Raw genomic sequence first — 57,671 nt, 5'->3', positions numbered from 1 at the left:
GACCTGCTGCGATCTCGTCAATACGCTTCATTTCGGCGCTCTGAGCGATTTCAATATCAGATAACATAAATATATCCTCCGAAACATTGTAATAATAATATTATTATACCACTTTCAGCGAACAAATGCAAGGTTTGGAAAGAATATTTCCACAATAACAAAGAAGGCTGCACTATAAAAGTGCAGCCCTCTATGATTTAAGAAAGAAAAATGTGATAACATTAAGAACACTTTAGCCCTTGACACCGCCCAGTGCAACACCTGCGATGATATATTTAGAAAGCAGGAAGTATGCAATAAGGATCGGTATTACGGTAAGTAACAGTCCCAGATAAACTGAACCGTACTCGGTTTTGTAAGCGTCACCGCCGAGAAGCGATACCATCTGTGGCATGGTATACTTATCCATATTTGTGTTAAGAATCTGAGGCATAAACAGCTGGTTCCAGCTGGTTACGAAGGAGAAGATAGCCTGTGTAGCCATAGCGGGCTTCATCATCGGGAGAACGATCTGGTTGAATATTCTGAATTCACCTGCACCGTCGATTCTTGCAGACTGGAGAATCTCCATAGGAAGTGACGGTATCATGTACTGCCTCATAAAGAATACAGTAGTCGGGGCAGCGATAGCAGGGAGTATAAGAGGCAGGAAACTATTTGTCCAGTGGATCTTATACATGAATGTGTAGAAACCGATACTGCTTACCTGAGCAGGGATCATAAGCACTGCCATGATAACAGTAAAGAACGGTTTTCTGAGTTTCCAGTCATACGCAACGAGTGCGAATGCTGTCATTGTTGAGAAATAGATATTGCACGCTGTGGAACCTACAGAAACTATAAGTGAGTTTCTGAATCCAAGAAGCGGATTGAACATACCGCTCTTTGTGAGTATGCTCCAGTTTGTTTTGAAGTTCATACCAGGGATAAATGATACCGCATGGCTCTGTATCTCGCCTGTACTTCTCGTGGAGTTCACGATCATTATAATAAACGGAAAAATACTCAGAACAGTGAGAAGTATACAAAATGCATATGCAAAGATCTTAAAGCCGTATGTACCCGGCTTTTTATTTACCACTGCCATTGATTTACTCCTCCCTTTGACGCTCTTTTAGCCTCTTTTTTAGCTCTCTTGATCTCTTTATCCATCTGTATCTGTTCCTTATCTCGCATTATAAAGAACAATACACCTGAGAGTGCAGCTATAATGATCCACATCAGCATACTTGCGGCAGAAGCTCTGTTGTACAGATAGCTTCCCGAGAACGCCTGATTGTAAATGAATACACTGGTCGTAAGTGTAGCTCTGTCAGGACCGCCCTTCAGGAAGAGGAACGGGATATCGAACATATTAAGTCCGCCGACAAGGCTTGTTACGAGTGTATACAGTAAAACTGTCTTTATGTTAGGTATTGTAATACGGAAGAAGGTCTGAACACCATTTGCTCCGTCGATCTCTGCCGCTTCGTAAATGTCAGGGCTGATACCGAGAACACCTGATATAAGAACTATCATGGTATTTCCGTACCATGTCCAGAACTGGATAAATACAACTATAAGACGAGACGCTGTTTTACTTGTGAAGAAGTAATAAGACTCATCTCTGAGACCTGAACTTGTAAGGATATCGTTTACAGGTCCGATAGGATAGTTGAAAAGCGAATGGAAGAGGATCGCTACTGTTGCAGCAGTAATAATGTTCGGCATATAGAAAACGACTTTAAAGAAGCCTTTTCCCTTGATCTCGTTGCTGTGTGATGTGAACCACGCAGTGAGAAGAAGAGCTATAGTGATCTGAGGGATAAAGTTCATTATCCAGATCATTACTGTGTTCTTCAGAGATACACGGAAAGAATCATTCTGTAATATAAGTTTATAGTTTTCTAACGGATGCTCCAGAAATTGAAATTCTGTGTTATTAACACCTCTACAATTTGTAAAGCCGAGGATCGCTGTATAAATAGTAGGATACAGCGTAAAAATCAAAAATGCAACAACAAAAGGAATACTGAATAGATATCCGTATTTGGAATAGCTAATACCTTTAAGCTTCGTTTTCAAAGCCTTAAGCCTCCTTTTTTATTTACAGGGCTGTACCGCTTTTTCAGCGGCACAGCTCTGTTATGCATAAAATTAGTGAATATCGAGCTCGTCAGCAACTTCCTGTTTGAAGTCCTTTAAAGCTTCTTCTCTTGACTTGTTGCCTGCTGTGTACTGACGAACCTGTCCACGCCACTTCTGGTTGATTGTCTCATCGTATGGTGTGAGGTTCTTACCGTTTGCAAGCTTGTTACCTGCAACAAATGCGTCAAACATATTCTGACCGCCGAGGAAGTCAACCTTACCGTCGGACATAGCGAGAACTGTACCTGAAGCTACGCAGTCCTTAGTTGGGTTAGCAGGATCGAATGTACCGTTAGCCCACATATACTGGAGGCCGTCCTGAGTGCAGTTGAGAGTGATCCAGTCGATGATCTCTCCAACGCCTTCCTTAACCTTGGAATCCTTGTTAGCAAGTACCCATGTACCGCCCCAGAAGAAGCCGATTGGTGGCTGGCAAACTGCCCAGTCGCCGTATGTACCGATAGATGTATCAAGCTCCTTGATAGCATTACCGTCTGCATCCTTCTCGCCTGTTTCCTTCCAAGAACCGCAGTTCTGTGAAAGTGTATAGTTGATGAGCCATGCAGGACCGAAGAAACCGAGAACTTCCTTAGCGCCCTCACCCTTCATATCAGCGAACCAAGCATCCTGCCAGTCCTCTGTATCGTTGTGATAGCCGTTGTCCTTGAGCTTCTTGGAGAGATCGAGGAATGCCTCACGCTTAGGATCTATATTGAGCTTGCCGTCAACAACCCAGCCTGTATCAGAGCTGTTCTCAACAGCATGCCAGATATCACCGTCGCCTGATACGATACCATAGCCCTTGCCCTTGAGCTCTTCAGCGCACTCAAAGAACTTATCCCAGCTGTTTGAACCAGCACCGATCTTCTCCTCAACTACCTTAGGATCGTCTGAACCGAAAGCAGCCTTAGCAACTGAACGTCTGTAGATGAAAGCACCGCCTGTAGCCTGATAGCCAAGACCTACTACGTTGCCGTTGTTTGAACCGATATCTACTGTGTACTGAGCGATATCAGCAGCCTTGATCTCGTTGTCAACGTCGATTCCGAGATCCTTGTAAGGAGCTGCATAGCTTGACATCTCGCCCTGTGTATACTTGAGAACGAATGCAGCCTCTGCACAGTACATATCAGGTGCATCTGCTCCGCCGCCTGTGAGAGCCTTGTCGAGTGCAGGCTGATAAGCACCGTCTGTTGTAGGAACGATAGTTACCTTAACATCGTACTTGTCTGCAAACTCTGGGTGAAGTGACTTGTACTTGTCAACCATCTTAGGAACTTCGTCTGTGAAGGACCAGAGATTGATAGTCTGCTTGCCGCCGGACTTTCCGCCGTCATCCTTCTTGGACTCAGTATTGCTTGTACCAGCGTCTGTGCCCTGCTTGGACGAATCCTTTGTACCGCCGCAAGCAGTAGCTGTTGCGAGAAGTGCAAGTGCCGAAATGAATGATAATGCCTTTTTCATTTTTCTTTACCTCCAATTTTGGAATAAATTGATTTATCTTAGCAGTCCGCTTAAATTACAGACTGAAAAGAACGTTGTTAACGATAGACTCGAGCATTTCCTGTCTGCCGCTTGTGAGTGAAGCTGTAACCTCACCCTTTTCAAGAGCATACTTTTCAAGTGAAGCAAAATCTGCCTTGCCGGCAATGATGTCAGCACCGATACCTGTCTTCCATGAAGCGTATCTGTCCTCTACGAACTTGTCGATACGTCCGTCCTCAACGAGCTTGAGAGCAGCTCTGAAGCCGAGTGCGAATGCATCCATACCTGCGATGTAGCTGAGGAAGATATCCTCGGGAGTGAAGCTGCCTCTTCTTGCCTTAGCGTCAAAGTTGAGACCGCCGTTTGTGAAGCCGCCTGCCTTGATGACCTCGTACATACACATTGTTGTGTCGTAGATGTTGGTCGGGAACTGGTCTGTATCCCAGCCGAGGAGCGGATCGCCCTGGTTAGCGTCGATAGAACCGAATACACCGTTGTCTCTTGCAACACGGAGCTCATGCTGGAATGTGTGCTGAGCAAGTGTAGCGTGGTTAGCCTCGATGTTCATCTTGAAGTCCTTATCAAGACCGTACTTTCTGAGGAAGCCCAGAACAGTAGCTGTATCGAAATCATACTGGTGCTTTGTTGGCTCCTTTGGCTTTGGCTCGATGTAGAAATCGCCGTTGAAGCCGATCGAACGTCCGTACTCAACAGCCATCTTCATGAGACGAGCCATGTTATCCTGCTCGAGAGCCATGTTTGTGTTGAGGAGAGTCTCATAACCCTCACGTCCGCCCCAGAATACATAGCCGTTACCGCCAAGCTTTACAGTAGACTCGAGAGCCTTCTTGATCTGTGCAGCTGAGAATGCGAAAACGTCTGCGGAAGGTGAAGTACCTGCGCCGTGCATGAATCTTGGGTGATCGAAGCACTTAGCTGTACCCCAGAGGCACTTCTTGTCGCCCATTACAGACTTCATGTAATCTGTAACAACATCGAGCTGAGCATTTGTTTCCTTTAAGCTGCCGTACTCAGGTGAGAGGTCACGGTCGTGGAAGCAGTAGTAGTCGATGGAAAGCTTATCCATGATCTCCTTAGCTGCGTCTACCTTAGCCTTAGCTCTTGCAGCAGGATCAGCCTGTCCCCATGTCTTGTCTGTTGTGCCGCAGCCGAACATATCTGTTCCGTCGCCGCCCATTGTGTGCCACCATGAGAGAGCAAACTTGAGGTGGTCGCGCATCTTCTTGCCGTTGATTACTTCATCGGGATTGTAGTACTTGAATGAGAAATCGTCCTTGCTGTCCTTTCCCTTATACTCGATCTTGCCGATATTCTTGAAAAATTCCATTATTTTCCTCCATAATTATACATTTATTTTCAGAGTAGTGCATTTCTTTCCTGTCAGCTTCTGGCTGAGCTCGTCGGGCTGCGAAGTTCCTGCATAGAGGGTGAACTCACTGCCTTCCTTTACCCACTCGCCCTTTTCGTTGACTGCCATTGTAGCTCTTTCAGGAAGAGTGATCTGTACGACCTTGCTCTCGCCCGCGTCAAGTGCGACTCTCTTGAAGCCGCAGAGGCTGTGGTTTGGAACTGCGTTCTCCGAATAACCTTTAATATAGAACTGGACTACATCTTCTGTAGCGCGGCTGCCTGTATTTGTTATCTTTACAGAAGCAACGCCGTTTTCAAAAGTGAGCTCCGAGCACTCTGTCTCGGAATATGTAAGTCCGAAGCCGAAGGGATAAAGTATATTGCCCTCGGAATATCTGTAAGTACGGTTCTTCATGCTGTAATCCGAGAAATCGGGCAGCTTTGAAGCGTCCTCATAGAATGTAACAGGGAGCTTGCCCGAAGGAGATGTCTTGCCGAAGAGTATGTTTGCAAGAGCTCTTCCGCCCATCTGACCGGGATACCAAGCCTGGATAAGCGCGTCGCAGTCTGCTTCAACGTTTATCGCACTGCCTGCTGCTGTTACTATGATAACGGGCTTGCCTTTAGCCATTACCGTCTTTACAAGCTTGCGCTGTGACTCGGGAAGTCTCAGGTCGTTCTTGTCGCCTGACGAGAACTCGTTTCCTGTGTCGCCCTCTTCGCCCTCGATAGTAGCGTCGAGACCTACACAGAGAACAACGATGTCTGAATGCTCTGCGATTATCTCAGCCTCGGCGAGTCTGTCGTCGGGGAGAGCGAGAGCCATACATCTGTCCTTGTAGAGGTGGCTTCCCTCGGAGAAAAGAACTCTGCCGTCGAATGCCTCACGGATTCCGTCAAGGAATGTGATGTATTCATCAGCTCTGCCGTTGTAGTTGCCCTCAAGTGCGGGAACGCTGTCGGCATTTGGTCCGATAACTCCGATAGTCTTGTATTTCTTGCCGTCAAGCGGCAGGATACCATTATTTTTAAGGAGCACCATTGCTCTCTCAGAACATTCGAGAGCGAACTTCTTGTGCTCGTCGCAGGCTACGATGTCGTAGTCAAGTCCGTCATACTCTGTGGACTTGTCGAACATACCCAGCCTTATTCTTGTTCTCATCAGCTTAACGCAGGCGTTTCTCAGATCCTCCTTAGTGATGAGCCCTTCATTATATGCAATAAGAAGGTGAAGATATGTATTGCCGCAGTTGAGGTCGCAGCCTGTCTTGAGAGCCAGCGCAGCGGACTCGGGAGCGGTCTTTGTAACACCGTGATTGGTGTGGAAATCTCTCAGTGCCCAGCAGTCTGAAACAAAGTGACCGTCAAAGCCCCATTCCTCAAGCTTCTTCATGAGGAACTTGCTTGCGCAGGCAGGCTCGCCGTTTACACGGTTGTAAGCACCCATGACGCTCTCAACCTTAGCCTCTTTTACGAGAGCCTCGAAAGCTGCGGTATAGGTCTCGGTCATGTCCTTCATACTGGACTTTGCGTCAAACTCATGTCTTGTAGCCTCGGGACCGCTGTGAACTGCGAAATGCTTGGCGCAGGCAGCTGTTCTGAGGACCTTGCCGTCGCCCTGAAGTCCCTTGGCATAAGCAACTCCGAGTCTGGAAGTAAGGAACGGATCCTCACCGTAGGTCTCCTGACCTCTTCCCCATCTCGGATCGCGGAATATATTTACGTTAGGTGACCAAAGGGTAAGTCCCTTGTAGATGTCGCGGTCACCGTGAGCGGAATACTCATTATATTTAGCTCTTGCTTCAACAGAAGTTATCTCTCCTGCCTTATGCACAGCCTCTTCGTCAAACATTGCTGCCATACCTATTGTCTGCGGGAACATTGTAGCTGTACCAGCTCTTGCAACGCCGTGCAGTCCCTCGCTCCACCAATTGTAAGCGGGTATCCCAAGTCTGTCGACCTTAGGAGCGTCATATTTGAGCTGTTCTGCCTGTTCCTCCACTGAAAGCCTGTCCGTAAGGTCTTCGGCTCTCTCAAGTGCAGATAATGCTTCGTTTAAATACTTCTCCATTAGGCATTTACCTTTCTCTGTTATATTTTGCTTACAAACTCATCTATGACATTTTCGGGAGTCTTATCTGTAGAACTTAGCTCCCATGTTTCCTTGAGCGAAGCGGTCTCGCCGGGCTTATACGTCTTAAGCTCGCCCAGTATCTCGCATTCAAGGAAAAGACTGTTTGTATATGTTTCAAAGTTACAGCAGAAATCAGGATATTCCGCAGGGGTATATCCGTCGAATCTAACCTTGAGGACATTCCTGCCGTTTACATAGATTATTTCTTTTCCCGTAACATTGAAGCCTGTTTTGAAAGGCTTTTCCGCCTTGGCGTCCTGTCTCAGCAGGGCGTATTTGTCAGTGAGAGTGAATCTCTTGTCATTTATATCGGAATAGCTCCACAGAGCCATTGTTCTGTTGGGAAGAAATCCGTTGTCATCTGTGCAAAGAGGAATGACCTCCGTACCGCCTGCCGCAAGTCCAGTAACGGACCACGGAGCGAATCTTGATGACTTATCAGAGCAATTTGTTATCCTGTTGTCGATAATAACTTTATCATCATCGCCCATAGTGATAAGTATCTCAAACTGCTTATCAAATTTTGTTCTTGCAGGTCTGAGTGTAAGTGTACCTTTGTCAAAAAACGCCTCGACCTTTGAGTTGTCAGGAAGATAAGTTTCGGGCATTTCCTCGGGAGCACACCAGATACGGTGTCCGCCGTAAGCGTACCACACTCCGTAGCCGTTGTTCATCTCGTAGAAATTCCTGTCAATATCCTCAAACAGAACGTTTCTGCCGTCAACAAAGCCAAAAAAAACGATCCTCGGTCCAACATCGGTAGTAGCGATAAGCTTTATCCTGCCGTTGTCGAGGCATTGACATTTCCCGAAATTCTCATATTCGGTCTCATAGCATTTTACAGACATTCATACATCACCTTTCGTTTGCTCTAACGATATTATATTACACTTCGGCAATTTATACTAATCAAAAATTGCTACTTGATATTCAAAAAATGCGAACATTGCACAAATTATTCAAATTCACTTTACAAATACTATCGTAATAGTGTATAATATATCCAGTTCCAAGGTAAAAACGCGAAGTTTGACATAAAATTCACAACAATTTTTGACTAAGGAGGCTAATCATGATTAAAAATCTATCGGGCGAATATGAGACCGTTGAATACGAAAATCAACGCTTTGTAATGCTCTATGATAACGATGAGATAGAGGAATATCCGACTCACTGGCACAATGCTGTGGAAGTGATAATACCTCTGCATAACGGATTCACAGTTACCGTCGGCGGCACAGATTACCACCTTAATGAAAAAGAGATCATTATCATACCGCCCGGCGAACTCCACTCTATGCCCGCACAGGAAGGCAGACGAATCATTTTCCAGTGTGACAACAGCATTATAAGCGATATTCCTGCGCTTGAGGCTCTGCTTCCCGTTTTCTCGGAAGCATTCTACATAACGCCGAATGTCAGCAAGGAGCTCTATATCCTCTCACGAAAGAGCATACTGGACATCTATTCCGAGTACTACTCAAAATCGACTCTTGCAGATGTAAAAATTTATCTCTGCCTTATAAATATGATAACTGCTGTACGCGAATTTCAGCTTACTCAGGCTGCCGACGCATTCTCAGGCGAAATGGCAGGCCGCGAGGACTCCAAGAAGTTCAATATGGTAATGAAGTACATCAATCAGAACTATATGTTTGAGATCCCTCTGGAAAAGATCGCAGATATCGCAGGCTACAGCAAATATCACTTCTCACGTATCTTCAAGAAGTACAACAACGTTTCATACATACAGTATATAAACGGAAAGCGCATAAAGGCGGCAGAAAGGCTTCTCATTGATCCTGCCCTGTCAGTTACGGAAGTCGCTATGCGTGCAGGCTTCTCAAGTCTGACCACTTTTAACCGTGCGTTCAAAAAGGCTAAGAACTGCACTCCTACAGAATTCAAAACGCTGTACAAAATATCAGACGAACAATAAAAAATCGCTGCGGTATAACCGCAACACTTATATAGAAGCTTACAGTTAATTATGGGGGAAACCTTTCTGAGGAAAGGTTCTCCCCCATTCCCCTTTCCAAAGACTTTTATCTGGTTTTTTCGCAGATAGGGCGCTTCTTAAATAAAAAAAGACCTGCAAAAATGCAGATGCGCCCTATCTGTGAAAAAACAAAACGAAAGTTTTAGGGAGAGAGTTTGAGAGAAGCCCCTTTTTCAAAAGGGGTTCTCTCAATAATAATTATAAAACTTCTATATGAGTATCATGGTTATTTACCGCAGCTTTTTCATAAACGCACAAAGGCGGTACTAAAAAGTACCGCCTTTGTTATAACTATGGATAGAAAAAACTCATTCGCAGAAATTACTGCTTGTTGTAAGTAACCCACTGATAGCGAGCGGTAAGAGGAGTCTTGCCGTCGTAGTGAGCCAGCCACTCGTCAACACCTCTGCCCGGCCATGTGTTCATCATGATCTTGCCAGCGGTCTTAGGAATGTTCTGGGTAGCTGTGTAAACAGGCTTGCCGTCTACATACCATGTGATGTGGTCGCGCTGCCAGTCAAAGCCGTATGTATGATAGCCCTGTGAAGCGTCAAATCCAAGGCTGTACATATACTCATGCTTGCCCTGCCCGTTGGTGTAGTAGTTGAACTGCACCTTTGTTGTGTCCTTGCCGAGGATCTCGATATCGATCTCGTCCCAAGGATTGTTGTCAGAAGGACCTGTGTAGGTAAAGAACGATGAAACAACGCCGTTGTTCTTTATAGCCTGCATGGAAGTCTCATAATAGCCGAAGCCATAGAAATCGTTGGTTCTGTACTCAGCGCCCGCGTAGTTGTACTTGCCGCTGTAGTCCTTATTGATGCTGAGCTGAAGAGCTCCATCCTTGAAAGCAGTCTGTGACTTGTACCAGCCGCAGTCGAACGGATCGCCGTTCTCCCAGCCGTCAGAAGCGATGAAATAGCGTGAAGAACCGTTTCTGAAGTCATCGCCCATTGTTGTGCCTGACTTCATAGGAGTACCATAGTCTACAAGACCTGAAGCAGTTGTCTTGTTCTGCTGCTGGTTGTTGTTATTATTGTTATTATTGTTGTTCTGCTGCCAAGGGTTCTGCTGCTGATTATTGTTGTTATTATTGTTCTGCTGCCATGGATTCTGCTGATTATTATTGTTGTTATTGCTGCTGCCCGACTTGCCGTTCTTGTTGTATGTAGCCCACTGATAACGAGCAGTAAGAGGTGTCTTGCCATCGTACTGGTCGAGCCACTCATTTACACCGCGTCCCGGCCATGTGTTCATCATGATCTTGCCTGCGGTCTTAGGAATGTTCTGGTTAGCTGTGTAAACGGCCTTGCCGTCTACATACCATGTGATGTGGTCAGGCTGCCAGTCGAAGCCGTATGTATGATAGCCCTCAGATGAATCGAAGCCGAGGCTATGCATATACTCATGCTTGCCCTGTCCGTTTGTATAGTAGTTGAACTGAACCTTTGTGGTATCCTTGCCGAGGATCTCAATATCGATCTCGTCCCAAGGATTGTTGTCGGACTCGCCTGTGTAGGTGAAGAATGAGGAAACAACGCCCTTATTCTTTATAGCCTGCATAGAGGTCTCATAGTAACCGTAGTGATAGAAATCATTGGTTCTGTACTCAGCGCCTGCGTAATGATACTTGCCGCTGTAGTCCTTGTCGATAGAAAGTGTCAGGCAGCCCTTATCGAGAGATGTCTGTGACTTGTACCAGCCGCAGTCAAATGGATCGCCGTTCTCCCAGCCGTCGGAAGCAATGAAGTATCTTGAATTGCCGTCGCGGAAATCCTCTACCATTGTAGCAGATGAATCCATAGCAGTACCGTAGTCCTTTATGGAGCCGTTCTGCTGCTGGTTGTTATTATTATTGTTATTCTGTTCCCAGGGATTCTGCTGCTGATTGTTATTATTATTGTTATTGTTGTTCTGCTCCCAAGGGTTCTGCTGCTGATTGTTATTATTATTGTTATTGTTGTTATTATTGTTGTTGCCGTTTGGAGCACCCTTCTGATCGTATGTTACCCACTGGTAATATGCAGTAAGAGGAGTATTTCCGTTGTAGTGGTTCAGCCAGCCGTCAACTCCGCGTCCCGGCCATGTGTTCATCATGATCTTGCCTGCGGTCTTAGGAATGTTCTGGTTAGCTGTGTATACAGCTTTGCCATCTACATACCATGTGATGTGATCGGGCTGCCAGTCGAAGCCGTATGTATGGTAAGCCTCTGAAGAATCAAATCCGAGATCATACATATACTCGTGCTTGCCCTGTCCGTTGGTGTAGTAGTTGAACTGCACCTTTCTGGAGTCCTTACCAAGGATCTCGATGTCAATCTCGTCCCAAGGATTTTTGTCAGACTCGCCTGTGTATGTAAAGAACGAAGAAACAACACCGTCGTTCTTGATAGCCTTCATTGAAGTCTCATAGTAGCCGTAATGATAGAAATCATTTGTTCTGTACTCAGCGCCTGCGTAATGATACTTGCCGCTGTAGTCCTTGTCGATAGAGAGTGTCAGGCAGCCCTTATCGAGAGATGTCTGTGACTTGTACCAGCCGCAGTCAAACGGATCGCCGTTCTCCCAGCCGTCGGAAGCAATGAAATACTTGGAGTTTCCGTCACGGAAGTCCTCTACCATTGTAGCCGAGCTGTTCATAGGTGTGCCCATGTCAGGAAAATTTGACTTAGGAGCTGTAGTTGTGGTTGTGGTGGTTGTAGGAGTTGTAGTAGTTGTTGTTGTGGTGGTAGTAGTTGTTGTAGATGTTGTAGTAGTCGTTGTGGTTGTGGTGGTAGTTGTTGTAGAAGTTGTAGTTGTAGTGCTTTCTACAGGATTATTGCCCTGCTTGTAGGACTCGGGAAGAGTCGAAATGCTGTGGAGCAGATACTTCTGTACAGAAAGTGCATCGCCGCTTGTAAGACCTGTGCCGTTCTCGAAAACGTCAGCATTGGCAACGCCCTGCTCATTGATGTGATGCTGGTCGGTTCCGTTAAGACCGTACTTGTTTGGGTTAGCTAAAGCCTGCATTACAAGGACGCAGTCGCCCATGTCAACTGTGCCGTCGCAGTTAGCGTCTCCCCACTTTGTTACTCCGTCGGCTGCCGAAACAGACGCTGTGCCAAATGAAGCAGCCGTAGCCATGACTGTGCAGGCAGCAAAAACAGCTGCGCACCGTCTGAATGTGTGCTTTTTCATGATATGCCTCTCATTCCGTGACCGTAGCCACTATTTTTTCATTTATAATAATGCAATATCCCCCGAACGAACGAGCTCACATCGCATTCTGCGCCTTTTTGCGGTATTCAGACGGAGTAAATCCTGTCTGCTCCTTGAATTGTCTTGCAAAATGAACATAGCTGTGATAACCGCTGCTCACAGAAATGTCATTGATATTCATATTTGTAGTTGAAAGAAGCATTTTCGCATAGCTTACTCTGCTGCGGACAAGATCCTCGATAAAGGTCATGCCGAAGTGCTTCTTATATGCGTGCTGGAAAGCCGAGCGGCTCATACGTACCTCATGGGCAGTGCTGTCAACGCTGCGCTGCTCGTAAGGTCTGCTGTATATCTTATTGCGCACTGTAGAGATAAGCTCGAACTGACTGCTGCGTCTGCCCGATACCTTATCCTGAGTCTTTTCGCGTATCTTTATGAACATAAGCCGCATAAAGAGCTCCGCAGACTCGCATCTGCAAGGATTATCCGAATATTTTTCATATGCTATTGACTTCACGCAGTAGCTGAGGAACTCAAGGGGCATAGTTACCACAGTTTCCATAGGTATGCCCATGCTGAGAAACTCCTCCTCCTCGCCCGGATCGTCGAAGTCAAAATGTACCCAGTCATTTTCAAACACATTAAGGGGCACGCAGCGATAGCGCTGTGCCCTGCCCTTCGGGTAAATAAAAACAGAACCCGCAGGGGTAAGGATTTCTTTTCCGTCCACTTCAAATATCGCAGGCGTACGGAGCAGAAGCAACAGGTAGTCGCCGCTTCCGTCAGGTCTGTCGATAAAAAAATCTGCGTCATGGCAGTGGTCAAAACCAACATTGTTAATGATCATTGTCAAACCCTCGCTTTAAGTTTTTTCATTTTATTTTGTGACAGATTCCCGCTTAAACATTCACGAAACGTTCATTTATTGATTAGATTATACTACTTTCCAACCTATAAATATATTACTATGATGTCAAATTTGGTACAATTATGATATTTGCACAAAATGTTATCCCCCGCACAAGCGGGGGATAGGCTTAGAATTATTGATTTTCTTTCGTGAAGTCAGGAAATTTGTAACGTTTTTTGTATTCCTTGGGAGTTACACCGAGATATTTCTTGAATATCTTGATAAAATAGCTCTGTGAGCTGAACCCAAGAAGGTTGCTGATCTCAGAGTCTGTGTACTCCGAGAAGGTCAGAAGATTGGCAGCCTCCTCGGCTTTTGTCTTGCTGACATAGTTGCTGAACGCGATACCCGTTTCTGCCTTGAAAAGTCTCGACAGATATGCAGGACTTATTTTAAGATAAGCAGCTGCGTCCTCTATCATGATCTTTCCGTGGAGATGCTCGCTGATATAGTCCAGAGCACGGACTATCTGCTTGGAGTAAATACCGCTGTTGCGCACTCTTCTCATGTGCCTTGTGTAGCCCTCTATCATCTCCTGATGAACTGCGTGAACCTCTGCCTCGGTGCGGCACTCATCAGCCTTCATGATGTAGATGTCGCTGAGGTTATACGCTTCTTCGAGAGTCATACCGCTGTTGATACAGAATCGTGCGATGAGAGCAGCTGAGATAGCAAAATGGTATTTCAGGTTTTTCAGCGGATCCTTGCTGAGAATACCGTATCCCTCGCTGCACAGCGGAGTTGCAAATACCTTGACGAGCTCGATATTACCCGAGCAAATGCTCTCATAGCAAGCTATTTCGCGGTCAAACGGGGCGTGCTCAAAGCCTTCCTCTCTTTTGAGGAAAAGATGGGAAGAAATATACTTTTCTGTGTAATCGCTCATTTAGGTCACCTCGCATTTGATACTCTACCCCTATTATATCATCAAATTGTGAATTTTTCAAGTATTTTGGTAAGTATAGTACCACTTTTTCTGCGTTTTTACTATCCCCTGAAAAGCAAATCTGCGGTACCCGATTCAAGCCCACCATACATTTTGTGCATGGTGAGCTTGAATAACTGTAATTATTCGGTTTTTATAAAGACTTTACTGGTTCTCATGGAAGAAATACGGCAGAGCGTCATAGATGTAATGACGTACCTGCGGCCACCAGTGTACATTACCTCTTGCTTCGAGGAAGTACAGGTTGCCCTTTGAGAAGTCAGATGTGTATGTGAATACGTCTGTATTCTTTTTAAGTTCGTTTATCATCGGAACCATGTTGCCGTATGCAAGGTCGTCGGTACCTGTTGCAGCCAGTACAAAGTATTCGTTCTGCTTGAAGCCTGAGTTTCTTGCAGCGCTCAGCACCTTGCCTGCGCCGTCCCAGCAGTGACCTGAAAGCGGCATGAAGTATGCGATGATATCGAGATTGTTATTGAAGTTTGCCCATGTTGAGCCGCCGCCCATTGAGAATCCGCCGTATGCACGGTGATATCTCGAAGCTCTGAGTCCGTCGATAGACGTATCCTCAGCGTATGTGGAATACTTCTTTTCAACGTAAGGGATAATGCTCTTGCGCATTTCCTCCCAAACGCCGTCAGCGCTTGGAGCCTTGTTGAATGTTGGAGTTACAACGATCATAGGCTCAATATCACCGTTAGCTATCATGTTGTCAAGCATAATGTCGATATTGATATTGTTGTCGTTGAAGCAGGTCTCCTCACTCTCTCCGCCGCCGTGCATGAGATAGAAGACGTTGTACTTCTTGGACTCATCATAACCATACGGCAGATATACGTACATATTCTTGTTGCCGTTGATTCCGTTGTAGTTTTCCTTGACAACAGTACCGTGATTCGCAGGCTGACGGAAATAGCTGTCAGGCGCTGCCTTGTACTGGAGATTAGCGTTGTAGTTGAAGTCGCTCTTAGGCGGCTCAGGTGAATTATCGGGGAATTCCTTTATCTTGCCGAGAACGTAGTTCTGGAGAAGAACAAGGTCGTTCATCTCGTACTTTGTGCTCTTGTCAACGTCAGCAAGCTTTGAAACTTCCGCGCTGTTACTTGCAACAAGAAGCTTTCTCGCCCTCAGAACATCAAAGGAATTTACCTTTCCGTCGAAGTTGATATCGCCGAGGATAAACTGTCCGCCCTCCGCTCCGCCGATGACTGTGCCAGCCTTAGCAGCCTTTACATCGTCAACGTAGAAGTCGCAGGTGCTCTTGTCGGTCTCAACGTATATCATAATATTCTCAGCACCCGAAGGTATCCGGAAATCAGTATTTGCCAGCTGCACCCACTTGCCCTTCATAGGCTGACCTGTAGCTATCTTTTCGTACTTGGTCTCGTCACCGATGTCGTACTGCATGGTGAAGTGGAAAGTATCGCTGTCTCTGCCGCTTTCGTACATAACGTTAGCGCTGAAGCTGTAGGTCTCCCCTGCCTTGAAGCTGCTGCCCAGCTCGATAGCTGCGCCCTGATATGCTTCGCTTCTGCCCGAGCAGAAAAGGGACTTGCTGCCCTTGTAAGCCTTTGAAGCAGTATCAACGCTTGCGCCTGCTCTGCCTGTCCAGTCGCCAATACCGTCCTCGAATGAGTAATCAAAGATGTAATCATCTGTTTCCGAGCTTGCCGAAGTAGTTGTAACTGTAGTTGTCTCCTTATCAGAAGCCGTAGTTGCAGAAGTTGTTGTCGTGGTCTTCTTAGGAGCTGTAGTAGTCGTTGTGGTGGTAGTCTTTGCAGGCTGCTCCTCACCGCTGCCGAAACGCCACCAGTCCATATTCAGCAGATAGCCGCTGCCGCCTGTGAACTTGAAGTAGAGGTCATGCTCGCCGCTTGCGCCGCTGATATCGCATGAGACCTCCTTCCATGTCTGCCAGCCGCCTGTGCCCGACACCTTGCAGGTACCTATCTTCTTGCCAGTAAGGCTGTCAAGGTATATCTCAATGTCTCCGCCGTCTGTATCGGAGGAAACGCTCGCTGTGAACTTGTCTGTGCCGCTGCCGAAGTCAACTCCGCTGACCTTGATGTAGCTGCCGTTCTGGATATTGCCAACATTCAAGCCGCCTTCGCTGCACTTCTCGGTCTTTACGCCCTTTGAGAAGCAGATAGTCTCAGCCTCTACCCTCTTGTACGGATCGAGAGCCTCAAGCTGCTTCGGACCTGTCTTTGTAGGCGAGATAGTCGGAATGGAGCCGTCTGCACCGTACCGGAACTCGTCTATGCAGACGCTTCTGTCGAAGGTTCCGCCGCCCGGAAGACTTGCGTCGTGATAGAACAGGTATGAATGTCCCTTGAAGTCGATAACGCCGGGGTGGTTTGTGAAGCAGTTGATAGGCTTCATAACCTGTCCGCCGTATGTCCAGGGACCTGTCGGTGACGGAGCTGTTGAGTAGCCGATGCTCTCACCGCCGTCATTGCCGTAGAATGCGGCAAATACAAGATAATACTTGTCATTGCGCTTGTAGAACCACGGACCTTCGCCGTAGGAAGAAGCCTTGCTCGAAGGGCCGAATGTCTGGGCGTTCATGTCAAATTTTCCGATAGAACCCGAATAGCTTACCATGTCCTCGTTGAGCCTTACATAGTAGCAGGTGGGGTTTCCGAACATGAGCCAAGCCTGCCCGTCATCGTCGATAAATACCGTAGGATCGATGTAATCCCAGTTAGGACCAACAAGCGGCTTGCCTAAAGCGTCCTTGAACGGTCCTGTGGGCGAGTCGGCAACTGCAACGCCTATTGCACGTCCGCCGCCTGATTTGTTCTCGAGAGTCACATAGTAATAGAACTTGCCGTTGCGTTCTATGCATTGTGCAGCCCATGCCGAGTCCTCCTTGCCCCATGTAAAGGAATCCCACGATAAGATCATGCCGTGATCTGTCCAGTTCTGCATATCCTTCGAGGAATAGCAGTGCCAGTCAGGCATATAGTAAAAATCGGATTTATCCTTGTCGCGGCCTGTATAGAGATACACGGTGTCGCCGTACACCATAGGCGCAGGATCGGTGCTGTAGATGGTCTGGATAACAGGATTGTCCGCCTTGACAATACTGCCATCAGAAATGGCTGTCAGAGATGTCAGAGACATTGCAGCCGCCGCAGCGAATGAAATGATCTTTTTCATAAGTATGCCCCCATTATTAAGTTTTTTAGATGCTTGCCTATAATTTCCCTTCTGGTTTTGTGAACTTCTTAACGGTCAGAGTTCACACTTTCTTTATATATTATCTATATTATAATGTATATTGTAGTAATAATATACCAAAATTTTCCTTTAAGTAACAATATCTTTACCCTATTTAGCAATTTTAACGATATTTTATAATTTGATTATTTTTAAACTATACAGTGTAAATACTATTATTTAAAAAATCCACCAAAAATGTAAAATATACAGACATCTTAAACGTAAAAACCTGTACAATGGTTGTTCATCTTTTTACATTATTGTTATATATCGTCTTGGTATAGTCAGCAATTTTTAGCCAAGATATACAAGGTCCGCAAATTTTAACTTGCAATTAACAGGTCAGATGTTTTATAATGATATCATAGAAATAAAAGGGGCACTTGGCTCCTTATGGGGATTACTGAAATCATAAGTTTGCTTTTTTTCTAAAAAACAAAGGAGTGATTGAAGTGAAAAAAACAGTTAAACAATTCATCAGCAGTGCCGTTACAGCGTTAATGGTGGCTGCAAGCCTGCCTGCCGTTCCTTCCGTGAACGCAGCCGACGCCCAGCAGAGAGGCAATATCGGCGGTTTCGATTACGAAATGTGGAACCAGAACGGTCAGGGACAGGTATCAATGACGCCTAAGGCAGGCTCTTTCACCTGCTCATGGAGCAACATTGAAAACTTCCTCGCACGTATGGGCAAGAACTACGACAGCCAGAAAAAGAACTACAAGGCTTTCGGAGACATTACCCTCTCCTACGACGTAGAGTACACCCCCAAGGGCAACTCTTATATGTGCGTATACGGCTGGACGAGGAACCCTCTCATGGAATACTACATCGTCGAAGGCTGGGGCGACTGGCGTCCACCCGGAAATGACGGTGAAAACAAGGGTACAGTTACCCTGAACGGCAATACCTACGATATCCGCAAAACAATGCGCTATAATCAGCCATCTCTGGACGGCACGGCTACATTCCCTCAGTACTGGAGCGTCCGTCAGAAGAGCGGTTCACAGAATAATACCACCAACTATATGAAGGGTACTATCAGCGTATCCAAGCACTTTGACGCATGGTCAAAGGCTGGTCTGGATATGAGCGGTACTCTCTACGAGGTATCCCTCAACATCGAGGGCTACAGATCAAGCGGAAACGCTAACGTTAAAGCTATCTCATTCGACGGCAGTATACCCGAGCCCACAAGCGAGCCCGTAACTCAGCCCGTTGTCAAGGCAGAGCCTGACGCAAACGGCTATTACTTCAAGGAAAAATTCGAGAGCGGCGCAGGCGACTGGTCAGCCCGCGGAACAGGAGCTAAGGTAACAAGCTCTGACGGCTTCAACGGTTCAAAGGGCATACTGGTATCAGGACGCGGCGACAACTGGCACGGTGCACAGCTCACACTCGACTCAAGCGCTTTCACCGCAGGCGAAACATACAGCTTTGGCACACTTGTAAAGCAGGACGGCGAGTCCTCAACAGCTATGAAGCTCACTCTCCAGTATAACGACGCAAGCGGCACAGCCAATTACGATAAGGTTGCAGAGTTCACAGCTCCAAAGGGCGAATGGGTAGACCTTTCCAATACATCGTTCACTATCCCGTCAGGCGCTTCAGACCTTATTCTCTATGTTGAAGCTCCCGACAGCCTTACGGATTTCTATATCGACAACGCTTTCGGCGGCATCAAGAACACATCTCCTCTTGAAGATGTCGGAAGCCATACTACAAGCGTTCCATCCGACGAGACAACAACAGTCCCAACAACATCAAATAAGGGTATCAGAGGCGATATCAACGGCGACGGCGTTATCAACTCATTCGACCTTACTCCTCTCAGAAGAGGCATTCTCAAGATGATGTCAGGCAGCGGCTCGACTCCCGAAAATGCTGACGTAAACGGCGACGGCACCGTAAATGTTGCAGACCTCCTGCTTCTCCAGAAGTTTATACTCGGTATGGAGAAGTCGTTCCCCGATCCTGTAACAACTACCACAACCAAGCCGATAACAACAACTACCGAGAAGATAGTTACCACAACTACTTCTTCATCTTCTTCAAGCTCAGGCAAGAACCTCAACGCAGATATCCGCAAGGATATGCCTACTTCAGTTCCCGGTGGAAACGAAAAGAGCGGCGGCTGCAAGGTCGAGAAGAAGACATACAACTGCAAGTTCACAGGCGGTCAGAAGAGCTGCAACGTTATCCTACCACCTAACTACAGCGCAAGCAAGCAGTACCCTGTTATGTACGTTCTCCACGGTATCGGCGGAAACGAGGGAAGCATGGTAAGCGGCATGGGCGTTCAGGAGCTTCTTGCAGGTCTTACCGCAAACGGCAAGGCAGAGGAAATGATAATCGTTCTCCCGAGCCAGTACACCAGCAAGAACGGCAATGGCGGCGGCGGCTTCGGAATCAATCAGGAAGTATGCGCAGCTTACGATAACTTCCTCTATGATATCTCAGACAGCCTTATCCCATTCATCGAGGCTAACTACCCCGTTAAGACAGGCAGAGAGAACCGTGCTATCACAGGCTTCTCAATGGGCGGACGTGAAGCTATCTACATCGGTCTTATGCGCCCCGACCTCTTCGCTTACGTTGGCGGAGCTTGCCCTGCACCTGGTATCACCCCAGGCAAGGATATGTTCATGGAGCACCCAGGCTGTATGCAGGAGAGCGAAATGAAGTTCAGAGACGTTGGACCTGAGCCTAATGTATTTATGATAACAGGCGGCACAAACGACGGCGTCGTAGGAACATTCCCGAAGCAGTACAGCGATATCCTTACAAGAAACGGCGTTGACCACGTTTACCAGTCTATCCCTAACGGCGGACACGACGCAGGCTCTGTAAAGCCTCATCTCTACACATTCATGAGATACGCATTCAAATAATGATATAGTTGACATATGAAGGACAGCGCTTTATGCGCTGTCTTTCTTTTTGTGCAAAAAGAAAAGCCATTTGAGCTTCAAAAGCTCAAATGGCTTATATTTATAATAGTATAGCTTATTCCGTTCTGAGAGCCTCCACAGGATCCTTTCTTGCCGCAACGCCCGACGGGATAAGTCCCGAAATAAGAGTGAGCACCATGCTTATGATGATAAGCACTATCGCTCCCTTTACAGGAACATGAGCGCGAAGCGTATCGAGGCTGGTCACGCTGTGGATTATGCTGTTTATCGGTATAGTCAGGAGCACCGATACTCCGATACCCATAAGACCTGCCGCAAGACCTACAAGAAGCGTCTCTGCGTTGAAAACAGTCCTTACATTGTGCTTTGAAGCACCGATAGCTCTGAGGATACCTATCTCTCGTGTTCTTTCAAGAACCGAGATATAGGTGATGATACCTATCATAATTGATGAAACCACCAGCGAGATACCTACAAATGCAATGAGCAGGTAGGATATACCGCTTATAATGCCTGTGATAGAGGACATGAGAAGTGCAACCATATCTGTATAGTGGATAACGTCCTGCTCCTTTGAGGTACCGTCATTGTATCGCGTGATAGCGTCTGCGATGTCGTCCTTGTCCTCGAAGCTCTTGACGTAAATACGTATCAGCGACGGATCGGTCTCGTCAGCAACGCCCAGCGTTTTGAGGTTGTCATCATATGTGGAGTCCGATATCTCCTCGGGAGTATACTTATCGAAGATAAGTCCGTATACCTCATCGCTTATCGTTGCGGAATCAAGCATTTTTGCCAGCTCCGCATTCGGCAGTGAGCCAAGCTGTTCCTGAACAGCCTTTGCGTACTGCTCTGCTATCTGAGCACGGATAGCTTCTTCCGCGTAGTTCTTTACTTCCTCGTCGCTCATCTGCGCAACGAATGAGGTAATCTGCGAAGCGTCAACTCCCAGCTCTGCGGAATACATCTCTGTTATCTGGCTAATGAACTGGTTTCGGTCAAAGTCCTTCATAGCCGCCTGCACCTGAGCGTCTGCCTGTGCAGGATCGGGCTGTTCGGCAACAAGTCTGTAAATGTCAGCCTTTGTATCGGCGTCAGCGCTCTTGATAAACTCCTTTGCCGTGTCAGCCTTTTCCTTGGCTGTAGGAGCAACATAGTCATCTGTCATGAACTTTGTACCTGTCAGCACATCGTTCTCCTTGTCCTCTGTCTGGGACTTTACTATATCGCTGTTCTTGGTCTTTTCAATAACATAATCGGTAAGGGCGCTTGTGTAGCACACATAGCCCTTGAGCATAGGCACCTTTACGTCCTCTGTAGGACGGATAAAGCCGACTATCTTGATATCTGTACCGATATCGCCCGAATCAAAGAGATAATCAAGTCCTGTCTGAGTTGCCGAGATATCATTGTATCCCTTTCCTGCGGGGTTCTTCTGATAGTACTCGCAGGGCAGAATCATCTTGAACTTCTTCCCTGTTATCTCGTCAAGGCTCCACTCTGTCTTTCCGTAGTCCTTTATCTCCTGATTGCTCATTACAGCCTTCAGCTTTTCGCTGAAGCCCTCCTGATCCTTGAGTCCCATAGCGTAAACTATGATATCGGGGAGCTCGTTGTTTCTGGTGAGAACAACTACAGCCTCGTCGTAATTCTCAGGCCATCTGCCGTTTACCACCTCATACTGCTCCTTGACGATATTGCTTACAGGCTCGCCGTTCTCCCCTGCCAGCATTTCCTCCATGACATTGAGTCCGAAAGCCTGCATTTCCATATCCGCCATAGGATTGTTCATGGTAGCCGCCATCATGTCGGAGTCGCTCATGCCCATAGCCTTGCTGTACATATCCATGAAGTCCACCTTTATGATATCGCCCGAGGGAGACTCGGTGAACACAGGCATTTTAACGTCGTATCTGTAGCCTATAGCCGTGGACTTTTCCTTGATAACGCTGTCGCTGTCGAGGAAGGTCTTGAAGTCCTTCATGTTGTTTATCTGCTTTGCAGAGGCATTGAAGGAGTTGAACATATCGTATACCTGAGTATTTGCGTAGATCGTGTCCTCCTTGAACTCACGGCTCTCGTACTCCTCCTGATTTTTCATCAGCGCATTGAGCATACCCGAGGTATCGGTGTTTTCACGCATTATCTCCAGCGGATAAGAGGAAAGAGTCTCCTCCTGCACGTTGTCGATGTACTCGTTGATACCAGTCGCAAGGGAAAGTATCAGGGCGATACCAATGATACCGATAGAGCCTGCAAATGCTGTGAGTATAGTTCTTCCCTTTTTGGTGAGCAGGTTATTGAGAGAAAGCGAAACAGCCGTACCAAATGACATTGAGACCTTCTTTTTCTTCTCAGTCTTCGCTTTTGTACCAGCCTTTTCCTTTTTCTTCTTGTCCTTTTTGGACTTTGCGCCGTCAAAGGGAGCGCTGTCCCCTGTGAGCTTTCCGTCCTTTATCTTGATGATACGTGTAGCATACTGGTCAGCAAGCTCAGGGTTATGAGTTACCATTATGACCAGCTTATCCTTGGCTATCTCCTTAAGAAGCTCCATTACCTGAATGGAAGTCTCCGAGTCGAGAGCGCCTGTAGGCTCGTCGGCAAGGAGTATATCAGGATCGTTTATAAGCGCACGGGCAATAGCCACACGCTGCATCTGACCGCCAGACATCTGGTTGGGCTTCTTGTGAAGCTGGTCTCCCAGACCTACCTTTTCAAGAGCCTCCTTGGCACGCTTGCGGCGCTCGGACTTTGACACGCCCGAGATAGTAAGAGCAAGCTCAACGTTGGATAATACTGTCTGGTGCGGGATAAGGTTGTAGCTCTGGAAAATGAAGCCGATAGAATGGTTTCTGTAAGCGTCCCAGTCCCTGTCCTTATACTCTTTGGTGGAAGTACCGTTGATTATGAGGTCTCCCGAAGTATAATGGTCGAGACCTCCGATGATGTTGAGAAGCGTGGTCTTACCGCAGCCCGAATGACCGAGGATAGCCACAAATTCACTTTCGCGGAAGGTAACGCTCACTCCGTCAAGAGCCGTTACGATGTTCTCTCCGCTGCCGTACTTTTTAACTATGTCTTTAAGCTGTAGCACTGGATCCCCTCCTGTAAATATTTTTACCTTTAATCCTATATGCATATTAAATTTTCCACTTTTGATTATAGCACTTTGACGAATAAAAGTCAATCGCGTTGTAGGAAATTAACAATGGTTTCACACAAATTTCACAAAAGAAAAGGACACCGTTTGTTGACAGTGTCCCTTGTTATATTACTTCATGCCGTACTTCTTGAGCAGATTGTCGATCTTTATGTGAGGATCGATGATCTTGCTGATAGAAACGTCGTGATTGATAGCTTCAATGAAGTATGCGATGTACTTTGAAACGTCTACCTCGTGGAACCAAGGTCTGCTGAGGAGCTCAGGTGTTCTGTATGTGAGGTTTGTACCGAATACACCGTCGATTATGCCGTCCTCATAAGCCTTGTCGAACTTTTCAAGACCGTTTGTGAAGATAGCGTAAGTAGCGTAAGCGAAGAATCTTCCTGCCTTCTTTTCTTTAAGAGCAGAAGCAACGTCCAGCATAGACTCGCCTGATGAGATGATATCGTCTGAAACGAAGATATCCTTGCCCTCAACGGGATTTCCGAGATATTCGTGAGCAACGATAGGATTGCGGCCGTTTACGATAGTTGAGTAGTCTCTTCTCTTGTAGAACATACCCATTTCAACACCGAGAACAGAAGCATAGTACATATTTCTGTTGAGAGCTCCCTCGTCGGGGCTTACTACCATGAACTTGTCCTTGCTGAAGCTTATATCCTTGACGTCCTTGAGCATAGCTTTAAGTACCTGATAAGTAGGCATAACGTTATCAAAGCCCATGAGCGGGATAGCGTTCTGAACTCTCGGATCGTGAGCGTCAAAGGTAACGATGTTTGAAACGCCCATAGCCTCCAGTTCCTGAAGTGCGCAGGCACAGTCAAGTGACTCCCGATAGCTTCTTCTGTGCTGACGTCCGCCGTAAAGAGTAGGCATGATGACAGTTATACGGTGAGCCTTGCCGCTTGCAGCCTGAATTATTCTCTTGAGGTCCTGGAAATGGTCGTCAGGGGACATAGCGTTCTGCATTCCGAAGTAGTCGTACTTTATGCTGTAGTTTCCGACATCAACTATGATGAAGAGGTCCTTTCCGCGGATAGTGGACTTGATAAGACCTTTGCCGTCGCCCGAAGAAAAACGGGGGCATTCGCTCTCAACGAGGAAGGAATCAACGTTGATACCGCCCTTGCCTGCCCAGTCAACGAGATAATCGTCGATCTTCTTACCGAGCTCGGTAACGCTGTTCATAGCGATAATGCCGATAGGTGCGACATTTGAATCGCTGCCGAATAAAATTTCACTTGAAGCTGTCATAAACACTTTTTCCCGCGCAGATGCGCAGGATACTCCTTTCGCTTTTTAGTCACTTTCGGTCAGAGCATTGCTCACTTGCAGAAATTCTCGATATATCGCTCGATATCCTCGGCGATGATCTGTTTTGCAATATCCGCATGATCGACCTCGTTAACGGCTGTTGTTTTGTTTTCAAGTTCCTTGTAAACTGTGAAAAAGTGTGTCATTTCATCAAAAACGTGCTTTGGAAGCTCCTCGATATCCTTGTACATATTGTAATTCGGATCGTCGAAGGGTATAGCGATGATCTTCTCATCGTGATGACCGTTGTCAAGCATTCTGATAACTCCGATAGGATAGCATCTTACCAGCGTAAGCGGCATGAGCTTTTCCGAGCAGAGCACGAGAACGTCCAGCGGATCGTTGTCGTCAGAGAAGGTTCTCGGGATAAATCCGTAGTTAGCGGGATAGTGTGTGGAAGTATAAAGGATACGGTCCATTATTATGAGACCTGTCTCCTTGTCAAGCTCATACTTGATCTTGCTTCCCTTGCCGATCTCGATAACAGCGATGAAATCATCGGGACTTATTCTTTTTGGACTGATCTTATGCCAAATATTCATAGGATTTCCTCCGCGGCGGTCCGTCCGTGCATCGGGCACAGTAACGGAAATGATTTGATAAAGCCATTAAACATGACGTTATCCCCTACTAATTAGTATACCATTTTTTTGTGATTTGTCAATATGACCATTCAATTTCGGCAAATCTGATAAATTATCCAAAAATCCCGAAGATTTTTCGTCTTTTCGACTTCAATGGTAATAATATTTAACTTCGATTTAACGATATCCTGACGAATATTAATAAAGCGTGAATATATCCAATAAAAATTATAATAAAAATCTATTGATTTTTTATATAATTTGTAGTAAAATAGTTATATGCTATATTCCGCATTTATAAAAAGAGAAACCATTCATTCGTAGAACAAAAAATCAAAAGGGGGTATTGTCATTGAGCTATAAGATAGCGGTCATTATTGAAGAAATCGGACAGAGCTACCAGAGCGCTATCATCAGCGGTATATCAACAGGTGCTGAAAAATACGGTCTTAACGTCTCTGTTTTCACCTCATTCAGCGGCGACATGGATAATCCGCGTCACGACATGGGAGAGTTCAACGTGTTCAATCTCCCTGATTTCTCCGATTTTAACGGAGCTATACTGCTGACCAACACACTTTCACATCAGGTCGTCGTAAACGATATACTCGAACGCATTGCTATAGCAGACATACCTGCCGTAAGCATCGACAACGACCTTGAAGACTTCTATCATATCGGTATCGACAACAATGACGCCATGCGCGTCATCACCGAGCATATGATAGACGTACATCATTACAAAAAATTCGCCTATATCTCGGGACCTACCGACAATCCCGAAAGCTCCGACAGACTTGCCGCATTCCGCACTGTTCTGGAAGAGAACGGTCTTGAGATAGCAGATAAGGCTATTGCCTACGGAGACTTCCGCGCTCCCTCGGGCAAGGCTGCCGTTGAGCAGTTCCTCGAGGAGCTGCCTGAGCTTCCCGAAGCTATCATCTGCGCAAACGACGTAATGGCGGCTTCTGCCATAACTACGCTCATGTCACACGGACTTAGAGTTCCCGAGGACGTGGCGGTAACAGGCTTTGATAACACATACAACAGCCATAATTACCAGATGGAGCTCACCTCCGTTGAGAGACCGCTGGAGCAGTCAGGCGAGCTCGCCTGCCAGATGCTGTACAACCATTTAAACGGCATTGCTCAGGAAAGAAATGTCATACTGAATATGTCCACGAGATTCACGGAGAGCTGCGGCTGCGGACACAACGCCCTTTCGGACGTCAGCAAGCTCAAGGAGCTCAATTACCGCAATTTCTCCAATTTCGAGAGCATACAGACTTATATGTCAGTGCTGAACAAAATGTCAACACAGCTTCTTGCTTGCAGCAATTTCGACGACTATATAGCTTCCTTGAAGCGTATCGCCGTTGAGATACACCCCGACGAGTTCTACTTCTGTCTCTGCGAGAACTGGGATTCGGAGAATGACGTCGACCGCTCAACAAGCAGGCATAAGCAGCGCAGAGCCGTACCAATGGCATATACCGACTACGTGATAGTCCCGATAGCGTACAATAACGGCGAATTCCACGAATGCTGCCGTATACGTTCACAGGACATCTTACCGCCTGTCGCCGACAGCGGCAAAGACGGCAAGCTTTACTTCATAAATCCCCTGCATTTCGGAGAGCGCTGTCTCGGCTACATGGTCATCAGGAGCACTCGCCTGCCCCTTCAGAATATAATGTTCGAGACATTCTGTATAAATATTTCAAACTCACTTGAGAACATCAGAAAGCTCATGTGCCTTGAATACGCAGTAAAACGCCTCGGCAGCCTCTATACCATGGATACGTTCTCGGGCATATTCAACCGAAACGGCTTCATGCAGGCAACTGAGGACATCTACAGGGACTGCGCGGAAAAGCACCGCGATATCATGCTCATGTTCATCGACCTTGACGGACTTAAGGTCATTAACGACACCTACGGTCACAGCACAGGCGACAAGGCTATATGCAGCATTGCGGACGTGCTTGTGGACTCCTGTCAGGGCGGCGAGATATTCTGCCGATTCGGCGGCGACGAGTTTATAGTATTCGGCGCTGATTATACCGAGGATATGGCAAAAAAGCTGACAAAAACCATACAGGAGAACATCAACAAAGTCAATGATACAGGCTTTAATCCATTTATTCTCAGCGCAAGTACGGGCTACGTCATAGCTGCTCCGAAAAAGGGAGAGGATATTTTCCGCTTCGTAACAGAGGCTGACCAGAAGATGTACGATGTAAAGCGCAAAAAGAAGCTTCTCCGCTACGCATAAGTTTTCAAAACCGCAGCAAATGCTGCGGTTTTTTCATACATAATTCGTAATTTTTTGTTTAGGAGTGAACAGTGTTCGCCCATTTTTTCGCATTTTCATGTTTTCGGGCGCACACTGTGTGCTCCTACATTCTTAGTTCTTGATTTTTTTGACGCTTTCCTATTGAAAAAAACTCCCATTTGTGGTATAATAGACTAAATATATCTTTAGGAGTCATTGTATGAAAAAATGGACCGTCGGCGTTCCCGACAAAAAAACGGTCTCTGCTCTTATGCTGAGCTGCGGAGTTACCTCACTTGCGGCTTCCGCACTGGCAGCAAAGGGCTATTCCTCTCCCGAATCAGTAGTGGAGAGCCTGAATACGGACGAATTGTCCGATCCCTTTCTCATAAAGGATATGCAGGAGGCTGCGGATACCATAAACTCAGCCATTGAAAACGGCGAGCGTATCTGTATCTACGGCGATTACGACTGCGACGGCGTAATGTCTACAGTCATTCTGTATTCCTATCTTGCAGAAGCGGGGGCGGACGTTACTTATTATATCCCCGAGCGCTCCGAGGGCTACGGTCTCAATATGAAAGCCGTGGATAAGATATCCGACGACGGAGCAACCCTGATAGTCACCGTGGACAACGGAATATCGGCTATCCCCGAGGCTGAGTACATCTATGCTATGGGTATGAAGCTCGTCATTACCGACCACCACCAGCAGGGTGAACAGCTCCCCAAGGCTGAGGCTATAGTTGATCCCCACCGTCACGACTGCTTTTCCACATTCAAGAATATGTGCGGCGCAGGACTGGCACTTAAACTGGTTGCTGCTCTTGACGGCGGCGACTACACTATGGCGCTAGAGCAGTTCGGCGACCTTGCCGCTATCGCTACAGTTGCCGATATAGTAAGCCTTACAGGCGAGAACCGTTTCCTTGTTTCCTACGGCATGGAGCTCATAAGCAATACTGACAGACCTGCACTCATGGCTCTCAAAGAGGTATGCGGTCTTGCGGATAAGCCCGTGAACACCCAGTCTATCGGCTTTGGCATAGCTCCGCGGATAAACGCCGCAGGACGCTTCGGCTCTCCGAAAACAGCGGCAGAGCTTTTTCTCTGCGAGGACTATGACGAAGCAATGACAGCCGCCCGAGAGCTGGACAAGCTGAACAATATGCGCAAGGACGCTGAAAATGCCATTGTTTCGGATATATTTGCAATGATAGATGAAAAGCCCGACCTTGTCCGCGGAAGAGTTATCTTCCTGTGCGGCAAGGACTGGCACCACGGCGTTATCGGCATTGTTGCCTCACGTATCGTAGAGCACTTCGGCAAGCCCTGCTTCATCGCTTCGGAAAGCGAGGGCGAGCTCCGCGGCTCGGCACGTTCATTCGGAGAGTTTTCGGTATTCGGCGCACTGACCGCCTGCTCCGAGGTGCTTGAAAAGTTCGGCGGACACCCTGCCGCAGGAGGCTTCACCATAAAAAGCGGCATGGCGGACAAGTTTGCGGAGCTTCTTGAAAAGTATGCTCTTGAAAATCACAGGACCATGCCTGTTTCAGAGCTGAAAGCCGACGCTCCCCTGACTCCTCAGGAGCTGAACATACAGAACATACAGGGACTTGACCTGCTGGAGCCCTTCGGCACAGACAATGAAAAGCCCCTCTACTATATTGAAAACGCGCAGATTCTGGATATAATCCCCCTGTCTGACGGCGCCCACTCAAAACTAAGAATAAAAGTTGGCTTCACACAAGCAGAGGCGCTGGTATTCAGGAAGTCTCCCGAGGAGCTCATAGTCTCAAAGGGCGACATCTGCGACATGATAGTCACCCTCGGAGTAAACGAGTTCCGCGGAAACATATCGCCCAATATCATCGTCAGCGATATCCGTCCCCACGGCTTTGAGCAGAGCAAATACTTCGCGGCGCTTTCAGCCTTTGAAGCCTTTCTCCGCGGCGAGGAGCTCCCCAAGAACTACTACTCGCATATGTACCCCAAAAGGGACGACGTGGTGAAGATATACAAGTCCATACCCGATCAGGGCATATGTACGGATACCCTGTACATAAAGCTCAATGATCCCAACATAAATTACTGCAAATTCTGCGCCGCCGCAGAAGCTCTCAGACAGCTGGGGCTCGTTACGGTGTCAAGCGCTGAATCAAAGATAAAAAGAGTCAAGGTCACTCAGAAAGCCGACCTTGATTCAGCTCCCGTGCTTGTGTCTCTCAGAAGCAGGCTCGGCTGAACTGCCATAGATAAAGGAGAATAGATATGCCCGACAACATGAATGTATCAAATCTCATGCATCACGAGGTGGAAGTGCCAATACCCGAGTCAGCTCTCCCCGAGGATCCAAAGGAGCTTCTCAGCGATATCCCTGATTTCAACGATAATTTCACTATTGAGAAGATAATTCAGAAGATACTTACCGACGACAAACAGTATGACCTGAGCAAGATAATCTCGGCTTACGAGTTTGCCGCAAAGGCTCACGAGGGACAGGTCCGCTCCTCGGGACAGCCCTATATCACCCACCCTCTTGCAGTTGCCTATACTCTCTTGGAGCTCGGCATGGACACGGATACTATCTGCGCTGCCCTGCTCCACGATGTAGTTGAGGACACCGACGCAACTCTTGATGACCTGAAAAAGCGCTTTGGTCAGGACGTTGCCCTGCTGGTGGACGGCGTTACAAAGCTGAGCAAGATCCCAACCTCCACAAAAGAGGAACAGCAGGCTGAGAATATCCGAAAGATACTCCTTGCCATGTCTCAGGATATCCGCGTAATGATAATCAAGCTCAGTGACCGTCTCCACAATATGCGTACACTGAAATACCGTCCGCTTGAAAAACAGCGCAATACAGCTCTCGAAACAATGAACATCTACGCACCTATAGCTCACCGTCTCGGTATCAGAGCCATGAAGGAGGAGCTTCAGGACCTCGCTTTCCACTATCTCGATCCCTATGCTTATTCCGAAATCGAAAGCATTCTCGAAAACAAAAAGGAAGAGCGCGAAGCCTTCATCGAGATAATCAAGAGCCGTATCGCTCAGCGCTTCAAGTCCGAGGAATTTACACAGCCTCCTCAGATAGACGGACGTGTAAAGAGCATTTACAGCATATACCGCAAAATATTCATCGGACACAAGGATATCGACGAAATATACGATAAATATGCAGTCCGTATCATAGTTACCACTATTGCCGAGTGCTACAACGTTCTCGGCCTTATCCACGATATGTTCAAGCCCCTGCCCAACCGCTTCAAGGACTATATCTCAACACCTAAGAACAATATGTACCAGTCTCTCCACACAACTGTTCTCGGCAAGGAGGGGATCCCCTTTGAGGTGCAGATACGAACATGGGATATGCACGAGACCGCTGAATACGGTATCGCCGCTCACTGGAAGTACAAGGAGGGCATACAGGGCAAGGACAAAATGGAACAGCGTCTTGCATGGGTGCGTCAGGTCATCGAGGCACAGCAGACCTCCGACGACGTTGAGGAAATTGTCCGCATAATCAAGACAGACCTTGATCCCGAGGACATAGTAATCATGACTCCGAAGGGTATGTCCGTAAGCCTGCCTATAAACTCAACTGTTATCGACTTCGCCTACCGTATCCATACGGAAATAGGTCACAAAACCGTAGGCGCCAAGGTAGACGGCAGGATAGTACCTCTCGATTACAAGCTCCAGACAGGACAGATATGCGAGATAATCACCAGCAAGGACCCCGAAAAGGGACCTAACCGTGCATGGCTGAATATAGTACAGACCAATGAAGCTCGCTCAAAGATACGCTCATGGTTCAAGAAAGAGCGCCGCGAGGAAAATATCGTCGAGGGTAAGGCACAGCTGGAGCGCGAATTCAAGCGCCACAGGATAAACCTCAAGGAGGAGCAGTACACAGAGTTCCTGCAGGACGACTTCAAGCGCCATAACTGCGAGACTCTTGACGACTTCTACGCTTCCATAGGCTACGGCGGTATACTCCTCTCAAAGATGATACCCCGCCTTAAAGACAAGTACGAGAAGCTCTACGAAAAGGAGGACGAGCCCTCTGTAATCCCGCTCATAAAGCCAAAGCCAAACGGCAGGAGCAGTATTATCCTTGACCAGATAGACGATATGCTCATAAAGTTCGCCCAGTGCTGCAATCCTCTCCCCGGCGATGATATCATAGGCTTTATCACACGCGGCTACGGAGTTTCCGTACACACCACAAACTGTACCAACTACAAGGCGGCTCTTGCCAGAAACAATCCCGAGGAGCTCGACCGCTGGGTTGATATCCAGTGGACTGACAACAGCGATACACAGCTCCAGACCAGCTTTGAGGTAACAGCTACAGACCGTGTTGGTCTTGTATACGATATATCCGCAGTTCTCCTTGAAGCAAGAGTGCCTATCGTTCATTCCGCTTCGAGAGTCCTCAAAAACGGCAACGCTCTCTTTGAGGGTACTATCGTTATTTCCAGCACCGAGCAGCTCAAGAACCTCTTTGAGAAGCTCAGAAAGATAAAGGGCGTCATCTCCGTTGAGAGAGCCGCTATTTAAGGAGTAAACACATGAAAATTCATCATTTACAGCTTGGACCTCTCCGTTCAAACTGCTATATAATTGAAACTGCCCCGGGACGCTGTGTGGCAGTTGATATCGGCGGCGACAGCCGTCTGCTTCTGGAGTTTCTTAAAATGAAGAAGCTCCGCCTTACAAAGATACTCCTCACCCACGGTCACTTCGACCACATCGGCGGCGCAGAGGAGGTACACAAGGCTACGGGCGCTGAGATATACATTCACGAGCTGGACGCTCATATGCTCACCAGCGCCACGGATTCGCTGGCATCAAATATGTCGTTCTTTACGTTCACTCCTGTTACAGACTGGACCTGCGTTTACGGCGACTGCTTCATAAACGACGGCGAATGCACATTCCGTGTGCTCCATACCCCCGGACATTCACAGGGAAGCGTGTGCTACATCTGCGGCGATGTCATATTCTCGGGCGATACCCTTTTCTGCTGCTCCGTCGGCAGGACTGATTTCCCCGACAGCTCCTCCGCAGCCATGACCTACTCCGTGAACAAGCTGTACAATCTTGTGGGAGACTACAAGGTCTATCCAGGTCACAACGAGAGCACAACTCTCGATTATGAGCGTGAATCCAACCCCTATATGAGACCATTCAGAGGCAAAAATGACGAACAATGAGACTAAAATGCCGATAATACTCATCGGCAATTCTTTTAAATACGAAGTCGAAGCTACCATGAAGCTCTTTTTCAGCACAGCGAGGTACAGCTTCGGCGAATCCCGTGAAGAAGCTGTTGGCGACGAGTACGTCATTGCCGAGGTTGACGGCGACAGGCTCCGCGTTGAGGTAAAGCTCAATGGAGAAGCTCCCGAGGTGCGTGAAGCTGTTGCTGACCAGTCTCAGAATAAGGAGCATGAGCTTTGCAGGATACTGTTCCATATCCTCTCCGATAAGACGGGAATAGTTCCGCCATGGGGACTTATGACAGGCATACGTCCCGTGAAAAAAGTAGTGGAGCTCATACGTGAGAACGTCCCCAAGGACGAGATATTCCGCCGACTTAAAGACAAGTACGAGATACAGGACAAGAAGCTGCAGCTCGCCTATGATACGGCGATAAACCAGCTGCCAATACTGGATAAGATAGACGGCACTGCCGCAAGTCTCTACGTTTCGATACCATTCTGCCCTACAAGATGCAGCTACTGCTCATTCGTATCTCATTCTATGGACTCGGCTATAAAACTCATGCCGCAATACATCGAAGCACTCTGCAGGGAGCTTGCTATACTTGGTAAAATAGTCAAGGAGACCGACACCAAGATAGACACTATCTACTTCGGCGGCGGTACTCCTACTTCTGTGTCAGCACAGGAGCTCCGCACTATCATGGAGGCTGTTGAGAAGAACTTTGACCTAACCAAAGTCCGCGAGTACAGCGTTGAAGCAGGCCGTCCCGACACCATCACCGAGGAAAAGCTCCGCGTTATCAAAGAGCTCGGTGCGGAGCGTATCTCCGTAAACCCTCAGACACTCAACGACGAGGTGCTGAAGGTCATCGGCAGAAAACACTCTGGCGAGGACGCTGTAAAAGCCTTTGAGCTTGCCCGTAAGGTGGGCTTCACAAACATCAATACCGACCTTATAGCAGGTCTGCCAACAGAGTCTGCGGAGAGTTTCCGCAACACCCTTGACCGAATGATAGAACTTGACCCCGAGAGCATTACAGTCCATACCCTGACTATAAAGCGCTCGGCTACGCTCTTTGCGCAGGGCAATGCCAATAACGCAAATCCTGCGGCTGAAATGGTGGACTACAGCATACCCACACTTATGTCACACGGCTATCTGCCCTACTATATGTACCGTCAGAAGAACACAGTGGACAATCTTGAAAACGTGGGCTACGCCAAAAAGGGCTTCGAGAGCTATTACAACATCTTCATCATGGACGAAACTCAGACAATTCTCGGCGCAGGCTGTGCCGCTTCAACAAAGCTGCTCTATGCAGGCAACAGGATAGAACGCATACACAATTACAAATTTCCATATGAGTACATAAAAAGCTTCGACAAGCTCATGGAGAAAAAAGAGGAGATCACGGAATGCTTGAAAAAAATCAAGTCCATACAGCCGAGATAACAGGGCTGACCTCAGAGGGCAGCGGCGTCTGCCGCATCGAGGGCATGGCAGTTTTCGTACCTGAGACCGCTGTAGGCGACGTCTGTGAGATAAGGATAGTGAAGGTGCTGAAAAGCTATGCTTTCGGAATTACCGAGAAGCTTATCACCCCCTCTCCCGACCGTATTGAGAATAACTGCCCCGTGTACAAGAAGTGCGGCGGCTGTCTGCTGAGGCATATCTCCTACGAGGCTGAATGCCGAACCAAAAACGACATCGTCCGCGACGCCTTTGAGCGCATAGGCGGACTTTCTCCGAAGTTTGACTGCTTTCTCGGCGCTGAGACTACCGAGCGCTACCGCAATAAGGCTCAGTACCCTCTTGCAGTGCAGGACGGCAGGGCTGTCTGCGGATTTTACGCTCCCCGAAGCCACAGAGTCATACCCGTCGAGGACTGCGCTTTGCAGCCCGAGGTTTTCAGCGAGATAATAAAAGCTGTCCTTGACTACATAAACGACAGGAAGCTGTCGGTCTACAACGAGGAAACTAATACAGGCATTATCCGCCATATCTACCTCCGCAGAGGAGCTCACTCTGGAGAGATAATGATGTGTCTTGTCGTGCGCAAGGATATATCGAGACAGCTCAACGCTCTATGCAGGGCTCTTACCGAAAAATTCGGCGATATAAAAAGTATCGTCATGAATATAAACTCAAAAAAGACCAACGTCATTCTCGGCGATGAATGCGTGACTTTATGGGGCAGCGATACTATCTCCGATACAATGTGCGGAAACACAGTGGAGATATCTCCCCTGTCCTTTTATCAGGTCAATACCGTGCAGGCTGAAAGGCTCTACGGAAAGGCGCTTGAATACGCAGCTCCCGAAAGCAGCGAAGTCATCGCTGACCTTTACTGCGGCGCAGGCACGATAGGACTTTCCATGGCTAAACAGGCGGATAAGATAGTTGGCGTGGAAATAGTTCCACAAGCCGTTGAAAACGCAAAGAAAAATGCTCTCCGCAATAATATCGCCAATGCTGAGTTCCACTGCGGCGACGCAGGAGAGGTTTTCGGAAAGCTACGCAAACAGGGCTGCAAGCCCGATATAATCGTTGTGGATCCGCCGCGAAAAGGCTGCTCTCCCGAAACTATCGACGTCATGACGGAGGCTGCTCCGCGGAAGATAGTCATGATATCCTGCAATCCTGCTACTGCCGCGAGAGACGCCAAGCTCCTCTCGGAGCGCGGCTACAGCGCAGATAAGATCTGCGGCGTTGACCTGTTCCCGAAAACAGGACACGTTGAGTGCGTAGTTCTGCTGTCAAGGAAGAAATCCTAAAATGCCGATTTATCGCGGATAATTGGCATTTTGCAGTTCAGTAAACAACCAAAATAAGCACTCATTTTCTGTATGCGGGAACACGTAATATCACCTAAAGAGATACAGACAGCATTTCGGCGCACTCGCGATATAAACAGTCTTTTTAAGCACTCGATTTTTTGTGCTTAAAACTGCTGTTTGTAACTTTTAAGTGTGCAGAAATGCTGTCACTCTTTAAAAATTCCGAAAAATAGAGAAAAATCGTGCTAATCAAAAATTGCGATTGAGGGATAGGGTTGAGTGCTTAGAAATGTTTTAATACTCAAAACAGCTTGAATTGTGCTTCACCCCCCCAAGCAGGGAATGGAGGAAATGACATTATGGAAGAATATGGAATGAACAATAACAACAACAACAACTCAAACGGCCATGAAATGAAACAGCATTTTCAGCGTTTTGCTAAACAGCTTTCCGACTGGTACTGCGATGGAAAGACACCCGGGCTTGCCAGTCAGGACACTCGCTTTACACTGGAACTGCAAAAACAGAAACTCCAGTCACTCGGACTGGATATGCAGATACAGTTCAGGAACCCGGACGCGGACAATGGAAGCACAGGGGTGCTAACCTACGGTGACAGCGTCTTTGTGAATTCGATCATCGGCGCAGGCAGGCACATCACCACGAAGATCAGCAATTCCGGGAATGAGATCTTCAGCAGTGACGCTGAGGGCGAGCTGACCATTATCATGCAGGATCCAAAAGAGGGCAGCGTTCCGTCTCCTGATACTGCGATGAGCTGTCCGAACTGCGGTGCGCCATCTACTATTGGTAAGCTCGAATCCGGATGTGAATTCTGTAACACAAAATTCCTCATGGATGAACTGTATCCGAAGGTTATGCATTTCTTCATTAAGGAAGACAGCAAGGCTGTCTTTGACAAGAAACAACTCAAAAAATATATCGTTTGCTGTACCGGTTTCTTTCTTGCAGTTACCATTGTATCAACGCTGTTCAATGCCTTCAATGGGAAATTGGACAACCCGCGCCTTTTGATCGACAGCGCATTCAGTATATTGGGAAGCATTATTCCCGGCGCTATATTTGGTGCCGGTGCGTGGTATATTGCAAATAGTATAGGCTCAGTAAAAATGCTAGGTAAGAATGCTCGTGGCGGCAGTAAAATGATGAAATCCCTGATATTTTGTAATAAGATGCATACGCTTGATCCATCTTTTTCAACAGAATACTTTCGTGACAAGTCCATGTCTCTTCTGAAATTCATGCTCTACAGCCAGAATCCCCAGGAATTGACCATCTGCCATTGCGACAAGCCGATCCCGGATAAACTGCGTGAGATCGTGGATATTACTTACTATAATTCCGGCGTGGATAAATACAGCATCAGGGACGGTGTTTGTGATGTTTCTCTTACCTTTTATACCGACAGTCTGCATTACCGCAGCGGCAAAATCATCCGCGAGTCCGACAAGATCCGCATGAGTCTGCGAAAAGTTATCAAAAAACCTATCGATCTTGGTTTTTCTGTCATGGCTGTAACCTGTCCGTCCTGCAGTGCAAGTTTCGATGCGGCAAAGGTCAAAGTCTGCCCGTTCTGCGGCAGCACCTATCCGCTTGAGGAAAATGAATGGGTTGTAACGGATATCAGCATCTGAGCATTCAGATTTGATATCAGAATCCATAATGAATCCGTTATTCATGCAGACAGAAAGGAGTCGCTGACATGATCCTGAAATGGACTGCAGCTTGGTATGAACTTGACCAGACAATCATCGTTGGAGACAAAGACTGGTTCTATCTTCCCAGCGATGAGAATAATCATTTCTTTTTCAATGAGCTTTATCAAAGCAATTCTTTCATACGAAAAAAACTGGAGATTGAAAGGATTACACATCCTGTACTTGGCAATGTGAAAGGAATTGTTACAATCGATCTGGATTATACGATTTATCTGACTGATGGTACAATGCTGGAGGTCAATGCAGAGGAGAATCCATGACAGATATACAATTCTTCCCTTGCAATCGATGACTGGACATTTGATGTGGAAGTCAGGATTCTTGATGAGGCATGCGCCGTTTGCAAAAAACGATGCGCCGTATTCATCGCAGGCGACCGCAAGCCCGATGGCGTTTTTCGCCATTGCAATGGGGCTGTATCCGACCAAGCCGTCAAAGCCCAGTCCCGGAATATGCAGCACCTGTTCCATCGGCAGAATGATCTCGCCCTGCTGCCTGAAATTCGGGTTGTGTTCGTCGTATCGGCTGTAGCGGTAAATGAGCCTGCCGTGGTCGTCACGATCAACACGCACCTTGTCCGGAATCAGTGGATACAGCCCCAGCACCTCACCGCGACCGTTGCGGATGATCTGTGCATAGGCGTTCCCGTAGATCAGCAGGTGCGCCATGAGCGTTTCCCGGAAAACGAAGGATGTCATTTCGGGATTCGGCTGGTCATGCAGCAAAAAATAAAGCGGGTGCATCGGCACTCGCTCTTTTCCGTTATCGGTGTATTGGTAAACGTGCAGCGGCAATTGTGCAATTGCCTCCGACAGCACTCTCACACAGGCATAAACTGCGATGATCTGCATTGCCGTGCGATCGTTGACACGCTTGCCTGCGTGTGTCCGCCCGAAGAAATAACTGTAGGACGGCGAATCGTAGCTGTCCTTCGGCTTGTCCCTCGACCGGAACAGTCCGCTGAAAATGCCCATGTTCATCACTCCTCTCGTTGACTTTTTGTATGGGCTTGTGATATAATAATGAAAAGCGAGGAATGTCCGCAGTATATCGGGATGAAAGGAAATAATAAGATGACACGACTGTATGATAAATCAATAGAATATCGAATCCTGTTTGCAGTACATATTAGTCATGATTATTCGGATTCAGATGTTTTTGTCGGTATTTCCAAAAGTGGTGACCTGCTATGTATCACAAAATATGTCGTTTCTTCTTCTGGTGCTATTGGTTCTGAAACAGTGGTTCATAAACTCAGCAAGCCGGAATATCGTGAACTACTTGAGAAATCTCAAAATAATGGTCTTTTACAAGAATCTATCGATAAAGGAAGGATCACACTAAAAGAAGCCGTGATGCTTGGTAATGAATGAGTATTCATATTATATGTAAGACAGCCCCTCCGTCCTCCGGAAGGGCTGTTCTGTTTCAGATGTCACCGTTTGCGCAGTAATCTTCGAGGTCTTGTGCATCCACCCGGATGCCGTCGCTCTCCCAGTCGAGAATCTGATCCTCAAGGTGCTTCAGGAGCGTTTCCTTGTTGGCGATGAGCTGGAGCAGATTATTCATCGACTGCTCCGTGAAGAAGTCCCTCGGCATTGAAATCGTCAGGGTTTCCGGCTCGTCCTCGGAAGTGTAGCCTGCCTTGTCAAGTCCGTCCAGCACCTTCTCGATGACCTCAGTGTCCATGCGGTCTGCGAAGGAAAGCACCGCATCCTTGCTCAGGGTGAAGAACCCGATCTCGTAGGCACAGCTCGGAACACCGCAGTAGCGGACGTCCATCTCAGCAAGTTCGCCGATCTTCTGTGCCAGTGCCTTGCGCTCGCTCTTCTCAATATTGAACTTGATATTCATAATGTGACCTCCTGTGTTTGCCGCTGATGCGGTTTTTATCGTAGTTACATATTAACTCTGAACCTCACAGATAGCAATACTGTAATACGGAGAATATGTGCGGGGAGGATTTTCCGATATTTGTGCATATTACAGCGCCTCCAGATATTGACATATAGGCGGCTGTGCTGTATAATCATAAAAAGTGCGGAATCACTGGGATTTCGGCTCTAAAAAATATCCGAGGGGGTTAATAGGGCGTTTGAACCTGCCTTTTTGTGCGTGAGAGGGGGCGCCGGTCTTCCTGAGGATAGTCCGCAGAGATTTTGATACCCCCGGGGGCTTAGTATGTGTATTCCGGTCTGCTGTCCTCGGTTCCGGTTTTGCGGTCGTGACTGGGCTTGCAAAGCGCCTGCCAGTTGGTATCACTCCACATCAGGTAGTGATCACCATGGTGCGGAACGATATGGTCAACGACCGTTGCGGTCACATACTTTCCCTGCGCCAGACACTTCACGCACAGCGGATGCTTCCGCAGGTACGCTTTGCTGACACGCTGCCACTTGCTGCCGTAGCCGCGCTTGGCGGCAGACGGTCGGTCAGGGTGCAGGGGCTTGTGTTCGTCACAGTACGCACCCTCGGTCAGTCTCGGACAGCCGGGGTGCTTGCACGGTTTCAGTGCCTTCCTCGGCATCGCCGACACCTCCATAGGAAATATAAAAGCAGTCACTTAACAATGACTGCTTATATATTTATTCATTTGTTGATATCGTGTTTTTTTGGCTTTATCACACGAATAAGATTCAATATAGTAATGCATCACACCACAGAGTCCTTTAATTATTATAACGAACAGCAATAATGACATATTACATACCAATATGGCATTCGTAAGTGTTTATTCCATACCTCTAAACAGAGACCTGAAATTTTGTTGAAAATAGCTAATCAGAATCTTGACATTTCGAGCAAAATGTGATAGAATATAATAATGTATAAATTCTCCAATTAAAGCCATATAGCTATGCAAAAGCACGATGGCTTTGTGGAGATAGAAAGAGAAAAGTATGAGTAATGAAAAACACTATAGCGGTGGCCTGACAAGAGAGAAATTTCTGTTCTATGAAATAAGAACGCTATCCTCCTTGTTATGTGAGGGAAACGACCGTAAAGAAATATATGATAAAGTTGCACAGGAAAACCTGTTTCAATATCCAACAGAACGTATGATACGTTCAATGACGAATATCTGCTTTAAGCGGATTGATTAACTTGACTCAGAAACACTGGTGGAATTTTTAGCTAATGCTTCAACAAGTGTCGCAAAGCAAATCAATCTTTATGCCATCATGCGTGAGAACAGTATTGTATATGATTTCATGACTGATGTTATTGGAGAAAAGTTCAGAACACAACAGATGGATTTCTCACATAAAGATATCAATTGCTTTTTTGACACTTTGCAGGAATACTATCCTGCTGCTTCAGATTGGTCTGAAAGCACCAGGGCTAAGATTCGACAAGTAATTACAAGATTCCTTGTTGAATGCGAATATCTTGATAATGTGCGTTCACAGGCGCTCAAGCCTGTTTTTTTATACCCAGAGCTAGAAGAAGGAATTCGGCAGTAGGTGATGATTCTGCTTTGTGCGCCTTTAACTGCTTTCACTGAGGTGAAGTATGAGTAATTTAAGAACTGATTTAGAATCAATCAAAGAACGCTTTTCAGATGAAGTGTTTCTTAGTAATAAGGGACTATCAAATGAAGTTGACAGTTATCAATTCTTACGTCTTGGCGCATATGGAATGCGTAGTTATGCTGTCAAGAACTAAATAAAATGGCAAATGTAATAACAGGTTTTAGGATAATTTTCTCTTTTGCATTATTGCTATGCCCGACATTCTCGATACCTTTTTATGCATTGTATATTTCAGCAGGCTTTTCCGATATGATCGACGGTGCTGCAGCAAGGAAAACAGGTACCGACAGCGAATTCGGGGCGAAGCTTGATACCATTGCAGATATTGTATTCACAGCAGTTTGCATGATAAAAATTCTTCCTCTGATAGAAATGCCGATCTGGATATATCTATGGATCGCTGTCATTGCATTTATCAAGCTTGCCAACGTATTTATCAGCTATATCAGACTAAAAAAGTTCACCTCTGTCCATTCTGTTATAAACAAGATCGCAGGAGCTGCATTATTCCTTTTTCCGCTTGTTTTCAACTTTATCGATACCACTCTTTTCGCAGCAGCTTTATGCGTTATCACAACTGTGGCAGCACTGCACGAGAGCAATTCCGTTTTGCGCCATACCTCTTAATATGCTCATGCACTACCGATCACCATTGATGTCACACAGGAGAAAAAACATGGATTTCTATGAAGCAGTAAACAAAAGAAGCAGCATTCGTGACTTCACCGACGAAGCTATCCCCGAGGAAACTATAAAAAGAATAATCGAAGCGGCATATAAAGCTCCCACAAACGACCATTTCCGCGACTGGCATTTTATTGTTGTGACGGATAAAGCCCTAATGGCTGAGGTTCTCAGCGGAGTTCCGAAAGACCTCACCGTAAAGGACGTTGACAAAATGACCTTCATATCCGATCCTGTTCAGAAGGAGTCCTATCAGGTCGCCGTTCCGAAGCAGTACAGTATGCTTATAAACGCGGCAGCTGTCATTATTCCGCTTATGAAGAAGAAAGTCGATATCCTGCACCCTGCCGACCTTTCTCATCTGAACTGCTTTGCTTCGGTGTGGTGCAGTATCGAGAACCTGTGGCTTGCTGCAACGGCAGAGGGCTACGGCTGTAATCTCAGGATACCGTGGGGCAATGAGGAGGAAGCCGCAAGGAAAGCAACAGGATTTCCCGAAGAATATATGATACCCTGCTTTATCGGTATCGGCAGACCTGCTGAAAACGCAAAGCGCACAAAGCAGCTCGTTCCCGATATGGAAAAGCAGCTTCACTGGCAGAAATTCTGAAAAAAGCATATTTTATTCTGATATTATTTAGGAGTGATTTTATTTGGCAAAGTCAAACAAAAAGTTCATGATACTGTCCGCTATCGGCATTATCATGGTAGTAGATTCCCACACATGGGGAACATTCAATATTTTCGCTAATTTCTTCCCCTTCAATTCGTTTTTTATGCCCATGTTTGTGCTTATATCGGGCTATTTCAACAAAGTTGACACGAAAACCAATATGTGGAAGTACACGGTGCGCAAATTCCAGACGCTTCTGCTGCCGTACATAGTAGTTTCCATACTGGCGCTTATTGCAGAATGGCTGATGCTGTGCATAAAAACCGAAGCCATGCAGCCTTTTATGCTGGAATACAAAGCAAAGGCGATGCTGAACATCTTTACCAGCGGCGAGATAACCACTATCGCACTGCCCATGTGGTTCGTACCTATGTTATTTGCTGTTCAGATAGTTTACGGTTTTATGAAGAAACTGTTTGCCAACCACTGGAACAGCAAGATAATGGTCATTCCGTTTATTATCCTCAACATTGCAGTAGTCTGGTACGCAAAGGATCATGAGGTACCTGATTATCTGCTTCTGCCGCTGAAGGTGCTGTTCTTCCTGCCGTTCATGGAAATGGGCGTTCTCTACCGCGAAGGTCTGGAGGAAAAGATACAGAAGATCAATCCCCTGCTGCTGCTTTTTTCAATGCTCACTATCAACATGATAAGAGTATTCTTCATGCCGCAGGAATACGATCTCGCTTACGACAGCATGGCAACTCTTACAGGCTTTACAAGTCCTTATGCTGTAACTCCAATGATATCGGCAATTGTAGGTATGCTCTTCTGGCTGGAGGTAGTCGATCTCATCGGCAAGCCGTTCTACACCAGCAAAATAGTCAACGCTATCTCTGAAAACACTTTCTATATAATGAGCCTCCATGTTGTCTGCTTCAATATCCTCAACTGCATACTCTTTGGTATCAACAAGGTGGCAGGGCTCCCCTATTTTGATGTTGAGGCATTTCAGGACTCAAACTGGTACCGCTGGGAGTACGTTTCACAGTTCAAACTGGTTTACTTCCTTGCAGGAACATTAGGTCCCGTTGGTCTTGTAATGCTGTATGACCGCTTCATAAAGAAGCCTGTATGCGGTCTTTTCAAAAAGCCTGCTGAGCAGAAATAATGTAAAAGGAGCAATACTATGAAAAGAAAGCTTTTATCAAAAAAAACATCTGAAACTGCTTTCAGCGAACAGATAAAGCGTATAACCTATTATGAAAAGCTCATGGATACTGCGGAGAAGCTGAAAAACGGCACTTCTCAGAAGAAAAAGGCTCTTGCAGAGCTTGAAAAATACTACACCAGCGACGCATGGAAACAGGACTTTGCCGCTGATGAAGCAGGACTTCTTCCAAAGGAGCTGAAACGAGGTGTTCTCTCCGAGGACGGCATATACAATCTGCTCAGCGAGGCTGACGAGTAAGCTTATCCATTACAATCATACAGAAAAGAGGAATCACTATGTCAAAAAATCACAATGAGATCATAAAGTGCCCCGAGTGCCAGACCGAGGGCGATTTCAAGGTCTGGGAGAGCATAAATACCTCCGATGATCCCGAGCTCAAAGAGCTTATCAGAAGCGGTCAGCTTTTTATGTGGAAGTGCCCCAAGTGCGGCAATGACTGCATAGTTTTCTACCCTACATACTATCATCAGCCCGAGGATAAGGTGCTTATCCACTATATCCCCGACGCTCCTTTCATGGCAATAAACTTCATGAAAACTCTCACCCACGATCCATACGACGAGAGCATAAAGCTTGAAAAGGGCTGCCGCAAGCGTGTTGTTACGGATATGAACAGCTTCCGCGAGAAGCTCCTTATCCTTGACCACGGCTATGACGACAGGATAATAGAGCTCCAGAAGATATTCCTTATAGCCGAGCTTCAGAAGGCAGAGCCGACCATGAAGATAGAGCAGGTCTTTTTCAACAAAGAGAAGGACGGCACTACAAATTTCGCTGTAAAGACAGATGGCGACCATTGGGGACGTGCTGAGTTCAGCAGCGGTACCTATGAAAATATCGCCAAGAGCTTCAAGACGGCGCTTGACGCTGACAAAGAGGTGCTCATAAACTCTGACTGGGCGCTGGCTCTTATCGAAAAAGAGATATCATAATTGTATGTTTGCACAAAATTATTTCGCAACAATTTAAATTTTTATTAAAAGCTCTTGATTTTATATGATAATCATGTTATACTAATTATAACTTATCATTATATTAAGGAGCGTGATGCCTATGATCAAAGAGATTATCCAGAACAGCTATCTTATTGTGGTCGCAGGCATTACGCTCCTAATTTTTCTGTTTTACAACTCAGCGCTGACTGCAAAGCGAAAAATGGCTTTTCTTATAGGTGTTATCATCGCAATGGTTATGATAATCTGCAATATCATGGTATATCTTTTCACGGGAACAGGCAAAAATATCATGCTTATGAAGATTTTCTCAGCCATAGGTTACTCTATCAGCGGACCTGTAATGCTGCCGTTTATCTTCCTGACCAACGTCATCAAGAAAAAAGCCCGTACAGCAGTGCTGTGTTTAGCGATATTCAATGTTCTGCTTTGTATTATCAGTATATTCAACGGCTGTATATTCGCCTTTGACGAAACAGGCAACAGGTATATGGGCAAATTCGCCCTTGTTCCCTATCTGCTGAGCTTTATCTATATCGCACTGCTTCTTGTGGCTTCGATAAACAAGTTCAGGCTTGGCTTCAAGAATGAGAGCTATTTTATATTTCTCCTTTCGGTGGCGATCGTAATAGCTACCATAATGAATGCAGTATTCCATTTCAAGTTCCTCATAAGCGGCATGGCGGTGCTCTCCTGCCTGTTTTACTACATTTTCTTTACTACGGAGACTCTCACCCGTGACGCTCTTACGGGAGCCTTCAACCGACACTCCTTCTATAAGGACGTGGAGAATATGAAAAAACACCAGATGTTCGTGATATCCATGGATCTCAACGGTCTGAAAAGAATAAACGACACCGAGGGACACGACGCAGGCGACAGGGCTATACTTTCGGTATCCGACAGCGCATTTGAAGTTCTTCCCATGAAGTGCCGATTCTACCGAATGGGCGGCGACGAGTTCGAGATACTCTACCCGCACGCTACCTATTCAGATGTGGAGCTCACCACAAATAAGCTGAAAGAGGCTGTACACAAAAAAGGCTACAGTATCGCCATAGGCTTCGGCGAGTACAAGAAGGGCATGAATTTCGACAATGTTTTCCGCGAAGTAGACGCTATGATGTACGAGGACAAGGCTCGCATGAAAGCGGCTGATCCCAGGCTTATGAATATCAAACCGCACATATAACAAAACGCCCGAGAATGATCTCGGGCGCTGTTTTTTTATTTGATATAGTCTCCCCATTTGTTCTGGGCAGCTTTTTTCATGTCATTGAGCTCGTCTCTGTGTTTTTCGATAAAATCTCTAAGCTTTGCGGTATCCTCGGGATCAAGATACTGTGCTTCTTTAAGTGCTTTGAAGTCAAAATCAGTAAAGAATATAAACATTCCCTTTGTTTTCTGTCCGTCATATGTCTCATCAAACGAAGCAGTGACCTCGACACGGTCAGAAGGCGAAAGGTTATGGCAGAAAGACATACAAAGGATCGGTTCTTCCGACCTGCCGTCTATGCCGCGCATTCCGTTACTGTCTACCGATACAGCACCCTTTGGAGCAACAAGCATATATCCCATACTAAAATTCAGATAATGGGGCATACCCACTAAATACCGGTATTTATCGTCCTCAGATGAATATACTGTCACCTTATTTACTCTTGGCAAGTCCTTGCTGCCGTCATCATAAGGTGCTATCTTTTCCATGCCCTCGCACAGCTTCTTCATGGGGCGGTATTTAAGAATATACCACGCGGCGTTGACTCCGGCAAACAGAACTATGCATATACACATAAGCACTGACAAAAACTTGGTAAAGCGGCTCTTTTTCAGCTTCTTTCCCACCTTTTTAAAGGTCTCGGTCTCAGTGGGAGCTTCTTTTTTCCCGACTTCGGGAATCGTCACCTGCTCACTGAGTCGGCGACAGTCCGCACACTCCGCAAGGTGCTCCTCAACAAGTATTTTTGTCTCCTCACTGCAAATTTCCTCTTTGTACAGCGGCAAAAGATCGACTATAACATTGCAGTCTATGGTGTTTTTCATAAAAGTCCCTCCCTTTTCAATAGTTCAATGAGCTTCTGCTTTGCCCGATAATAGGTCACTCCTGCCCAGTTCTCAGTCCTGCCGAATACCTTGGCGATATCGGCGAATCTGAGCTCCGCAAAAACACGCAGGGTAAAGACCTCACGATAGGGCTCGTCAAGCTCGTGAAGAAGATGATGTATGCGCAGGGCTGTATCCCTGTCCGCAAAGCAGGCTTCGATACTCTCCTGTGCCGCAGGCTCGGGAATACTGTCCAGCGGCTGATTGCGGTTCTCAGCCTTTTTCAGCCTATCATACCAGAGATTCCTTGCGATAGTGTACAGCCACGTCTTTACGGAGCAGTCCCCCTTGAAGCTGTCGGCGCTGGTCATGGCTTTCAGCATGGTGTCCTGCAAAATGTCCTTGGCAAGCTGCTCGCTGCGGCACATTCGCAGGATAAAGGCGTAAAGGTCTGAGCTGTATTTTTCGTATATCTCGTGCAGTTCCTGCTTCATCTTCTCACCTCCTTCACTTATATAGACGAATGACTTTTTGATTTATTACAGCTTTTTCAAAAATTTCTATAAAAAGTAAGACGGGCGGATAACCGCAACACTTATATAGAAGCTTACAGTTAATTATGGGGGAAACCTTTCTGAGGAAAGGTTCTCCCCCATACCCCTTTCCAAAGACTTTTATCTGGTTTTTTCGCAGATAGGGCGCTTCTTAAATAAAAAAAGACCTGCAAAAATGCAGGTGCGCCCTATCTGTGAAAAAACAAAACGAAAGTTTTAGGGAGAGAGTTTGAGAGAAGCCCCTTTTTCAAAAGGGGTTCTCTCAATAATAATTATAAAACTTCTATATGAGTATCATGGTTAATATCCGCCCCTACATATGTCTTTTATAGTTTTTTCGTTATCCATGGGACGTCAAGAGCAGCGTCCCCTACAAATGTTCATCCATAATTGCATTGTAAGACGCGGACGCCCAAAAGGCGCCCCTACATTTCACTTTTCAACCATTGCCTGAAATTCTTCCTCGGTGATTATCGGCACGCCAAGCTCCTTGGCGGTCTTGTTCTTGGTGGAATTTGATGTATTATCGTTATTGATAAGGTAGTCAGTCTTTGAGGACACGGAGCCTGCCGCTTTTCCGCCGTTCTGCTCGATAAAGGCTTTCAGCTCGTTGCGGTTCTTCCAGATATGGACAGAACCCGTTATAACAAAGGTCTTGCCTGCAATTGCGGACTCGCTGTTCACTGCGGCGGCTTCCTCGATGTGAAGCTCCGCAAGCAGTGCATGATACTCCGCAAGATTTTTCTCATCGGCAAAGAACTTCACATAATCATTGGCGAGGACTTCTCCTATGCCGTCGATAGCTGTGAGCTCCGAAACAGTCAGGTGTTCAAGCTCCTCGGCTGTGGGATACTGGGCGCAGATAAGACGCGAAGCCTGTCTGCCGATATTAGGTATGCCCATTGCGTAGAGCACACGGCTCAGCTCGGTATTACGTGAAGCTTCAACTGCGTCGGCAAGCTTCTGGTAGGACTTCTCGCCGAAGCCCTCAAGCACTACAATTTTGAACTTATGATCGTCAAGATGGTAGAAATCGCGGAACTGACGGACAAAGCCCTCGGAAACAAGAGTTTCTATGGTAGCCGTTGACATTCCGACTATGTTCATGGCGTCACGCTGTACGAAATGCTCGAATTTGCCGATATGCTTGGCTGCACAGGCTTTATTGGTACAGACCAGAGTCTCCACGTCCTCGTCTGAGGTACGTATCTCAGTGGGCTCACCGCATACGGGACATACCGCAGGTATCTCCAGACTTCCCGAAGCTGTCTTGTTCTCCAGAACCTGTGGTATTATCATGTTAGCCTTGAAAATGGTCAGCGTATCGCCTATACCGAGTCGTAGCTGCTTCACTATGCTGAGATTGTGAACGGAAGCTCGGGATACCGTAGTTCCCTCCAGCTCCACGGGATCAAAAATAGCAACAGGATTGAGAAGTCCCGTGCGGCTTGCAGACCACTCCACCTCGCGGAGAGTTGTGTCGGCAGTCTCGTCGCGCCACTTGAACGCGATACCGTTTCTCGGTGCATGAGATGTTTCGCCGAGACTAAGACCGTATGCCACATCGTCGTACATGAGCACCAGTCCGTCCGAGGGAAACTCATTTTCGGCGATAGCTTTCTCGAAGTCAGCAACAGCTCCCTCAACATTGTCAGCTGTAACAGTTATGCCGTAAACTCGCTGAAAGCCCTGCTGCTCCAGCCAGTCAAGACGGGCGGAGAAGGAGTTCTCCTCATAGCCCTCGGCTGAGACCAGATTGAAGGCAAAGAAGTTGATATTTCTCTCGGCAGTAACCCGTGAGTCCAGATTGCGGACTGTTCCCACGCAGAGATTTCGGGGATTCTTGTACTTTGAGCCGTCGTCAATCTCCGCATTTACGCGCTCGAAATCCTTGTATTTCATCAGTGATTCGCCGCGGACAACAAGACGTCCCGTGAACGGTATACGTGCAGGTATGCCCTTGATATGACGGGCATTCTGAGTGATATCCTCGCCTATCTCGCCGTTTCCGCGGGTTACAGCCTGAACCAGCTCGCCTCCCTCATAGGTCAGGACAAGGGTAAGTCCGTCAAGCTTCCAGCTGAGAAAGCCCTTGTGCTCCCCCAGCCAGCTTTTAAGCTCCTCAACGCTCTTTGTTTTGTCAAGGGAGAGCATTTTTGAGGGGTGTTTTATCTTTTTCAGTCCCGATGAGACCTCGAAGCCCACCTGCTGAGTACGGCTGCCGCTGAGGATAACGCCCGTCTTTTTTTCCAGAGCGACCAGCTCGTCGTAGAGGTCATCGTACTGCTTATCGGACATTATCTCCACGCCTGTGTTATAATAGGCGTCCGCCGCCTTTGCGAGAAGCTCGTTGAGCTCTTTCATTCTGTTTATATCATTTGTAGCCATGGTAAAAACTCCTTGATAAAATGTAATTTTATTATACCACATATCAATTAAAAAAGCCATAGAAAAAGATAAAAAGAGTTATGACTGCGGATATTGACGAAATCAGGGGAAACTGATATAATTATAGTAATTAGTAGGGGACGCCTTCGTATCTCGGGGCGCTGCCCCAGGCTAACCGCCCCAGCCCCTCTGTCGCTTTGCGACATCTCCCCACACTGTGGGGAGTCACCCTGCAAGGGCTGTCCCCCTAATCGGGTCCGTCCCCTCTGTCGCGTTGCGACATCTCCCCACCCTGTGGAGAGTCACCCTTGACCTGACCAAAGGAACACAGTCCCTTTGGAATCTCTTTCATGGGTTCATCAAGTTATTAAAAGAAAGGCATAATATGTCAAACATAATCGAAATAAACAATAACAGCACCGATGTGCTGCAAATATTCGCTCTGCTGTCCGAACCGCAGCTGCTCCACTATTTTGAGCCCGAGCTCGGACTGTTCATAGCGGAAAGTCCCAAGGTCATCGAACGGGCTCTCAATGCAGGCTATGAGCCATATGCGCTTCTTATGGAGCGCCGCGACGTTGACGGGCAGATGAAAGAGCTTATACCGCGCTGCGGCGAAGCTCCCGTATATATCGCAGATTACGACGAGATAACCGAGATCACGGGCTTCAAGCTTATCCGCGGAGCTCTCTGTGCTTTCAGGCGAAAACACCCTGCGGATATTGCGGAGCTGTGCAGAAACGCTCGGCGTATCGCAGTTCTGGAAAACGTGGTCAATCCTACAAATATCGGAGCTATCTTCCGCTCCGCGGCGGCTCTCAATATGGACGCCGTACTGCTGACGCCTGCCTGCTCTGATCCGCTTTACAGGCGCTCCTCACGGGTAAGCATGGGAACAGTTTTTCAGATACCGTGGGGATATCTTTCAAGCAATGACGACTACCCACAGCAGCTCCGTGAAATGGGGTTCACCACGGCTGCTATGGCTCTCAGCGACAACTCGGTAAGCATTGACGCTCCCGAGCTCACAAGCATTGACAAGCTGGCGATAGTCCTCGGTACTGAGGGTGAGGGACTTGCCGACAAGACCATTGCGGACTGCGACTATACTGTGAAGATACCCATGACTCATGGTGTGGATTCCCTGAACGTCGCCGCCGCAAGCGCAGTTGCATTCTGGCAGCTGGACAGACAGTAACAGATATATAATGATATGGGGGTTTTTATATGAAACTGTATTTTAAGCAAAGGGTATTCTCATTCAAACAGCGCACGGATATTTTCGACGAATTCGGAAACGTGATTTTCGTTGCTGAGGGCGAGATATTCTCTCTCGGACGCAGAATGCACATCTACGATATGAACCGCTGTGAAGTAGGCTTCGTACAGCAGAGACTTCTGCATCTTATGCCGCGTTTCTCGGTTTACATCAACGGTCAGTACATGGCTGACGTAGTAAAGGAATTCACGTTTTTCAGTCAGAATTACCGCGTTGAGGGGCTTGGCTGGCATATAGACGGAGACATCTTCGCTCACGACTACAGGATAACCTGCGGCGGAAAGTACATTGCTTCTATCCACAAGCATTGGATGACATGGGGCGACAGCTTTGAAATAGACATAGCATACGAACAGGATACAGTCATGGCACTGGCAGTCATAATCGCTATCGACTGCGTTATCGACCAATCACAAAACTGAAAGGAGCTCTATCATGGAAAAATTCAAATGGGGAGTCATCGGCACAGGCAAGATAGCTCACAAATTCGCAGTAGCCCTTAAACACTGCGAAAAGGCACAGCTCTGCGGCGTTGCTTCAAGAACTGAAAACAAAGCAAAAAAATTCGCCGAGGAGTTCGGCTTTGAGAAATACTACGGAAGCTATGCCGACTTCGCCGCAAACAGCGACGCTGAGATAGTCTACATCGCAACTCCTATGGCTTCACATTTCGCAGACGCTAAGCTCTGCATAGAACACGGAAAGAACGTACTCTGCGAAAAGTCCCTTACTCTCAATGCGGCACAGACCGAGGAGCTTCTTGCGCTTGCTAAGGCAAAGGGCGTTTTCTTCATGGAGGCTATGTGGATGAAATGCCGTCCCGTTTACCGCAAGATGAAAGAATGGATAGCTTCGGGACTTATCGGAGACATAGAGTACATCAAGGCTGATTTCAGCAACTTTATCACCTATGACGAGAACGACAGGCTTTTCCGCGCAGACTGCGGCGGCGGCTGTCTCCTTGACCTCGGCATATATCCGCTCACTCTTGCACATGACCTGCTGGGTATGCCTGACGAGATAATAAGCTCCGCCCACATGATGAACGGCTTTGATATGAGCAATTCTATCATGCTCCGCTATAAGAGCGGCGCTTTCGTATCTGCAGACAACGGCTTTGAGATACAGCTCCGCAACAATGCCATTATATCGGGAAGCAAGGGCTTCATCACTCTCGGCAACTGGTTCCACTGCACCGACGAGGGAGTTCTCTTTGACCGCCGCGGAAACGAGGTCGAGCGCTTCGTGTACAAGGACGAGATAAACGGCTATGAGTACGAGGTTGACGAGGTACATCGCTGTCTTGAAGCAGGGCTTCTTGAAAGTACGCTTGTCCCACACAGCGATACTATTGAAGTCATGAAGATAATGGACAAATGCAGAAAACAGTGGGGAATGAAATTCCCAAATGAATAAAACAAGCCCGAAATCCTAACCATGATACTTATACAGAAATTTTATGCTTATTATTGAGAGAACCCCTTTTGAAAAAGGGGCTTCTCTCAAACTCTCTCCCTAAAACTTTCGTTTTGTTTTTTCACAGATAGGGCGCACCTGCATTTTTGCAGGTCTTTTTTTATTTAAGAAGCGCCCTATCTGCGAAAAAACCAGATAAAAGTCTTTGGAAAGGGGTATGGGGGAAACGCTTTCCTCAGAAAGGTTTCCCCCATAATTAACTATAAGTTTCTATATAAGTATTGCGGTTAAGAATTCCGAGCTTTTTTATTACTCAGTTATTCGGTTCAAGGCTTGCTATCTTTTTCAGGAGATATTCCTGTATGCGGAGCGCGTCGCCTGCTGTTACGCCGTTGCCGCGGTCGGCAACGTCTGCGTTTGCAAGTCCCTGAGCGGTTATTGCCTTCTCGTCAGAGCCGCCTAAAGCGTACTTATTAGGATTTGCAAGGCTCTGCATTATGAGAACTACGTCGGACATATCAACTTCGCCGTCGCAGTTGGCGTCGCCGTATTTCTTTACTGTAACATCGCCGTTTGTGGTAGTTGTGGTTATCGGCTCTGTAACAGTTGTAGTCGATGTTGTTGTGGAAGTTGTAGTTGTAGTAGTCTCAGTTGTTGTAGTCGTGCTCTCTGTTGTAGTTGTTGTGGTCGTAGTAGTGGTTGTAGTTGTGGTAGTAGTTGTTGTAACTACCTCGGGAGCCTTGACAAAAGCAGTGTAATTGATAACGTTTCCTGTCATGCCGTTGGTTCCGAGAACTACCTTCTGACCAGCCTCGAATTTCTTCTTGTATACCGAGAAGATTACTTCATTGCTTGATTTAGCTGTAAGAGCTGTCTTTGTGTAGTCGCTGAGCCATGAGGGAACGAGATTAGCCTCCTCCTCACGGGTATCGACGAGAACGAATACCTCGCACTTGTCAGCTGTTGTGAACTCAGCAAGATCAGCGTCTGTATTCTTGGAGTTGCAGGCTGTCATGATGTACTCGCAGTTTTCAAGCTCGGAAGGCAGAGATGTATATGTAAAGTCTCTGTCGCCGTAAATAGGACCGCCTGTCTTGTTGGACTCCATAAGCTTCCATGAGCCCGAGTTAGCGTTGTCCTTAACAAGGAAATTCTTCACCAGCTTGCCGTTTACAGGCTCGGGAGGAGTATTGTTCAGCTTTACGTTAGGTCTTGCAGGAAGCTGCGCCTCTGTGCCGAGATAGAAGCTTGGGTGAGGAGGCTGATTGTATGAGGACTGCTGACAGCCGCACTGCATACGGTACTGCATATCGTGCATGAGAGTTGTTATGCGGTACTTGGTCTCTGTATTTGTGCACCATACGCGGAGCTTTGAGTTATCCTCAGTCCCGAGAACAAGCTCCTCGCGCCAGTCGCCGAAAAGGTCGGCTGTAAGACAAGGAACAGCCTTTGTGCCGTTGTTTGAAGCACAGCCTGTAGCTGTGAAAATTGTCGGATAGTTGTTTATTGCCGCACCGTCTGTAATAGTGATATTGTCAAGAAGCTCACGCTCCAGATCGCCGTCCCAGTAGATAAGGAAGTTTGTGGAAGGCCACTTGTTGCCTATCTGCTTGCCTGAAACGTCAAATACTGCATTGGCAGGTCTTGAGCCCCAGAACTCCGCACCGCTGTTTCCTGCAACGATATTGTCAGCGCAGCAGCGTCCTGTATCCTTGTCGCCGTCGTAATGCCAGATGATACTTCCGTTCTTTCCGTCAACGAGAGAGATACCGTACTTTCCGTCCTCGTGGCAAAGGAACACCTCTATACCTTCGCGGTTAGGGTCGAGGTCGCCAATGTGCATAGCATCACCGTGGAGCAGCTTTGTAGACCAGAGAAGCTTTCCGTTATCGTCTATACAGCTTGCGCCCATGCAGACTTCCTGTCTGCCGTCGTTATCGAAATCCGCAACCATTACGTTGTGGTTTCCGCAGCCGTAAGCAGGGTCGTTCTTGTTGAAGCCCGTATCGTATACCCACTTCTTGACAAGCTTGCCGTCCTTAACGTCAACAGCAGAAAGAGTAAGTCTTGTATAGTAACCTCTGCCGTAGACAACAGAAGGATGAACTCCGTCGAGATAAGCGATAGCACAGTTGTAGCGCTCACAGCGGTTTCCGTAGTTATCGCCCCATGTGGACTTTGCGGTATTGCTTGTAGCATCACCTCTCGGTACAGGAAAATCGATAGTATCGAGAGCTGCACCTGTTGCACCCTCAAAGAGAGTCATATACTCAGGCCCCTTCAGAACAGTACCTGCACTGTCCAGATAGTTGGCACTGCCGTTTCCGATGATCTGTCCCCTGCCGTCAACAGTACCGTCGCAGGTCTTGGTAACAAGCTCTGCCTTGCCGTCGCAGTCAAAGTCTGCAACAGCCATTTGTGTATAATGCTGACCTGCGCGGATATTCTTGCCCATGTCTATGCGCCAGAGCTTCTTTCCGGTGAGGGTGTAGCAGTCGATATAGACGTTGCCTGTAAAGCCCTGAATACCCTTATCGGGATTGTGCGTCTGGGAGTTATCCTTTGAGTTTGAAGGATCCCACTTTACAAATATCTCATACTGACCGTCACCGTCAACGTCGCCTGCACAGCAGTCATTGGGCGAATAGGTGTAGGCTTCACCGTTGATAGTTCCGCCTCTCGGAACATCAAGAGGTATATCGAAGTAATTGCTGCCCGATGTGAAGCGGCAGTCCTCTGAGCTGACCACATTTCCGTTCACAAGAGTATCAACACGGTACTTTGAGCTTGAATTGCCGCTTGCATCCCAGTAATTTGTAGCCTCGCCAGCCTTGCTGGTGTAGATGAGCTGGTCATCGCGGAAGAGCTGAAACTCAGCGTCGTCCTTGTCGTTGGCGTTGAAGCGCCAGCTGATGAACATTCCGTTGCCCGACTTGATAGCGTAGATTCCGCGGTCGAGGTACTCCATGATAGCCGTACCGTTGCCGCCGTTTCCGTAAGCGGCGTCAGCTATGAGAGAGGTGCTCATGCTGAGGCTTGAACTTGCAGCAACTGCGAGAGAGGCAGCAGCAGCCGCGATTTTTTTAAGCTTTAGGTTCATTTTCAATTCCCCCTGTGTATTTTTTATCACTATTTTGGGACAGAAGTCCCCTATCCATATTATTATACATGATTATTCATAATTTGGCAATGATTTATTGTATCTTTTTACTACTTTTTTGTCTACAATTGCGATAGCTATGTAAAATAATGCAGTAAAATTTAAGATTCTATGACACAATATGTCACCTTAGATTGTAGAACTAAGAGCTAAGAACTAAGATTGTAGGGGCGCACATTGTTTTTTATTTACAACGGGAATAACTGGCGGCGGAACGCCGCCCCTACAAAACAAAAACGGAGCAATTATGCTCCGTTTTTCATAAATTCGTTATCACGGGCGGATAATATCCGCCCCTACTTATTTACCGCAGTATACTTCGATAGCCGCCGCTGCGAAATCCGCAGTACCCTTGCCGCCGACCTTGTCGATATTCTCGGATATCTCTCCGCCGCCTGCGTACATCTTCCCAAGTCCTGCCAGTATCTTATCCGTGCAGGTATAAAGGTGCTCGGTTATGAAGCTCTGAAGCTTCTTCACCATTGCCTGCGCCTCTGAGCTTTCAGGACTTCCGCTTTTCAGCTCTCCGAACTCCGCAAACAGCGACATGAAGCGCTCTATGAGCTGCTGCTCCTCCTCAGGAGTACGCTTGCTCTCCTTTTCCTTGAGCTCTTTATATTCGGGAGTATTCCCCCACTGTTCCTTTGCTCTTTTTGCGTATTCATCAAGCTTTGATGTGTCAAATGCTGAAAAATTCACTGCTCTCACTCCTAATAATTTTATTCCGCGAGCGAAGCTGATGAGGTTCTCAAGGTGCTGTTTTTTCAGTTCAAGGAGCTCTATCTGCTGCTCCAGAGCCTTTTTGCGGTCGAAATCGGGACTGCTCACTATGCGCACTATATCCTTGAGCGGAAACTCCAGTTCGCGAAAAAGCAATATCTGCTGGAGCCGTTCCAGCGCCGTATCGTCATACAGCCTGTAGCCGCCCTCGCTATGTGACGCAGGGGGCAGAAGCCCTATCTCGTCGTAATATCGGAGAGTGCGTATACTCACTCCCGTAAGCTCGCTTACCTGCTTGACCGTCATCATGTTTACCACTCCTCTCGTGTGATTTCAGTATAGACCATGACGTAACGTGAGAGTCAATAGCATTTTTTATCTTTGTAAGAAGTTACAAAAATCGCAGAAACGATTTGTACAACATTACATTATTATCACTTTTTAACAGGGTGCCGTATAACTGTTTTCAGCTTTTCGGAAGCTGTTTTTCTTGGATCTGAAAGGTATATCTCATGGTGCTGACGCTGAGGAGTTATGTCAATATCATAGCCCATAGACTCCGCATAGCTGTCCATAAGTGCAACGGTTGCAGGCTCGTCGTCATATGAGCCCATGTGCATACACTGAACGCAGAGCCCCTCCTCCACAGTGATGAACTCCACCTTTGAGAAATCAAGCTTTTTCTTCTCTGTCGCCTGCGCCACAGCCCAGTCGAAGTCGGCTTTTGTAACAAAATCTGGCACTCTTATCATAGCCGTCCATTTCAGGTCGCTCTTGCGGCTGTAGTCGATACCGACTTTGCCATCCTGCTCCCAGAAGCCCTCCAGCGGCGGCACAACATAGTCGAAATAGCCCTCGATACGGTAGTCGGTCTTTTTGCTCATCTTGATAGTATAGGCAATGCCGTAGAGAAGCTCCAGAGCCTGCTTATACTCGCCGCCCTCCTCGTTGGGATCGCCCTTTCCGCGGACAGCAATGAAGTTCATGGACGGTATATCCACTATCTGTGGTTTGTTCTTTGGTAAGTAGTATTCCTTGTACTCTTTTTTGTAATCAAATGCCATGACCGTGCTCCTTTCATAAATATGATATCAGTATATCACAGTACCAATTCTGTGTCAATCAGGGGAAACTTCCAAAAAGCGATTGACCTTTCGTGATATAAATGCTATAATACAAGTAATATTGAAAAACAGGAGATTTCCATGAACATAAACAATAACGCCGCACTGTCCCTGCGCAAGCTTGCGGACAGCGATATGACAGAGTCGGAGTTCCTCCGCGCAGTAGAAAACAACCTTATCCCCATGCAGCAGTTCTTCACGTATTACAAGTGCGCAATAATGGAGATTGAGACCAAGTTCCGCGTACTCAACGAGCAGTTCTCAATAAACGGTGAGAGCAATCCCATAGAGTTCATACAGTCCCGTATAAAGAGCTACGGAAGCATTTACCGCAAGATAATATCACACAACATACCGCGCAACCTTGAAGCTATCGAGAGCACCATTTTCGATATCGCAGGCATACGTGTAGTCTGTTCATTCGTGCAGGACATCTACCGCCTTGCAGACTGCTTTTTGCAGCAGGACGACATCTTCCTCATCAAGAAAAAGGACTACATAGAGAACCCCAAGCCCAACGGCTACAGAAGCCTTCACCTTATCGTTGAGGTGCCTATCTTCCTTGAAAACGAGAAG

The 57,671-nt window shown here is 47.1% G+C and carries 41 protein-coding genes and 5 pseudogenes (2 of these 46 cut by a window edge); 21 read left to right on the top strand and 25 right to left on the bottom strand.

What is annotated here, in order from left to right; all coding sequences use genetic code 11:
- The 7 genes from BT105_RS00445 to BT105_RS00415 form a co-directional block, all read right to left on the bottom strand.
- A protein-coding gene (locus BT105_RS00445; RefSeq protein WP_072298916.1) for a formate--tetrahydrofolate ligase crosses the window boundary here: on the bottom strand, window positions 1-67 show its start. It extends 1,607 nt beyond the left edge of the window; the window shows 67 of its 1,674 coding nt (coding positions 1-67); its start codon is at window positions 65-67; the stop codon falls past the left edge of the window.
- Between the two features lie 165 nt (window positions 68-232).
- A complete protein-coding gene (locus BT105_RS00440; protein ID WP_072298915.1) occupies window positions 233-1,087 on the bottom strand; it encodes a carbohydrate ABC transporter permease in 855 nt (284 codons plus the stop codon).
- A complete protein-coding gene (locus BT105_RS00435) occupies window positions 1,075-1,827 on the bottom strand; it encodes a carbohydrate ABC transporter permease (RefSeq protein WP_242839966.1) in 753 nt (250 codons plus the stop codon). Before BT105_RS00435 ends, BT105_RS00440 begins: the two co-directional genes overlap by 13 nt.
- Before the next feature lie 309 nt (window positions 1,828-2,136).
- A complete protein-coding gene (locus BT105_RS00430) occupies window positions 2,137-3,591 on the bottom strand; it encodes an extracellular solute-binding protein (RefSeq protein ID WP_072298914.1) in 1,455 nt (484 codons plus the stop codon).
- Window positions 3,592-3,646: 55 nt separating this feature from the next.
- Complete coding sequence (gene xylA, locus BT105_RS00425; protein WP_177243898.1) at window positions 3,647-4,960, bottom strand: xylose isomerase; 1,314 nt, start codon at window positions 4,958-4,960, stop codon at window positions 3,647-3,649.
- A gap of 15 nt (window positions 4,961-4,975) precedes the next feature.
- Window positions 4,976-7,054 (bottom strand): glycoside hydrolase family 3 C-terminal domain-containing protein, encoded by a 2,079-nt coding sequence (locus BT105_RS00420; protein ID WP_072298912.1) that lies wholly within the window; start codon window positions 7,052-7,054, stop codon window positions 4,976-4,978.
- A 20-nt stretch (window positions 7,055-7,074) separates the two neighbouring features.
- Window positions 7,075-7,965: a hypothetical protein gene (locus tag BT105_RS00415; protein WP_072298911.1), complete on the bottom strand. Its 891-nt coding sequence runs from the start codon at window positions 7,963-7,965 to the stop codon at window positions 7,075-7,077.
- A gap of 224 nt (window positions 7,966-8,189) precedes the next feature.
- Between BT105_RS00415 and BT105_RS00410 the strand changes: the two genes are divergently transcribed.
- Window positions 8,190-9,056 (top strand): AraC family transcriptional regulator, encoded by an 867-nt coding sequence (locus BT105_RS00410; protein WP_072298910.1) that lies wholly within the window; start codon window positions 8,190-8,192, stop codon window positions 9,054-9,056.
- A 393-nt stretch (window positions 9,057-9,449) separates the two neighbouring features.
- Here the strand turns inward: BT105_RS00410 and bglS (BT105_RS14595) are convergent.
- The 6 genes and pseudogenes from bglS (BT105_RS14595) to BT105_RS00385 form a co-directional block, all read right to left on the bottom strand.
- A pseudogene (bglS, locus tag BT105_RS14595) lies at window positions 9,450-10,073 on the bottom strand (beta-glucanase); the annotation flags it as partial.
- 195 nt (window positions 10,074-10,268) lie between these two features.
- Window positions 10,269-10,901 (bottom strand): annotated as a pseudogene (gene bglS, locus BT105_RS14590) (beta-glucanase); the annotation flags it as partial.
- Between the two features lie 222 nt (window positions 10,902-11,123).
- A pseudogene (bglS, locus tag BT105_RS14585) lies at window positions 11,124-11,756 on the bottom strand (beta-glucanase); the annotation flags it as partial.
- Between the two features lie 613 nt (window positions 11,757-12,369).
- Window positions 12,370-13,161, bottom strand: coding sequence for an AraC family transcriptional regulator (locus BT105_RS00395; protein ID WP_072298907.1), 792 nt, complete (start codon window positions 13,159-13,161; stop codon window positions 12,370-12,372).
- A gap of 196 nt (window positions 13,162-13,357) precedes the next feature.
- Window positions 13,358-14,110: a helix-turn-helix domain-containing protein gene (locus BT105_RS00390; RefSeq protein WP_028514453.1), complete on the bottom strand. Its 753-nt coding sequence runs from the start codon at window positions 14,108-14,110 to the stop codon at window positions 13,358-13,360.
- A 204-nt stretch (window positions 14,111-14,314) separates the two neighbouring features.
- Window positions 14,315-17,332, bottom strand: a complete 3,018-nt coding sequence (locus BT105_RS00385) for a family 43 glycosylhydrolase (RefSeq protein ID WP_072298906.1) — start codon at window positions 17,330-17,332, stop codon at window positions 14,315-14,317.
- Window positions 17,333-17,847: 515 nt separating this feature from the next.
- On the opposite strand from BT105_RS00385, the gene BT105_RS00380 reads away from it, so the two are divergent.
- Window positions 17,848-20,283, top strand: a complete 2,436-nt coding sequence (locus BT105_RS00380; RefSeq protein WP_072298905.1) for a glycoside hydrolase family 11 protein — start codon at window positions 17,848-17,850, stop codon at window positions 20,281-20,283.
- 115 nt (window positions 20,284-20,398) lie between these two features.
- Here the strand turns inward: BT105_RS00380 and BT105_RS00375 are convergent, their stop codons facing one another.
- The 3 genes from BT105_RS00375 to BT105_RS00365 form a co-directional block, all read right to left on the bottom strand.
- Window positions 20,399-23,398, bottom strand: a complete 3,000-nt coding sequence (locus BT105_RS00375) for an ABC transporter ATP-binding protein/permease (RefSeq protein ID WP_072298904.1) — start codon at window positions 23,396-23,398, stop codon at window positions 20,399-20,401.
- Window positions 23,399-23,575: 177 nt separating this feature from the next.
- A complete protein-coding gene (locus BT105_RS00370) occupies window positions 23,576-24,721 on the bottom strand; it encodes a ribose-phosphate pyrophosphokinase (protein ID WP_028514456.1) in 1,146 nt (381 codons plus the stop codon).
- 71 nt (window positions 24,722-24,792) lie between these two features.
- A complete protein-coding gene (locus BT105_RS00365; protein WP_028514457.1) occupies window positions 24,793-25,323 on the bottom strand; it encodes an inorganic diphosphatase in 531 nt (176 codons plus the stop codon).
- Window positions 25,324-25,717: 394 nt separating this feature from the next.
- Between BT105_RS00365 and BT105_RS00360 the strand changes: the two genes are divergently transcribed.
- The 7 genes from BT105_RS00360 to BT105_RS00330 all read left to right on the top strand — a co-directional run bounded on the left by BT105_RS00360 (window position 25,718) and on the right by BT105_RS00330 (window position 37,310).
- A complete protein-coding gene (locus tag BT105_RS00360; RefSeq protein ID WP_072298903.1) occupies window positions 25,718-27,640 on the top strand; it encodes a GGDEF domain-containing protein in 1,923 nt (640 codons plus the stop codon).
- 220 nt (window positions 27,641-27,860) lie between these two features.
- On the top strand, window positions 27,861-29,885 hold the full coding sequence (recJ, locus tag BT105_RS00355; protein ID WP_072298902.1) for a single-stranded-DNA-specific exonuclease RecJ: 2,025 nt from the start codon (window positions 27,861-27,863) through the stop codon (window positions 29,883-29,885).
- 26 nt (window positions 29,886-29,911) lie between these two features.
- Window positions 29,912-32,209: a RelA/SpoT family protein gene (locus tag BT105_RS00350; RefSeq protein WP_143186518.1), complete on the top strand. Its 2,298-nt coding sequence runs from the start codon at window positions 29,912-29,914 to the stop codon at window positions 32,207-32,209.
- An 11-nt stretch (window positions 32,210-32,220) separates the two neighbouring features.
- Window positions 32,221-32,865: an MBL fold metallo-hydrolase gene (locus BT105_RS00345; RefSeq protein WP_072298901.1), complete on the top strand. Its 645-nt coding sequence runs from the start codon at window positions 32,221-32,223 to the stop codon at window positions 32,863-32,865.
- Window positions 32,852-34,330, top strand: coding sequence for a coproporphyrinogen dehydrogenase HemZ (gene hemZ / locus BT105_RS00340; protein ID WP_081367739.1), 1,479 nt, complete (start codon window positions 32,852-32,854; stop codon window positions 34,328-34,330). The genes BT105_RS00345 and hemZ overlap by 14 nt, the downstream gene beginning before the upstream one ends.
- Window positions 34,294-35,652 carry a 23S rRNA (uracil(1939)-C(5))-methyltransferase RlmD gene (gene rlmD / locus BT105_RS00335; protein ID WP_072298900.1) on the top strand — a complete coding sequence of 453 codons (1,359 nt, stop codon included), beginning with the start codon at window positions 34,294-34,296 and terminating at the stop codon, window positions 35,650-35,652. The genes hemZ and rlmD overlap by 37 nt, the downstream gene beginning before the upstream one ends.
- 362 nt (window positions 35,653-36,014) lie before the next feature.
- Window positions 36,015-37,310 (top strand): hypothetical protein, encoded by a 1,296-nt coding sequence (locus tag BT105_RS00330; protein ID WP_072298899.1) that lies wholly within the window; start codon window positions 36,015-36,017, stop codon window positions 37,308-37,310.
- Between the two features lie 416 nt (window positions 37,311-37,726).
- Here BT105_RS00330 and BT105_RS15405 read toward each other — a convergent pair.
- Window positions 37,727-38,368: pseudogene (locus BT105_RS15405) on the bottom strand (phage portal protein); the annotation flags it as partial.
- A 48-nt stretch (window positions 38,369-38,416) separates the two neighbouring features.
- On the opposite strand from BT105_RS15405, the gene BT105_RS00320 reads away from it, so the two are divergent.
- The gene (locus tag BT105_RS00320) at window positions 38,417-38,767 is read left to right on the top strand and encodes a hypothetical protein (protein WP_143186516.1); all 351 of its coding nucleotides are present in this window, start codon (window positions 38,417-38,419) and stop codon (window positions 38,765-38,767) included.
- Between the two features lie 55 nt (window positions 38,768-38,822).
- Here BT105_RS00320 and BT105_RS00315 read toward each other — a convergent pair whose 3' ends face one another.
- Entirely contained in the window at window positions 38,823-39,248 is a 426-nt protein-coding gene (locus BT105_RS00315) for a hypothetical protein (RefSeq protein WP_072298897.1), read from the bottom strand.
- 322 nt (window positions 39,249-39,570) lie between these two features.
- On the bottom strand, window positions 39,571-39,921 hold the full coding sequence (locus BT105_RS00310; RefSeq protein ID WP_072298896.1) for an HNH endonuclease: 351 nt from the start codon (window positions 39,919-39,921) through the stop codon (window positions 39,571-39,573).
- A 373-nt stretch (window positions 39,922-40,294) separates the two neighbouring features.
- On the opposite strand from BT105_RS00310, the pseudogene BT105_RS14750 reads away from it, so the two are divergent.
- From BT105_RS14750 to BT105_RS00275, 7 genes and pseudogenes are all read left to right on the top strand, one after another.
- A pseudogene (locus BT105_RS14750) lies at window positions 40,295-40,858 on the top strand (DUF1819 family protein).
- A gap of 207 nt (window positions 40,859-41,065) precedes the next feature.
- A complete protein-coding gene (locus tag BT105_RS00300; protein ID WP_072298895.1) occupies window positions 41,066-41,554 on the top strand; it encodes a CDP-alcohol phosphatidyltransferase family protein in 489 nt (162 codons plus the stop codon).
- A 49-nt stretch (window positions 41,555-41,603) separates the two neighbouring features.
- The gene (locus tag BT105_RS00295; RefSeq protein WP_072298894.1) at window positions 41,604-42,221 is read left to right on the top strand and encodes a nitroreductase family protein; all 618 of its coding nucleotides are present in this window, start codon (window positions 41,604-41,606) and stop codon (window positions 42,219-42,221) included.
- Window positions 42,222-42,264: 43 nt separating this feature from the next.
- Window positions 42,265-43,395, top strand: a complete 1,131-nt coding sequence (locus BT105_RS00290; RefSeq protein WP_072298893.1) for an acyltransferase family protein — start codon at window positions 42,265-42,267, stop codon at window positions 43,393-43,395.
- Between the two features lie 18 nt (window positions 43,396-43,413).
- Window positions 43,414-43,695, top strand: a complete 282-nt coding sequence (locus tag BT105_RS00285; protein WP_081367735.1) for a DUF4298 domain-containing protein — start codon at window positions 43,414-43,416, stop codon at window positions 43,693-43,695.
- A 38-nt stretch (window positions 43,696-43,733) separates the two neighbouring features.
- On the top strand, window positions 43,734-44,390 hold the full coding sequence (locus BT105_RS00280; RefSeq protein ID WP_072298892.1) for a CpXC domain-containing protein: 657 nt from the start codon (window positions 43,734-43,736) through the stop codon (window positions 44,388-44,390).
- Window positions 44,391-44,511: 121 nt separating this feature from the next.
- A complete protein-coding gene (locus BT105_RS00275; protein ID WP_072298891.1) occupies window positions 44,512-45,603 on the top strand; it encodes a GGDEF domain-containing protein in 1,092 nt (363 codons plus the stop codon).
- Window positions 45,604-45,638: 35 nt separating this feature from the next.
- Here the strand turns inward: BT105_RS00275 and BT105_RS00270 are convergent, their stop codons facing one another.
- From BT105_RS00270 to ligA, 3 genes are all read right to left on the bottom strand, one after another.
- Window positions 45,639-46,454 (bottom strand): zf-HC2 domain-containing protein, encoded by an 816-nt coding sequence (locus tag BT105_RS00270; RefSeq protein WP_072298890.1) that lies wholly within the window; start codon window positions 46,452-46,454, stop codon window positions 45,639-45,641.
- Complete coding sequence (locus tag BT105_RS00265) at window positions 46,451-46,948, bottom strand: RNA polymerase sigma factor (RefSeq protein ID WP_072298889.1); 498 nt, start codon at window positions 46,946-46,948, stop codon at window positions 46,451-46,453. The genes BT105_RS00270 and BT105_RS00265 overlap by 4 nt, the downstream gene beginning before the upstream one ends.
- A 492-nt stretch (window positions 46,949-47,440) precedes the next feature.
- The gene (gene ligA / locus BT105_RS00260; protein WP_072298888.1) at window positions 47,441-49,396 is read right to left on the bottom strand and encodes an NAD-dependent DNA ligase LigA; all 1,956 of its coding nucleotides are present in this window, start codon (window positions 49,394-49,396) and stop codon (window positions 47,441-47,443) included.
- 385 nt (window positions 49,397-49,781) lie between these two features.
- On the opposite strand from ligA, the gene BT105_RS00255 reads away from it, so the two are divergent.
- The 3 genes from BT105_RS00255 to BT105_RS00245 are packed head-to-tail and all read left to right on the top strand — an operon-like array spanning window position 49,782 to window position 52,091.
- Window positions 49,782-50,594 (top strand): TrmH family RNA methyltransferase, encoded by an 813-nt coding sequence (locus tag BT105_RS00255; protein ID WP_072298887.1) that lies wholly within the window; start codon window positions 49,782-49,784, stop codon window positions 50,592-50,594.
- A gap of 29 nt (window positions 50,595-50,623) precedes the next feature.
- Window positions 50,624-51,097 (top strand): LURP-one-related/scramblase family protein, encoded by a 474-nt coding sequence (locus BT105_RS00250; RefSeq protein WP_072298886.1) that lies wholly within the window; start codon window positions 50,624-50,626, stop codon window positions 51,095-51,097.
- Window positions 51,098-51,110: 13 nt separating this feature from the next.
- Window positions 51,111-52,091 carry a Gfo/Idh/MocA family protein gene (locus tag BT105_RS00245; RefSeq protein WP_072298885.1) on the top strand — a complete coding sequence of 327 codons (981 nt, stop codon included), beginning with the start codon at window positions 51,111-51,113 and terminating at the stop codon, window positions 52,089-52,091.
- A 313-nt stretch (window positions 52,092-52,404) separates the two neighbouring features.
- On the opposite strand, the gene BT105_RS00235 is transcribed toward BT105_RS00245, so the two are convergent.
- From BT105_RS00235 to BT105_RS00225, 3 genes are all read right to left on the bottom strand, one after another.
- Window positions 52,405-55,191: a rhamnogalacturonan lyase family protein gene (locus tag BT105_RS00235; protein WP_177243897.1), complete on the bottom strand. Its 2,787-nt coding sequence runs from the start codon at window positions 55,189-55,191 to the stop codon at window positions 52,405-52,407.
- A gap of 360 nt (window positions 55,192-55,551) precedes the next feature.
- The gene (locus BT105_RS00230; protein ID WP_072298884.1) at window positions 55,552-56,280 is read right to left on the bottom strand and encodes a MerR family transcriptional regulator; all 729 of its coding nucleotides are present in this window, start codon (window positions 56,278-56,280) and stop codon (window positions 55,552-55,554) included.
- A 125-nt stretch (window positions 56,281-56,405) separates the two neighbouring features.
- A complete protein-coding gene (locus BT105_RS00225; protein ID WP_072298883.1) occupies window positions 56,406-57,035 on the bottom strand; it encodes a GyrI-like domain-containing protein in 630 nt (209 codons plus the stop codon).
- 141 nt (window positions 57,036-57,176) lie between these two features.
- Here BT105_RS00225 and BT105_RS00220 point away from each other — a divergent pair, with 141 nt between their 5' ends.
- Window positions 57,177-57,671, top strand: partial view of a GTP pyrophosphokinase gene (locus tag BT105_RS00220; RefSeq protein WP_072298882.1) — the 5' portion only. 201 nt of this gene lie beyond the right edge of the window; 495 of the gene's 696 nt are visible here — the first part of the coding sequence; its start codon is at window positions 57,177-57,179; the stop codon falls past the right edge of the window.

This window comes from Ruminococcus flavefaciens, from assembly GCF_900119075.1.
Lineage (GTDB): Bacteria > Bacillota > Clostridia > Oscillospirales > Ruminococcaceae > Ruminococcus > Ruminococcus flavefaciens_Q.
Note: the sequence above shows the minus strand (reverse complement) of the source record. Positions and strands in the feature narration are given on the sequence as shown.

Bases quoted from the DNA above. Each gene is read 5' to 3' on its own strand.
- BT105_RS00440 (WP_072298915.1), bottom strand. From the start codon at position 1,087: ATGGCAGTGGTAAATAAAAAGCCGGGTACATACGGCTTTAAGATCTTT.
- BT105_RS00435 (WP_242839966.1), bottom strand. From the start codon at position 1,827: ATGATCTGGATAATGAACTTTATCCCTCAGATCACTATAGCTCTTCTT.
- BT105_RS00430 (WP_072298914.1), bottom strand. From the start codon at position 3,591: ATGAAAAAGGCATTATCATTCATTTCGGCACTTGCACTTCTCGCAACA.
- xylA (WP_177243898.1), bottom strand. From the start codon at position 4,960: ATGGAATTTTTCAAGAATATCGGCAAGATCGAGTATAAGGGAAAGGAC.
- BT105_RS00420 (WP_072298912.1), bottom strand. From the start codon at position 7,054: ATGGAGAAGTATTTAAACGAAGCATTATCTGCACTTGAGAGAGCCGAA.
- BT105_RS00415 (WP_072298911.1), bottom strand. From the start codon at position 7,965: ATGTCTGTAAAATGCTATGAGACCGAATATGAGAATTTCGGGAAATGT.
- BT105_RS00410 (WP_072298910.1), top strand. From the start codon at position 8,190: ATGATTAAAAATCTATCGGGCGAATATGAGACCGTTGAATACGAAAAT.
- BT105_RS00395 (WP_072298907.1), bottom strand. From the start codon at position 13,161: ATGATCATTAACAATGTTGGTTTTGACCACTGCCATGACGCAGATTTT.
- BT105_RS00390 (WP_028514453.1), bottom strand. From the start codon at position 14,110: ATGAGCGATTACACAGAAAAGTATATTTCTTCCCATCTTTTCCTCAAA.
- BT105_RS00385 (WP_072298906.1), bottom strand. From the start codon at position 17,332: ATGAAAAAGATCATTTCATTCGCTGCGGCGGCTGCAATGTCTCTGACA.
- BT105_RS00370 (WP_028514456.1), bottom strand. From the start codon at position 24,721: ATGACAGCTTCAAGTGAAATTTTATTCGGCAGCGATTCAAATGTCGCA.
- BT105_RS00365 (WP_028514457.1), bottom strand. From the start codon at position 25,323: ATGAATATTTGGCATAAGATCAGTCCAAAAAGAATAAGTCCCGATGAT.
- recJ (WP_072298902.1), top strand. From the start codon at position 27,861: ATGAAAAAATGGACCGTCGGCGTTCCCGACAAAAAAACGGTCTCTGCT.
- BT105_RS00350 (WP_143186518.1), top strand. From the start codon at position 29,912: ATGCCCGACAACATGAATGTATCAAATCTCATGCATCACGAGGTGGAA.
- BT105_RS00345 (WP_072298901.1), top strand. From the start codon at position 32,221: ATGAAAATTCATCATTTACAGCTTGGACCTCTCCGTTCAAACTGCTAT.
- hemZ (WP_081367739.1), top strand. From the start codon at position 32,852: ATGACGAACAATGAGACTAAAATGCCGATAATACTCATCGGCAATTCT.
- rlmD (WP_072298900.1), top strand. From the start codon at position 34,294: ATGCTTGAAAAAAATCAAGTCCATACAGCCGAGATAACAGGGCTGACC.
- BT105_RS00330 (WP_072298899.1), top strand. From the start codon at position 36,015: ATGGAAGAATATGGAATGAACAATAACAACAACAACAACTCAAACGGC.
- BT105_RS00320 (WP_143186516.1), top strand. From the start codon at position 38,417: ATGAAAAGCGAGGAATGTCCGCAGTATATCGGGATGAAAGGAAATAAT.
- BT105_RS00315 (WP_072298897.1), bottom strand. From the start codon at position 39,248: ATGAATATCAAGTTCAATATTGAGAAGAGCGAGCGCAAGGCACTGGCA.
- BT105_RS00310 (WP_072298896.1), bottom strand. From the start codon at position 39,921: ATGCCGAGGAAGGCACTGAAACCGTGCAAGCACCCCGGCTGTCCGAGA.
- BT105_RS00300 (WP_072298895.1), top strand. From the start codon at position 41,066: ATGGCAAATGTAATAACAGGTTTTAGGATAATTTTCTCTTTTGCATTA.
- BT105_RS00295 (WP_072298894.1), top strand. From the start codon at position 41,604: ATGGATTTCTATGAAGCAGTAAACAAAAGAAGCAGCATTCGTGACTTC.
- BT105_RS00285 (WP_081367735.1), top strand. From the start codon at position 43,414: ATGAAAAGAAAGCTTTTATCAAAAAAAACATCTGAAACTGCTTTCAGC.
- BT105_RS00280 (WP_072298892.1), top strand. From the start codon at position 43,734: ATGTCAAAAAATCACAATGAGATCATAAAGTGCCCCGAGTGCCAGACC.
- BT105_RS00275 (WP_072298891.1), top strand. From the start codon at position 44,512: ATGATCAAAGAGATTATCCAGAACAGCTATCTTATTGTGGTCGCAGGC.
- BT105_RS00270 (WP_072298890.1), bottom strand. From the start codon at position 46,454: ATGAAAAACACCATAGACTGCAATGTTATAGTCGATCTTTTGCCGCTG.
- BT105_RS00265 (WP_072298889.1), bottom strand. From the start codon at position 46,948: ATGAAGCAGGAACTGCACGAGATATACGAAAAATACAGCTCAGACCTT.
- ligA (WP_072298888.1), bottom strand. From the start codon at position 49,396: ATGGCTACAAATGATATAAACAGAATGAAAGAGCTCAACGAGCTTCTC.
- BT105_RS00255 (WP_072298887.1), top strand. From the start codon at position 49,782: ATGTCAAACATAATCGAAATAAACAATAACAGCACCGATGTGCTGCAA.
- BT105_RS00250 (WP_072298886.1), top strand. From the start codon at position 50,624: ATGAAACTGTATTTTAAGCAAAGGGTATTCTCATTCAAACAGCGCACG.
- BT105_RS00245 (WP_072298885.1), top strand. From the start codon at position 51,111: ATGGAAAAATTCAAATGGGGAGTCATCGGCACAGGCAAGATAGCTCAC.
- BT105_RS00235 (WP_177243897.1), bottom strand. From the start codon at position 55,191: ATGAACCTAAAGCTTAAAAAAATCGCGGCTGCTGCTGCCTCTCTCGCA.
- BT105_RS00230 (WP_072298884.1), bottom strand. From the start codon at position 56,280: ATGATGACGGTCAAGCAGGTAAGCGAGCTTACGGGAGTGAGTATACGC.
- BT105_RS00225 (WP_072298883.1), bottom strand. From the start codon at position 57,035: ATGGCATTTGATTACAAAAAAGAGTACAAGGAATACTACTTACCAAAG.